Source organism: Flectobacillus sp. BAB-3569, assembly GCF_002270355.1.
In the GTDB taxonomy this organism is placed as follows: Bacteria; Bacteroidota; Bacteroidia; order Cytophagales; family Spirosomataceae; genus Flectobacillus; species Flectobacillus roseus.
Map to the genome: position 1 here is coordinate 115,343 of NZ_NJFZ01000042.1, position 47,605 is coordinate 162,947.

The 47,605-nt window shown below is 38.3% G+C and carries 31 protein-coding genes and 1 pseudogene (1 of these 32 only partly in view); 6 read left to right on the plus strand and 26 right to left on the minus strand.

Features of this window, described 5'->3' with window-relative positions; all coding sequences use genetic code 11:
* The 20 genes and pseudogenes from BWI92_RS25510 to BWI92_RS25600 form a co-directional block, all read right to left on the minus strand.
* A protein-coding gene (locus BWI92_RS25510; RefSeq protein ID WP_095168289.1) for an RND family transporter crosses the window boundary here: on the minus strand, positions 1-2,001 show its 5' portion. The gene continues 345 nt to the left of window position 1, outside the view; the window shows 2,001 of its 2,346 coding nt (coding positions 1-2,001); its start codon is at positions 1,999-2,001; its stop codon lies off the left edge, out of view.
* A gap of 148 nt (positions 2,002-2,149) precedes the next feature.
* Positions 2,150-2,509 carry a hypothetical protein gene (locus BWI92_RS25515; RefSeq protein WP_095168292.1) on the minus strand — a complete coding sequence of 120 codons (360 nt, stop codon included), beginning with the start codon at positions 2,507-2,509 and terminating at the stop codon, positions 2,150-2,152.
* Positions 2,510-2,682: 173 nt separating this feature from the next.
* Entirely contained in the window at positions 2,683-3,798 is a 1,116-nt protein-coding gene (locus tag BWI92_RS25520; protein ID WP_229363563.1) for an aldose epimerase family protein, read from the minus strand.
* Between the two features lie 219 nt (positions 3,799-4,017).
* The gene (fsa, locus tag BWI92_RS25525) at positions 4,018-4,674 is read right to left on the minus strand and encodes a fructose-6-phosphate aldolase (protein ID WP_095168294.1); all 657 of its coding nucleotides are present in this window, start codon (positions 4,672-4,674) and stop codon (positions 4,018-4,020) included.
* A 1-nt stretch (position 4,675) separates the two neighbouring features.
* Positions 4,676-5,332 carry an HAD family phosphatase gene (locus BWI92_RS25530; RefSeq protein WP_095168297.1) on the minus strand — a complete coding sequence of 219 codons (657 nt, stop codon included), beginning with the start codon at positions 5,330-5,332 and terminating at the stop codon, positions 4,676-4,678.
* 12 nt (positions 5,333-5,344) lie between these two features.
* On the minus strand, positions 5,345-6,226 hold the full coding sequence (locus tag BWI92_RS25535; RefSeq protein WP_095168299.1) for a glycoside hydrolase family 43 protein: 882 nt from the start codon (positions 6,224-6,226) through the stop codon (positions 5,345-5,347).
* Between the two features lie 205 nt (positions 6,227-6,431).
* Positions 6,432-8,087: a sodium/sugar symporter gene (locus BWI92_RS25540; protein ID WP_095168301.1), complete on the minus strand. Its 1,656-nt coding sequence runs from the start codon at positions 8,085-8,087 to the stop codon at positions 6,432-6,434.
* Between the two features lie 288 nt (positions 8,088-8,375).
* Positions 8,376-9,077: an L-ribulose-5-phosphate 4-epimerase gene (locus tag BWI92_RS25545; protein WP_095168303.1), complete on the minus strand. Its 702-nt coding sequence runs from the start codon at positions 9,075-9,077 to the stop codon at positions 8,376-8,378.
* Between the two features lie 76 nt (positions 9,078-9,153).
* On the minus strand, positions 9,154-10,692 hold the full coding sequence (locus tag BWI92_RS25550; RefSeq protein WP_095168306.1) for an alpha-N-arabinofuranosidase: 1,539 nt from the start codon (positions 10,690-10,692) through the stop codon (positions 9,154-9,156).
* A 143-nt stretch (positions 10,693-10,835) separates the two neighbouring features.
* Positions 10,836-12,341 carry an L-arabinose isomerase gene (araA, locus tag BWI92_RS25555; RefSeq protein WP_095168309.1) on the minus strand — a complete coding sequence of 502 codons (1,506 nt, stop codon included), beginning with the start codon at positions 12,339-12,341 and terminating at the stop codon, positions 10,836-10,838.
* 111 nt (positions 12,342-12,452) lie between these two features.
* On the minus strand, positions 12,453-14,090 hold the full coding sequence (locus tag BWI92_RS25560; RefSeq protein ID WP_095168312.1) for a ribulokinase: 1,638 nt from the start codon (positions 14,088-14,090) through the stop codon (positions 12,453-12,455).
* 199 nt (positions 14,091-14,289) lie between these two features.
* Positions 14,290-14,991, minus strand: coding sequence for an NrtR DNA-binding winged helix domain-containing protein (locus BWI92_RS25565; protein WP_095168314.1), 702 nt, complete (start codon positions 14,989-14,991; stop codon positions 14,290-14,292).
* A gap of 444 nt (positions 14,992-15,435) precedes the next feature.
* Positions 15,436-16,398 carry an arabinan endo-1,5-alpha-L-arabinosidase gene (locus BWI92_RS25570; protein WP_095168316.1) on the minus strand — a complete coding sequence of 321 codons (963 nt, stop codon included), beginning with the start codon at positions 16,396-16,398 and terminating at the stop codon, positions 15,436-15,438.
* Between the two features lie 76 nt (positions 16,399-16,474).
* Positions 16,475-17,131, minus strand: a complete 657-nt coding sequence (locus BWI92_RS28940) for an alpha-L-arabinofuranosidase C-terminal domain-containing protein (RefSeq protein WP_409024764.1) — start codon at positions 17,129-17,131, stop codon at positions 16,475-16,477.
* Positions 17,123-18,456: pseudogene (locus BWI92_RS28945) on the minus strand (alpha-L-arabinofuranosidase); the annotation flags it as partial. The pseudogene BWI92_RS28945 and the gene BWI92_RS28940, both read right to left, overlap by 9 nt.
* A gap of 159 nt (positions 18,457-18,615) precedes the next feature.
* Positions 18,616-21,816, minus strand: a complete 3,201-nt coding sequence (locus BWI92_RS25580; protein ID WP_176464542.1) for a VCBS repeat-containing protein — start codon at positions 21,814-21,816, stop codon at positions 18,616-18,618.
* 239 nt (positions 21,817-22,055) lie between these two features.
* A complete protein-coding gene (locus BWI92_RS25585; protein WP_217903491.1) occupies positions 22,056-23,492 on the minus strand; it encodes an arabinan endo-1,5-alpha-L-arabinosidase in 1,437 nt (478 codons plus the stop codon).
* Between the two features lie 244 nt (positions 23,493-23,736).
* On the minus strand, positions 23,737-25,290 hold the full coding sequence (locus BWI92_RS25590; protein ID WP_176464543.1) for a RagB/SusD family nutrient uptake outer membrane protein: 1,554 nt from the start codon (positions 25,288-25,290) through the stop codon (positions 23,737-23,739).
* An 86-nt stretch (positions 25,291-25,376) separates the two neighbouring features.
* Positions 25,377-28,766 carry a TonB-dependent receptor gene (locus BWI92_RS25595; protein WP_095168324.1) on the minus strand — a complete coding sequence of 1,130 codons (3,390 nt, stop codon included), beginning with the start codon at positions 28,764-28,766 and terminating at the stop codon, positions 25,377-25,379.
* Positions 28,767-28,993: 227 nt separating this feature from the next.
* A complete protein-coding gene (locus BWI92_RS25600) occupies positions 28,994-30,043 on the minus strand; it encodes a FecR family protein (RefSeq protein ID WP_095168326.1) in 1,050 nt (349 codons plus the stop codon).
* A gap of 332 nt (positions 30,044-30,375) precedes the next feature.
* On the opposite strand from BWI92_RS25600, the gene BWI92_RS25605 reads away from it, so the two are divergent.
* A complete protein-coding gene (locus tag BWI92_RS25605) occupies positions 30,376-30,981 on the plus strand; it encodes an RNA polymerase sigma factor (RefSeq protein ID WP_095168328.1) in 606 nt (201 codons plus the stop codon).
* Here the strand turns inward: BWI92_RS25605 and BWI92_RS25610 are convergent.
* The gene (locus BWI92_RS25610; RefSeq protein WP_095168330.1) at positions 30,978-31,970 is read right to left on the minus strand and encodes a bile acid:sodium symporter family protein; all 993 of its coding nucleotides are present in this window, start codon (positions 31,968-31,970) and stop codon (positions 30,978-30,980) included. The two genes, BWI92_RS25605 and BWI92_RS25610, sit on opposite strands and share 4 nt — an antisense overlap.
* A gap of 138 nt (positions 31,971-32,108) precedes the next feature.
* Here BWI92_RS25610 and BWI92_RS25615 point away from each other — a divergent pair, with 138 nt between their 5' ends.
* The 3 genes from BWI92_RS25615 to BWI92_RS25625 all read left to right on the plus strand — a co-directional run bounded on the left by BWI92_RS25615 (position 32,109) and on the right by BWI92_RS25625 (position 33,917).
* A complete protein-coding gene (locus BWI92_RS25615; RefSeq protein WP_095168332.1) occupies positions 32,109-32,540 on the plus strand; it encodes a MarR family winged helix-turn-helix transcriptional regulator in 432 nt (143 codons plus the stop codon).
* Between the two features lie 84 nt (positions 32,541-32,624).
* Complete coding sequence (locus BWI92_RS25620) at positions 32,625-33,041, plus strand: organic hydroperoxide resistance protein (protein WP_095168334.1); 417 nt, start codon at positions 32,625-32,627, stop codon at positions 33,039-33,041.
* 162 nt (positions 33,042-33,203) lie between these two features.
* Positions 33,204-33,917 carry a recombinase family protein gene (locus BWI92_RS25625; RefSeq protein ID WP_095168336.1) on the plus strand — a complete coding sequence of 238 codons (714 nt, stop codon included), beginning with the start codon at positions 33,204-33,206 and terminating at the stop codon, positions 33,915-33,917.
* A gap of 86 nt (positions 33,918-34,003) precedes the next feature.
* Here the strand turns inward: BWI92_RS25625 and BWI92_RS25630 are convergent, their stop codons facing one another.
* A complete protein-coding gene (locus tag BWI92_RS25630) occupies positions 34,004-34,333 on the minus strand; it encodes a hypothetical protein (RefSeq protein WP_095168338.1) in 330 nt (109 codons plus the stop codon).
* Positions 34,334-34,934: 601 nt separating this feature from the next.
* Between BWI92_RS25630 and BWI92_RS25635 the strand changes: the two genes are divergently transcribed.
* Positions 34,935-36,146: an acyl-CoA dehydrogenase family protein gene (locus BWI92_RS25635; RefSeq protein WP_095168339.1), complete on the plus strand. Its 1,212-nt coding sequence runs from the start codon at positions 34,935-34,937 to the stop codon at positions 36,144-36,146.
* A gap of 11 nt (positions 36,147-36,157) precedes the next feature.
* A complete protein-coding gene (locus BWI92_RS25640) occupies positions 36,158-37,225 on the plus strand; it encodes a phosphotransferase family protein (protein ID WP_095168341.1) in 1,068 nt (355 codons plus the stop codon).
* A 65-nt stretch (positions 37,226-37,290) separates the two neighbouring features.
* On the opposite strand, the gene BWI92_RS25645 is transcribed toward BWI92_RS25640, so the two are convergent.
* The 4 genes from BWI92_RS25645 to BWI92_RS25660 form a co-directional block, all read right to left on the minus strand.
* Positions 37,291-39,612 (minus strand): glycoside hydrolase family 3 N-terminal domain-containing protein, encoded by a 2,322-nt coding sequence (locus BWI92_RS25645; RefSeq protein ID WP_095168343.1) that lies wholly within the window; start codon positions 39,610-39,612, stop codon positions 37,291-37,293.
* A 207-nt stretch (positions 39,613-39,819) separates the two neighbouring features.
* A complete protein-coding gene (locus BWI92_RS25650; protein WP_095168345.1) occupies positions 39,820-40,686 on the minus strand; it encodes a transglutaminase family protein in 867 nt (288 codons plus the stop codon).
* Positions 40,676-43,249, minus strand: coding sequence for a circularly permuted type 2 ATP-grasp protein (locus BWI92_RS25655; protein WP_095168348.1), 2,574 nt, complete (start codon positions 43,247-43,249; stop codon positions 40,676-40,678). Before BWI92_RS25655 ends, BWI92_RS25650 begins: the two co-directional genes overlap by 11 nt.
* 566 nt (positions 43,250-43,815) lie before the next feature.
* Positions 43,816-47,241, minus strand: coding sequence for a DUF2126 domain-containing protein (locus BWI92_RS25660; RefSeq protein ID WP_095168350.1), 3,426 nt, complete (start codon positions 47,239-47,241; stop codon positions 43,816-43,818).
* Between the last annotated feature and the right edge of the window lie 364 nt (positions 47,242-47,605).

A 47,605-nucleotide genomic window follows, 5' to 3' on the forward strand; every position in this document is an offset into this window, starting at 1 on the left:
GATTAGAATCGTAGAAGGCTTAAAGTGAATATCGAAAAAGCCCATAATTCCCGCTGTCAATGCCAATGGAATCAAACAAGGTAATTTTGATAAAATAATGATAGGAATCGAGCGGAAAAGCACCATACCCACCAAAGCAATCAACACAATGGCAATCAACAAACTTTCGTACAAGTTGCCCAACAAGTAGTCATTGCTTTTCAAAAACACCAAGCTATGTCCTGTCAAGCTTACTTTATATTGGTCTTTCGGAAAAATCTCATCCACTTGTGGCTGGATTTCTTTCATCAATTCTTTGATACGTACCGAACCAACATCAGCCATTTGGTAACTGATACGGGTGATACTTTTATCATCGTTCAAGAACGGTTTGATTTGTTTTGAGGCTGATGAAGAATCAGTTTGTAGATATTCTGAGAGTTTTGACAACTCAAAAACACTAGGCATAATAAAGTATCGTCCTTCACCACCTTTGTAAGATTGGTATAAGAAACGAACTGCCTCAACAATCGATAATGGTTTTGAAAACTCCTTGTATTGCTTTAAACGATTTTGTAAAGATTTTATCTTGTACAAGGTTTCAGCTTGGTTATCAAATACCCCATTCTTATGCTTAGTATCTACCATGATTTCGAAAGGCAAAACACCATTGAAGTTTTCTTCGAAAAAGCGTAAATCGGCATAAATAGGATCTTTTTTAGGAAGGTCATCTACAACATATCCGATTACATTGATTTTGGTAACACCATAAGCAGATACCAACACAACTACCAAGGCTGTCAAATAAATCGCTGGACGGTGGTTATGAACTGTATGATCAATCCATGACAAGAACTTCTTAGCCCATTTTCCGTCCAAATGCTTCAAATGCTTCACTTGAGGCAATCCCATGTAGTACACCGAAATTGGAACTAAAACCAAACAAAGCACGTAAGTAACCATTACATTCAGGGCAGACACAACGCCAAATTCGACCAACAAACTACTATTTGTAAAATAAAACACCCCAAATCCAATCGCTGTTGTCATATTGGCAAGGAAGGTCGATAAACCAATCCCTGTAATCATATTATGAATCGCAAGCTGCTTATCGCCATGAGCCGACAATTCTGCTTGGTAGCGATTAATCAAGAAAATACAGTTTGGTACACCAATCACAATCAATAATGGCGGAATCAAACCTGTTAACATCGTAATCTTATAACCCATCATTACGAGTGTTCCTACCGAAAATACCACACCAATCAATACCACCAAAATTGATACTAGGGTGAATCGAATAGAGCGGAAGAAAAACCATAAAATAGCCGCAGTCACTAGTACGGCCAATCCCATAAACAGCTCCATTTCGTGCGATACCTTTTGCATCGTAGCAGTACGAATAAAAGGCATACCTGAAAGATGAAGCGTAGTATGGTGTTTTTCCTCAAACTGATGTGCTAAATCTCTGATTTCTTGAACAATTGAAATACGTTTCTTTGAGTTCAAAGCTTTCTCATTGAAAGTAATCGCCATCAAGGTGGTATTGGTTTTTGTATTAATCACCATACCGTCATAGAACTTCAAATTGGCAATTTTTTCCTTAATTGAATCAACCTCAGCCTGAGACTTTGGTTTTTGAGTCAACAAAGGTTTTACCTCAAAACGCTTGGTTGTTTCATTGACTTTCAAGTCAATCAAATTTGTTAGAGAGATTACATTTTTAATTCCCTCATGCTTTTTAATCGCCTGTGAAAGGTCGTACCAATCATTAAAATTCTCTAATTTATATAAGTCAGGCGACTGGTATCCAATCACCATAAGGCTACCATCTTCGCCAAATAATTTTCTGAAACGTTGATATTCTTGTTCGATTGGGTCGTTTGCTGGAAGAATACGGGCAAATTCATAAGATAATTGGATTCGGCTAGCCTGATACCCCATGTAAATGGTTGATACGATAATTAATCCAATCCAAAATAATCTATTTCGGATGATTAGTTCTGCGATTTTATTCCACATATAGTGTAATGTTAAATGATGATTGAGCCTTTTTTAAAATCACTGTTTGTATGCGATACTTCAAAAAGGCGGCGTTCAGTGATTTGGCTTATTCCTAACTGTAAAAATAAATTGTATGTCTGAAGAGTTCAGTTGTATTACCCAAAATTCATGGAGCATTGATGTCGATATAATATTGGGTTAATAACTGATAGGGAATGAGAAGAAATATATTACTTAACGCAAATGAAGGATAAAATCTTATGAGTGCGTGTTGGCAATGAAACTTCAGACCAAAGCCTAGTTTGTCAAAGTCGTGTAAGATTTTCACAAAGCTTTCAAAACATTTCGAAAAACTCAACGCTATGTCGTCAAAATAGCTATCGGTTTGTTCTAGCGAAATGTTTGCCGCTAGTTTACTTTCAATCTGATATTGTAACACAATCTTACCCGTAATGCCATAACTCATCATTATTATAGCGAGCATCATAGCAAAGGCGGGCAATATGTTACTTTTAAAATATATCATGATTTACTACAAAATTAGTGTAGATGTCGGTTTTGCCCAAAAAAATAGGACTTTTCCCTATTTTTCATTTTATATTTACAAAAAAAATACAAAAAATTAAATTTTATATTTTTAAAAAAACAAAAAAGACAGCCCATCACGAGCTGTCTTCTCTTATATATTTTGTATTTTTCTTATTTCTTTACCGAAAACTTATAAACCGTAGTTGTTTCATATGTTTCTCCTGGTTTCAATACAGTGCTTGGGAATTTTGCTTGGTTTGGAGAGTCAGGATAATGTTGCGTCTCTAAACACAAACCAAAACGGTGCTTGTACACTTTGCCACCTTTTCCTGTAATAGTACCATCCAAGAAGTTACCTGTATAAAACTGAATCGCTGGTTCGGTTGTGAATACTTCCAACACACGTCCGCTTGTTGGCTCATACACCGAAGCGGCCAATTTCAAGTTCTTCGTCGAGTCAGTTAATACCCAGCAGTGGTCATAGCCTAATCCAAATTTAATTTGCTCATCCTTCGCATCATTGATTCTTGCGCCGATTTTGAATGGCTTAGTGAAATCAAATGGAGTTCCAGCTACTGGTTTCAATTCACCCGTAGGAATCAACGTTGCATCTACTGGTAAGAATTTGTCAGCATTCAATGTTACTTCGTGGTCTAAGATATCGCTATCAAAACCACCTTTCAAGTTGAAATAAGCATGGTTTGTCAAGTTTACTACCGTTGCTTTGTCAGTAGTCGCTTTGTAGTCGATTTTCAAAGAATTATCTTTTTGCAAAGTATAAACCACCTCTACCGACAAGTTGCCTGGATATCCTTCTTCGCCATCTTTTGCGGTGTATGTCAATTTCAATGATGGTTCTTCACCTTCGATTGGCGTAGCTTTCCAAAGTACTTTATCAAATCCTTTCAAACCGCCATGCAAAGCATTTGGTCCGTTATTTTTAGCTAGAGAGTAAGCTTTTCCATCTAAAGTAAATTGTCCTTTGGCGATACGGTTGCCATAGCGACCAATCAAAGCGCCGAAATATGGAACACCTTTCTGATAACCCGAAAGTGAATCGCAACCAAGCGTGATATCATCAAATTTTCCATTTTTATCTGGAGCTGTCCAAGAAACGATTGTACCACCAAAATCAGAAATTTGAACGGTAGTTCCTGCGGCATTGTGCAAGGTGTAAAGCGTAGCTTGTGTGCTATCAGAAACTTTTCCGAAAGCCGATTGTTCGATTTTCAAGCTATCAGAAGTTCCTTGAGTAGATTCAGATTTTTTACTTTCGCAAGCCCACAACAAACTGGCTGTCAATAAACTTGCTACGAGGAGATTGTTTTTTTCATAGTTTTTTTACTGTAAAATGGAAAAATTTGGGTTATCAAGAATTATATCGGATGTCGGATTTTTGATTTCGAATTGATAAAAATTCTCATATCTTGAAATCAAAAATCCTATCCAAAATTGTCTATTTTTTAGTAATAATTCAAAACGCCGCACTCTTCTTTCTTCACGCAATTAGTTCCACTTTCCTGCCATATCTTTCATAAACTTCTCAAGACCACTATCAGTCAAAGGATGTTTAAGTAATGCCAAGATAGCACTTAATGGACCAGTCATCACATCTGCACCAATTTCAGCACATTGAAGAATATGCACAGGGTGACGAATAGATGCCGCTAGAATTTCTGTTTCGAAACCATAATTATCATATATCGTGCGAATTTGCTCGATTAATTTAGTTCCATCAAAAGAAATATCATCTAAACGTCCCACAAATGGCGAAACATAAGTAGCACCAGCTTTTGCGGCTAACAAAGCTTGTCCCGCTGAAAACACTAAAGTACAGTTTGTCTTGATGCCCTTATCAGAAAAATAGCGAATCGCACGGATACCATCTTTAATCATGGGTACTTTTACCACGATTTTTTCATCCAATGCCGCAAGGATTTCACCTTCAGCAATCATGCCTTCATAATCTGTTGAAATTACCTCAGCACTTACGTCGCCATCTACAATCGCACAAATGGCTTTGTAATGAGCAATAATATTGTCTTTACCACTGATACCTTCTTTGGCCATCAATGATGGATTGGTTGTTACACCATCCAAAACACCTAAGTTTTGTGCTTCTTGAATTTCCTGCAAATTGGCAGTGTCAATAAAAAATTTCATGTCAAATAAGTTTTAAAGTTGAAAACAGATTAAGGGTTGTGTAATCGGGTAGGCAAAACAATACGCTTGCAAACCCTTCGAATTCTTCCGCTTTGTGCGTCGTCGTAACAATGACAGCCTTCATTCCAGCATTGAGCGCCGTGCGTGCTCCTGTGGGCGAATCCTCAAATACCAAACACTGCTCATAAGGCACGTCCAATTGGTCGGCTACCTTAAAAAACACTGTCGGGTCGGGTTTACCTAAAGTCACATCACGATCGCAAACAATCGACTTGAAATAATGACGAATGTTCAAATTGTCTAACACAAAATCTACATTTTCGGCACGTGCAGCTGTACCAATTCCCATCGGAATACCAGCTTCATGAGCCGTTTGTAGTAATTGTGCTAATCCATCCACCAATCTGAGTTCAGGCAAAAACACCTCACGGTAAATCGCCTCTTTCTCAAATGAAATTTTATCACGCTCTTCAAAAGAGTATTGTTCTCCGAAAATACGCTGTAAAATTTCATCATTTTTGCCATGACATGTAGCGATAACTTCTTCCAAAGTCATTACTTTTCCCAGTTCGGCGAGTTTCTTTTGCCATGCACGGTGATGAACCATCATGTTGTCCACCATAGTTCCGTCCATATCAAAAATTAGAGCATTTTGCATCACCAATGATTTTTATTGTTTTAATAAAAACTCCAACTCTGCCTTACTTGCCTTAAATACCGTACCATGACGAGTACCCTTCGGAAAATGAACTTCTTCAGAAATATCTACCCAATTTTTTAGGTCTTTCGATTTCAAAGCTCCCATTTTGTGGCGTGTATATTGGTCGAAATATACAACCCAATCTTCACCAATTTTAGTTACCGTAGGCCCTTCAATCCAATCTAATTTTGAGATTGGCTCGGATGCAGGCGAAAAACCACTGTTCAAATGTTTGCTCAAAGCAAGCTTCAAATTCTTTTTTACAGGGTTTTTGGTCTCATCTTTCATAATCATAGCATATTTTTTCTTGGAAACTTGAAAAATTGATACGTCAATTACGTTGAAACCAGGGTCGTAAAACAAGCGAGTAGGGGTAAAGGTTTTGAAATCCTTCGTTGTAGTCGAATACATACGGTGGTTGTATTTGCCATCGCCTTTGCCACCTTCAGTACTAGGAAATCTATCAGGAATCGTAGTAGCCCAATAAATCAAATATTCTTTGGTTTTGGCATCATAATTAATCTCTGGAGCCCAGCAGTTGAGCGCCGTTGGCTCATGTGACATCACAGGGATAAATTGTTGTTCTGACCAATGCACCAAATCTTTCGAACGTGCATAGCCAATACCAAGATCATTCCAAGAAACTGTCCATACCATGTGAAAGTAACCATCTGGACCTTTCAAAATACAAGGATCACGCATGAGCTTGTCTTTGCTAACAGTTGGACGTAAAAATGAACTATCTTTTTTCAAAGCAGTCCAATTGTAACCATCATAACTATAAGCCAAATGCAAACCATCCTGACCATTATCTCTAAAAGAAGAAAACAAATAGACATCTTTTTGTGCCATAGATGTTGTTCCAAGTCCAAGAAGTAATCCAAGAAGGAGTCCTAAAAAAATCGAATTTTCATATCAATAACTGAAATATTGGGTGGGGATAAGTTTTGAGTGATTTATTGAATTAGTGGTTTAGTGATTTTTTGAAATTTGTATCCATGGTTAGGAGTACTCACCATGGATACAAATTCATTTTCAAATTATAAAATCGATAATCCTACCAGAAAATTGTGTAAATCAATACAACAACGGCAGTAATTAATAGTGCGCCAAAACGGAACGCTTTATCTGACTTAAACCAGCTGCTATCCACAACAAAAGCTTTTGGATGGTCTTTCCCTTTTGATTCAATTAAACTGATAACAACAGTTACCAGCGCACAAATCCAGAATACAACACCCATACGGTTAAGGAAAGGCATATCTGGTGCTTGCACTTTCAAGAATGCCGACATTGGAATACTCAAAATAGTCGCTGCTAAGGCACCGTTGGCAGTAGCTTTTTTCCAGAAGAAACCTAACAAGAAAATTGCCAAGATACCTGGAGAAATAAATCCTGTGTATTCTTGAATGTATTGGAAACCTTGACCTAAGTTTTTCAACAATGGACTAATAGCCAATGCAATCACAAAAGAAACGACAATAGATACACGACCCAACCATACCATTTGCTTTTCGTTGAGGTCTGGTGCAAAGAATTTCTTATGAATATCCAAAACGTAAATCGTTGAGATACTGTTGGCTTTTCCTGCCAATGATGCTACAATCGCTGCGGTTAGTGCTGCAAACGCCATACCTTTCAAACCTGTAGGAAGGATGTTCAATAAAACTGGATAAGCGTTATCTGGTTTTACAATACCGCCTTCTCTAATTCCTTCGACAATTGCCATATCTGCATTTTCTTGGAATAGTACATACGCTGCCAAGCCCGGCAATACCACGATAATCGGCATTAGCATTTTGAGGAATGAAGCAAACAACAAACCCGAACGAGCCGTTTTCAAATCTGCACCCAAAGCACGTTGCGTGATATATTGATTACAACCAAAATAATTCAGGTTTACAATCCATTGACCTCCAACAATAAACATCAACAAGCCAGGCAATTGATTATAAGCATCAATCATACCGCCTTGACCGTCATGCACTTGATATTGTCCTTTAGCAAAAATCATGTGTAAATGGCTATCAGCTTTATCCTTAATCAAACTCAATCCTTCAAAAATACCTGCGCCCGAGCCCACTTTTGCAGAAAGTAAATCTAAGGCTAAGTAAGTCGTTGCCAAACCACCTACAACCAAACAAACCACCTGAATTACGTCGGTATAACCAATTACTTTCATACCACCAAGGGTAATAAAAATCGCAAAAATGGTCAAGAAAGTTGCACAAGCCATAAAACTAAAGCCTGTCATTGTTTCAAGACTCAATGCACCCAAGTAAATGATGGATGTTAAGTTTACCAAAATGTACAAAAACAACCAAAACACCGCCATAATCGTACTGATACGATTGTCGTAACGACTTGCCAAAAATTGCGGCATCGTGTAAATATTATTTCGGATATACATCGGTAAAAAGAATACCGCAATCAAAATCAGCGAGAAAGCCCCCACCAATTCGTACACCGAAATAGCAATACCTAATTGAAAAGCCTGTCCACTCATGCCTATAAACTGCTCGGCGGAGATATTTGAGGCAATAATTGACGAACCAATAGCCCACCATGTAAGTGAACCTTCCGCCAAGAAAAAGTCTTTTGAGTCAGCAGTTTGCTTACCCTTATTTTTGTAAACCCAATAACCGTAGCTCGCCACGATTACGAAGTAAACAAAGAAAATAATGTAGTCGAGAGATTCTAATCCGAGCTTCATAGATTAATAGAAGGAGATAAAAGATGGTGAGGCGTCACCAAAGGATTTCAGGTTTAATTTGAAAATTTCATTGCTGTACTGAATTGAGAATGAAAAATTAGTACATAGACACCTTCGTAATCTTCTCAATTCAGCACGCTTCATTATTTTATAGTGTTTGACTTGCAGGTTGTCCTGCTATTGGTTTCTATTTTTCAAAAACCAATAGCAGTAATATGGGTACTTTTAGAGAAATGCTTTCGAATTTTTAGTTTTCAAAACTCCGAAATCTAAACTTTTTCACTTCGCCTAGCAACCTTGACCGTAGTAAGCATTTTTGCCATGTTTACGTTCGTAATGTTTCAAACGCAAAGTGTCCTTGATGCGAGGAGTGTTAGGGTTAATCTGTAATGTCAAATAAGCCATACGTGCGACTTCTTCGAGAACAGCTGCGCTATAAACTGACTTTTCAGCGGTTTTTCCCCAAGTAAAAGGACCATGATTTTGTAAAAGAACCATTTCCATTTCTTTGTAAGAAAGACCTTTATCAGCAAAACAGTTGAAGATTTGATTACCAGTTTCAAATTCATAATCACCTTCAATCATTTCGTCAGTCAACACAGGAGCACATGGAATATCTTGGTGAGTATGATCCGCATGCGTAGTTCCGAAGATAGGAATGTCCAAACCAGCTTGTGACCAAGCCACAGCATAGGTACTATGTGTATGTGTAATTCCACCGATACCTTCCCAATTTTTATATAACTGAGCATGTGTTTTGGTATCTGAAGAAGGACGCATTTTGCCATCTACTACTTTGGCATCATAGTCCATAATAACGATATCCTCAAGTTTCAAAAACTCATAAGGCACACCACTTGGTTTGATAGCAAACACCGCTTGCGAACGGTCAACAGCACTTACATTACCAAAAGTAAAAAGCACCAAACCCAGTTTAGGAAGCTGCATGTTTGCTTCATAACATTCCTCACGTAGAGATTGATAAGTCATGATTGTAATTAATTTTAGGTAAAAGACTCGCCAGAGGTTTCTAGCGAGTTTTTACAATTGTATAGTAAAAGCTTTATTATTTCAGCTCCAATACTACTACCGAAGTAGCAGGTAATTTTACTTTAAGCGTACCACCAGAAATACTTGCCCCTGTGAAAGTTGTTGGTTTTACTTTTTCAGGATTGTCAAAAGTATTGTGGTCTTGAACTTTAGCCGATGTCAATACACGCCCTGTAACAGCTTTGGCTGTGATTCCTTTCAAATTGATTGAAATTTCTTGCCCTTTGTTAATGTCAATGTTCGTCAATGATATATGTACTACACCTGCTTGGTCTTTTGAAGCCGAAACCGAAACTGCTGGTAATTTTTCAGTGCCAAACACATAGTCATTCGACTTTATTTCAACTGGAATATTAGTTGCATCTTGGTGTACATTGTACATTTCCATGACGTGGTAAGTTGGAGTCAAAATCATTTTTTCCTCCTTCGTTAACACTACCGCCTGCAATACGTTTACGATTTGAGCCAAGTTTGCCATTCTTACACGCTCAGAATGTTTGTGGAAAATATTCAATGTAGCACCCGCTAACACCGCATCACGCATCGTATTCTGTTGGTACAAAAACCCTGGATTTGTTCCTTGCTCTACTTCGTACCAGCCACCCCATTCGTCAACTACCAATGCCACTTTCTTTTTAGGGTCATACTTATCCATAATAGCGGTATGCTTTTGGATTAGCTCATCCATAAACAAAGCCTGTTGCATCGTTTTGAAATAATGTTCTTCAGTAAAATTGGCTGCTGGACCTTTTTTGTCCCAGTTAATCACCGAGTAATGGTGTAATGCAATACCCTCCAACATGTGATGAGGAATATCACGCATCAAAACCTCTGTCCAATTATAATCCTTCGAGTTAGCACCAGAAGCAATTCTGAACAACTTCGAACCGTTATCCCAATCCGTCATAAAAGTGGCGTATTGACGATAAATGTTGGCATAGTATTCTGCCTTCATGTTACCACCGCAACCCCAAGCTTCGTTTCCGACACCCCAGTATTTTACTCCCCAAGCTTTATCTTGACCATTTTCTTTACGCAAATTTGCCATTGGACTCACGCCATTATGGTTTACATATTGAACCCAGTCAGACAATTCTTTTACAGTACCACTACCCACGTTTCCAGCCAAATAGGGTTCTGTACCTAATTCTTTACACAAATTCAAAAAATCATGTGTCCCAAAGCTATTATCCTCTGTCACACCGCCCCACCAAGCATTCACTATCGATGGACGTTGTTTTTTAGGACCAATACCATCTTTCCAGTGATAAGTATCTGCAAAACATCCCCCTGGCCAACGAAGATTAGGAATCTTCATTTTTTTCAAGGCCTCAATGACATCCTTACGAGCACCGTTGATGTTAGGAATTTTTGTATTGTTTTCACCTACATACAAACCTCCATAAATACAAGCCCCCAAATGTTCAGCAAAGTGACCATATATCTGGCGGTTGATTTGTGTTTTGGCTTGCGAGGCATCAAGCGTTACTTCATTTTGAGCAAATCCTTGTAATGACATAGCTGCAAGCGCTAATGTCGAAATCCATTTTTTCATAGTTTAGTTAATTAATTTAGGAGGATAGTTTGTTTGCAGTCGACAAAGTAGTGAGTCTGTTTGATTCTAAAACAAAACCCTACATTATCAGTTCTTTGGTATTTGGGCGAATAATGCGTATAACACCATTCGCCCAAAACTGCTTATTTGTATGCTACTTCATTCCAACGCAATTCATTTTTAAGATTGCGTAACTGAGTATCTTTATTAATTACTACCAACTCAACACCAAACATATCCGCTAAATCCTCGATATATTCAGTTGTAAGGTTTTGGCTAAATACGGTGTGGTGAGCGCCACCTGCCAAAATCCAAGCAGCACATCCTGTTGCCATATCTGGTTGTGGTTTCCACAATACGCGCGCTACAGGTAATTTTGGTAATTCTTCTGTTACATCTACGCCATCTACTTCGTTTACTAAGATTCTGAAACGGTTACCCATATCGATCAAAGAAACGTTCAAGGCTGCACCAGCACCACCATTGAATACCAAACGTACTGGATCTTCTTTACCGCCAATTCCTAATGGATGTACTTCACATTTTACAGCACCTTTCGCAATACTTGGACAGATTTCTAACATGTGTGCACCCAATACCATTGGATTAGCTGGATCGAAATGATAAGTATAATCTTCCATGAAAGAGTTACCACCTTCTAAACCACTCGCCATAAACTTCATCACACGAACCATAGCAGAGGTTTTCCAGTCACCTTCGCCACCGTAACCATAGCCAGCAGCCATCATACGTTGTGAACCGATACCCGGCAATTGCTTCATACCATACAAATCTTCGAAGGTATTGGTATAAGCACCAAAGCCACCATCTTCCAAGAATGCTTTCAAACCAAGTTCGATGCGAGCAGCTTCAAACAAAGAGGCACGCATAGCACCACCTGCTTTCAATGAATCCATTACTTGGTAAGTATCTTCGTATTCTTTTACCAATTGATTGATTTCAGCATCAGAGAATTGGTTGATTACCTTTACTAAATCACCAACACCATGTGTATTTACAGCAAAACCAAAAGTCATTTCAGCACCTACTTTATCGCCATCGGTTACTGCTACCTGACGCATGTTGTCACCGAAACGAACTACTTTCAAACGTTGCATTTCAAAACGACCTGCCGCTACACGTGCCCAAATATTGATTTTTTGTAACACATCTTCTTGCTGCCAGTGACCAACCACTACTTTACGGCTCAAACGCATACGAGACATAATGAAACCAAACTCACGGTCACCATGTGCCGATTGGTTGAGGTTCATAAAGTCCATGTCGATGCTCGACCAAGGAATATCACGGTTGAACTGTGTATGCAAGTGCAACAATGGTTTTTTCAAAATATTCAAACCACGAATCCACATTTTTGCAGGAGAAAAAGTGTGCATCCATGCGACAATACCAATACAGTTAGGAGCAAAGTTTGCTTCTTGACAGATATTATAAATCTCATCTGGTGTTTTCACCACTGGCTTGAAAATCACATTTACAGGGATAATCGAAGATGCTTGGAACGAGTCCGCAATGATTTTCGAATGTTCATCTACCTGACGAAGTGTTTCTTCACCGTATAAATGTTGGCTACCTGTTACGAACCACACTTCTAATGGCAAACCGCCAAATGTTTTTAAATTACTCATTGTTCTGATTGTCTTGATGTTTTAATTTTTTGGAACTAGATTTGGCAATCGGCTATCGGCAGTCGGCTATCGGGAAAAACTGAAAGCTGACTGCTGAATGCCGACTGCTATTTATATATTCTCCTCGATATACTGTCCGATGCCTAGGTATCTTTGATAAAGTGCTTCGTAGATAGGCACAACTTCTGGACGAGGTTCGTAAGTTGCATCAAATGCTGAAGCCATATTTTTCTGTGCTGAAGCCATATCTGGATATACACCAGCTGCGACTGATGCACAAATTGCAGCACCCAAAGCACAAGCTTGGTCTGAACTCGCTACTTTAATCGGCATATTCAATACATCTGCCAAAGTTTGCATAACAAATGGTGATTTTTTGGCTACTCCACCAATGGCAATTACTTGCTTAATAGGTACACCTTCTTGTTGGAAACGGTCAGAAATAGCTCTTGCACCAAAAGCCGTTGCCTCTACTAATGATTTGAAAATCTTCACAGCATCACTACCTAAATTCAAACCAATAATACCTCCTTTGAGTGTATGCTTAGCGTCAGGAGTACGACGACCATTCATCCAGTCAACAGACACAATATCGGTAGCTTTGACAGGTAATTCTGAGGCCTTTTCTGAGAGATAAGGAATCAACTCAGCACTAAGTTTGTCGGCAGCTTCCTGACCCAATAAATCACGCACAGGTCCAACAATCACTTTTTGGAACCAAGCATACAAATCACCAAAAGCCGATTGCCCTGCTTCCATTCCTAACATACCCGGAATAATAGAACCATCTACCTGACCACAAATACCACGAATCAACAAATGTCCAATTTCCTCGTTTGGCGCTACCAACATATCGCAAGTAGACGTTCCGATAACTTTACACAAAGAATAAGGCTGAATATCTGCCCCAACTGCCCCCATGTGACAATCAAAAGCGCCTACACCAATTATTGCTTTATCAGAAATACCAAGTTTATCAGCCCATTCTTTTGAGATGATACCCATACTATTGTCTGAAGTATAAGTCTCGCTAAAAAGTCTATCTCTTAATCCGCCCAAAAGTGGATCTAATTTTGTCAAAAATTCTTCAGAAGGAAGTCCTTCAAATTCTTGGTGCCAAAGCGCTTTATGTCCTGCGGCACAACGGCTTCTTTTCATCGCAATTGGGTCGGTATTGCCTGTTAGTACAGCCGAAATCCAGTCACAGTGTTCTACCCAAGAATAGGCCTTTTCACGAATGGTTTCATCTACGCGTAGGGTACGAAGGATTTTTGCCCAAAACCATTCTGATGAATAAATTCCTCCAACATATTTTGTAAAATCGGTATCCCAATGATGTGCTAAATGATTGATTTCTTCAGCTTCGGCATTTGCAGTATGATCTTTCCAAAGAATAAACATCCCATTCGGATTTTCAGCAAACTCAGGTAACAAAGCCAAAGGTGTACCGTTTTGGTCAACGGCCACAGGAGTAGAACCTGTAGTATCTACCGAAATACCTACAATATTTTGTTTTACCTCATCGCTCAAACCTTCTAATGCACCAGCTATCGAATTTTGTAAACCCTCCAAATAATCCAAAGGGTGTTGTCTAAACTGCGATAAAGCTGGATCGCAATACAAACCTTGCTTCCAACGTGCATAATAGTGAACGGCTGTACCTACTTCTTCGCCTGTTGCGGTATTTACTACCAATGCTCTTACCGAGTCTGTTCCGTAATCAACTCCGATTACATATTGATTTTTCATTCGTTGAATATATGTTTAAAGCCGAGCTGAAATCAGCCAAATGCGTTAAATTGACACAATTTTATATTTCAAAAAAGCGAATAAGTACTTTTTCTTATAAACCTTCTGTTATTTCCCTAAGCACAAGTTATTTATAAAATACTCATGACCTATTCAGGTTTATATGGATTCACTTATTCGCTCTTGGTACTTTCGGATTTTAGACTTTAAAATCAGATACAAAATAATGAAAAGCATTAAACTGTCTCTGATATTTCTCTTGGTCTAGTTTATACAAAATCGCCTTCTTGGTCGCCGAGTTTTCGTTTTTTTCACCTGTATCTATCAACAATTTAGTCGATAGAATTTTGCGGCTAAAATTACGACGGTCCAGAGGTGTATCATAAATCGCTTCATAGAGTTTTTGCAATTGAGGAATCGTAAATTTCTCAGGCAATAACTCAAATCCAATAGGATGCAATGCCGCACGATACCGCAATCTTTCGAGTGCCAAATCAACCATATTACTATGGTCAAAAATCAAATCTGGACGGTCTTTCAGACTAATCCAAAAAGCATTTTGTGCCTTGGCTGCATCCTGACTATGTGCGTGGATATTAATCAAAGCAAAAAAACAAACCGAAACTGTTCGCTCCACGGGGTCACGATTGATTTCGCCAAAAGTTTTAATTTCTTCGAAATATATATCTTTCAAACCTGTCAAGTCATACAAAATACGGTTGGCCGCCACCTCCAAATCCTCATCCTCATTCAAGAAACCACCCATCAATGACCACTTGCCACGCTCAGGTTCAAAATCACGTTTGATTAATAATAACTTCAACTCTTCTCCATCAAACCCAAACACAATACAGTCTAGAGCCAAAAGGATTCGAGTACTATGATTATATCTTGCTAGCATTCTTTGTTATAGTTTTTATAAAGCTTTGGGCTTTGTCATAAATAGCCTGATTACTCTCAGAAAATGGTTATTCGTTTAACTTAAAGTAAAAATATGATGCTTATAAAGATACTTTTTACTTTAAAAATTCGAAATAACTTATTTTCACTTAAAAAAGGACTAAAAATGAGGAAATTATTTCAAATTTATTCCTTTCTATCGAAGTGAAAGGGAATCAGCGATTCCCCCACTATATACTATTTATGAAATACAAATCGCTATGATTATTCAAAACGTGTTATTATGACACAATTTTAAATCAAATATTTGATTAATACAAAAAATAATAAGAAAAATTTATAAGATTATTAAAATTACCTACGATAAACCTCTGTATACAAATGACTTGTGTACTCCCACAAGTAAAAAAAAGCGCCTTGGTTTTTCAAACTTAACTGCCTCTACTCATTCCCACGTGAGGAGAGGCCAAGCATTTTTAAATTTCAAATTAATCAAAGCAAACTTTGACTTTCCTTCATCTGAAGCGTCGTAGAAATGTACAGAGGTAATAAGTTTTTTTCCGTCACGTAACAAACCCACATGTCCAGGCCCCAGTTTAGTACCCTGACTACGAAGCAAAACCGTGCCACCACCTTCAGTAAGTTTGCGACCCGATTGGTCAACAAATGGCCCTAGAGGACTTTCTGAACGACCCACCACGATATAATAAGTACTATTCAAGCCTTTACAACATAAGCCATTATTTACAAAAAGATAGAAATACCTTCCTTCACGAATCAAACAAGAAGCTTCCCAATCTGATTCGCGGCCACCAGCCAATGGGGTAATAGATGCCCCCACTTTTACTTTACCAGTTAAGGTATCTAGCTCTACGCCAGCAATACCCGCATGAAAAGACCCATAGGTCATATACACTCGACCGTCTAAATCTTTCAAAATGCTAGGATCAATGGCATTAAAATCTTTTTTGTCTAGTGATTTTACGACCACACCTTGGTCATCCCATCCGTAATTGGGACTGTCTGGATTGAGGCTCGATGAGGTTACCAATCCAATAGCAGAAGTCGGTGAGCCGAAGGTTGAACATGAGTAATATACATGATATTTTCCATTCATAAAAATCACATCAGGTGCCCAAAAATGCCCTTTAAAGCCTCGTACAGTGCTATCTATCCAAGCAGGATGTTCTCCCTTTTTAAATATGGGAGGCGTTTTAGTTTCCCAATGTTTCAAATCTTTTGAAAATGCTGGCGTGATTCCCCAACCTGTTGAAAAGTACCAAAACTTGTCACCATCCTTTATAATAGTACTTGGGTCGTGAGAATAAGGATGCGAAGTTTGAGCAAAAGCGATTTCATATTGGCACCACATCAGCAATGCCATACAACCAATATAAATAGATTTCATTTTTGAGAAATTGAAAAAAGAAGGGGAAAATCATAACAATTTTCCCCGCAAACTAAAGCAGATTTTAAAAGATAGATTAAAGCGTTTTTATCCTTACTACATAAAATGAATACGGTGCCAGTTCGAGACTTACTTTTTTAGTCTTGGCATTCACCACAATTTTCTTTTCAGTAGGACTTACTTTTAGCGCCTCTTCAAACGTATTTACTGCATTTGGATCACTTTGCATCATGATCAACTTAGCATTTGGATCCAATTTTTTCACACCATCCAATTGTATTTCACGCACTTGTGCTTGATTGTTATTGTTCGCAATTTTCAAGATAATCTCATTACTTGCCTTATCCCAACTAGCCGACGCATACAAACTATCTTGTCCAATCAATGGTTGATTATTTTGAGTCATTGATAAAACGTGAGTGCCTTTATTTAAAGAATACAGTTGCTGAACATAATAACTTGGTGTACCAAAAGATTGTAGGTTATCAACCCAAATCAAATCAGGATTCCACTGCCAACCATCCACGTGTGCAAATAACGGGGCATAAGACGCCATTTGAACCACAGCCGCATTACGTTCCAAACCAGTCATAAATGCCGCTTCTGAGAGCGCAGCTCTCCATGTGTTACGATTGCTGGAAGGAGCACCATTATTAGTATGAGATGCATACTCACCTGCAAAAACCTTCGAACCATTGCGGTCATAACTATCATAACGACCTGCATTTTTCAAGAACCATTCTGGTGCACGGTAGTAATGCTCGTCGATAAAGTCGGCATTCATAGCACGCAATTCTTTATTCAAATAGTCAAAACGGTCGCCGTTAGGGTCGGTACCAGAGCTATTTATCAATTTAAAATTAGGATACTTTGCTTTGATAGCTTTGGTAAAAATCTTCAATCGCTCAATGTACTGTGGTCCCCAGTTTTCATTACCGACACCCATCATTTTCAGATTAAAAGGCGCTGGATGCCCCATTTGAGCACGCACTTTTCCCCAAGTCGTATTGATATCACCATTGGCAAATTCAATCAAATCTAAAGCATCTTGCACATACGGTTCGAGTTGATCCAAAGGCACGACTTCCGCAGAGTTGAACTGACAAGCCATACCGCAGTTAAGGATTGGAAGTGCTTCAGAACCAATATCTTCTGCCAATTGTAAATATTCGAAAAATCCTAAACCGAATGTTTGGAAGTAATCTGGGGCTGCACGGTGCGCAAATTCGATATTCCAACGGTTCATAATTAATTGGCGCTCCTCGATTGGTCCAATCGTTTTTTCCATTGATAACGGTTATTCAAATCAAAGCCTTCGACAATACAACCTCCAGGAAAACGAATAAAGCCAGGTTTTAAATCGGCCAACTTCTGAATCATATCGGCACGCATCCCTCCAGGGCGTCCTTTCCAGGTATCTTCTGGAAAAAGCGAAATCATATCTAAGTCAATTTGACCATTTCCTTCAAACCAAATACGGAATTTTCCCTTTGCCTCAGTTGCTGTAGATTTAAAACTAACGGCTTGCTTATGCCATTGTCCATCGGTTTGGGAAGGACTAAGGGTGCCTTCTCCAATTACTTGTCCTTTGGCATCTAATAACTCTAAATGAAGCTTGACAGGACTTCCAGACTGACGATACATCACAGAAAAATCATATCTCAATCCATTTTTGATACCCATTCCGCGGAAGCCCTCATTGGTTAGACCAAGGTCACCTTTTTGTGCATTTTCAACCTTGATTGTTACAAAACGAGGGTTTGCTGTATTTTTGTCTGCACGATTCTGAATCAAAACCTCTCCTTCATGAAAAGTTTTGCGCTCAATTTTCCAACCCATCAATGGTTTTTGGAATTCGAATGAGCGATTTTTTACCAATTCGGCATAAATACCACCATCGGCACCGAGATTGATATCTTCAAAAAATATCCCCCACATAGTAGGTTGAATTTCAGAAACTGGTTGGGCAACATTCACCTTTATCGGACTTGGTGCTTGTGCTTGTGCCAACAAAGTGGTAGCCATAAATAAGCTAACGGTCTTTATTATACGGTTCATACAAATAGATAAATGGGATAAGTTAATGTTTCGAATGTATATTGTTTTTATAGAATACTATGTAAAAATTATTGGTTAAGCTTAAGGCCTAGAGCGGGTAAAATCTATTTAATCAATTGCAGATGTAAAATATTGATAATTAAAATTTACATTCACAACTCACAATTCAGCACTAATACTTATAGGGTAATATTTTAGTCTTTGATTATTTTCTGCTACCACCAAATAAGACTTCTGAGCACCACGAATGAGTTGAAACGCCTTTACATCACCTCTTAAGTATATACCCTGATAACCAATAGGTTGGGGTAAAAATCTCTTCTGCTTTGTACCCAACAAAACCAATCCGTAACTAGCATCAATTCTCCCCGTGGTTATTTCGGTTTGAAATTCATTTCCTGCCAAAATCAAATCTAGCATTCCATCAGTATTGACATCAGTAGCTTCGATAGCGTTAATAGGAGCCATTTGAGCCTCAATTGGCAAGTCGTGCGTTACAAATTTCCCAGCTTGATTTTCAAGCCAAACACTTTGCCCATAATCACAGCTCAAATCTATTAGTGATTCTTTGCCGATGTGTTCTATCAGCTCGCTCATCGTCGTTTCAGAAAAATCAAGGTGCAATAGGAATTTCTTTTTTATCGTGGGCGTTTGTTCCGCAAATTGATTGCGGTCCAAATCGGGATACAATTCAAAATTTCCTGTTTTGTTTTTCAAAAAGTAGGCAGGAAGCAGCTCATTCGTGCCGTTATTATCAATATCCTTCGCAAAAAGATGATAAGGTCTTGTTTCAGAAATATGATATTTTTGATTGAGTCCCCAATTTCCTAACACCAAATCTTGGTCTCCATCGGCATCTAAATCCTTTGCGATTATACTTCGCCACATACCTCTCCTATGAGTCAACTCGCTAGTTTGAGTATCTAAACTTAATTTCCCATGTTGATTTTTGAAAAATTGAACGGAAGTCCATTCTCCTACGATTACTAAATCCATCTGATTATCGTGATTGTAATCTGTCCAAACTGCCCCTGTAATCATTCCAGCATACAGAAGGTCTGGTGCTAATTGAGCGGTTTGTTCTTTAAAAAAGCCATTTTGGTTAATCAATAAATAACTCTGAGGAAGTTGAGGAAAATGTTCGGCATCAAGTCGACCACCTACAAAAATATCTTGGTCGCCATCATGGTCTACGTCTGCAACTGCTAAGGTAGTACAAAAAGTTTGAAGCTGTGCAGGGATTGCCATTAAATTCTGCTGAAAATTGCCTTTCCCATCATTTAAAAATAATTGTACCGAACTGTGATAGCCTCTTGGGTACTCGGTACTTCCACCTGCCAGAAGCAAATCCAAATCGCCATCGTTATCGGTATCTACCAAAACTGAAGCCAAATCTTCTTGCAATTTTGAGGTTTGTTTGAATACTTGTGATTTAAAGTTTCCAGACTTCAGTTGAATGTAAAAACATCCATTTTGACGAGAAGCTCCTCCTACAAAAAAGTCTTCGAGCCCATCTCCATTGACATCACCCTTGGCTAGGCACGGTCCCAATTGTGAATATTTTTGAGGTTGTAATCGACGATTGTAATAGTCAAAAAATGGTGTTTCTTGATGAATAAAATCAAGTCCAATACCTTTATCTTCAAAGAACTTTGTATGAATATCTACTAACTCATTAGCATCACTTTCTTTCAAAAGTAAGCTCGTATCTACTTTTACTCGAAAAAGTTTTTGTACTTTTTGACTTGGCCAAGTTACTATTAATGAATCAATTAGACTAGATTCTCCTAACCCAACATGTAAACGATTTTCGACAGAGGAAGCATATCCACGAACGGGCTGTTGTTCGAGCATCTGCACTTTACCTTCAGTATAAAATTCAACCTTTGTACCAAAACCATCTAGATTTCCTTCATTTCCTTTTAAGGTAATCGTTAAAAAGTGAGCCTTATTAGTATCATCATTTAGGGTATTTTGATAGAGAAAAGCCTTTTGATTAGTATTATTAATCACCAAATCTAAATCACCATCATTGTCGAAATCGGCATAGGCAGCGCCATGCGAAATAGAAGGATTTTCTAGTCCAACCTCTTGTGTGATATCTTCAAATTGAAGGTTTTGAGTATTTTGAAAGAAAAAATTATTCAACTTAACAGGTCCAAACTCATCCAATTTTTTTCGTAAATCATGAATACTTTTTGTATCAAAAGTATTTAAACTATTGCTTCCGCCGCCAAACTGATAACTGCTTTGTTGAGCTTCTTTAGTAAAATTCAGAAAATCATTGTTTGTCAAATCCTTAGCCAAACCATTAGTGATATGTAAATCTTTCCAGCCATCATTATCAAAATCAGCACACAGCACGCTCCAACTCCAATCCGTTTCGGCTACTCCTGCCAAATTACCTATCTCACTAAAAATAGGTATTTGTTGTTGGTTCACAAGTTGATTTCCTCGATGAAGCTGTAACATATTCCGTGAAAACTCAGGTTGATATCCTAGTTTTCGTTGCATATCGTACTTCTCAGGACTAAATCCCAATGCCATCATCTTTTTGCGCTCATTGGTTGGCGGGAGCATATCCAAAACCATGATATCAGGTGACAAATCATTATTCAAATCTGCGGCATCAACTCCCATACTATTATAACTTTGATGCTGGGTAGCTTGAGCTATTACATTTTTGAAAGTTCCATTTTGTTGATTTAACCACAGTTTATCATTGCTGAGATAATCATTGGCCACATAAATATCAGGATAGGTATCCTGATTAAAATCGGCAACGGTTACTCCCAAGCCATAACCATCCTCCAAAATACCTGTCTGCTGAGATACATTCTGAAAAACAGGATGTCCTAATTTCTTATCAAAACCAATATTTTGATAAAGGTGGTCAGCGGCAGGCGATAATCCTGAGGAGTCAGGCACCACAAGTTTATTTGGTTGAGGATTAAACAACTGGTGGTTCAATACATATACATCCAAATCGCCATCTTTATCATAATCTAAAAAACAAGCTTGTGTCGAAAAACCTTCATCAGCCAGTCCATAGGCTTGGGCTTCTTCCTTGAAAGTCAGGTTTTTCTGATTTATTAATAAAATATTCTTCCGATTCTGAGGATTTTTATGGTGTGAAACGCAAATATAAATATCCTGCCACCCGTCTTGATTAATGTCTACGATGCTCACACCTGTACACCAAGACAACTCTGGAATGTTAGCTTTCGTAGTGATGTCCTCAAATTGCATTGTTCCTTTATTCAAATACAAGCGAGGACGTACCTGACTACCCACAAAAATTACATCTTGCAAACCGTCATTATCGAAGTCGCCAACTCCCACGCCAGAGCCAATGTACATATATTCATTCGTGTAAAAATTCACCGAATCAGACTCTGTCAGCGTATTACTAAAATCAATATGTGACTGACTACTAGAAATAGAAACAAAATGTAAAGGACTTTTAGTCTTCTTTTGACATGAAGTAAATCCACCCAAAAAGATGAAAAACAGAAAGATATATCTTTTTGAAGTCGTCAAAAAAAATGTCTCATAAGCATTTGTCTATTATTTTAATGGGAAGGCAACGTTTCAGAAAGTTATTTCTTCTTTCCCCAGATAGCGGTCCCTTTATTATTCAAACCAGAAAAAAGAATAGTTTCCTTTTTATTTTCCCAATCGCGACCTCGTTCAACCAATACTTCGTCGGTAAAACCATTACTCCATTTCATAGTAAGCCAAGGCGCTGAATATGACCATGTATTGGCTGTGCTTCCATTAATACCACCATTGGCATCCAATGAAATAGTAGTAGCTACTTGAAAATCAGGAGAGTTTTGTTCTTTATCATACCCAGGAACCACTCTATATCCAAGAATAACTTGCTCCCAATTTCCTACCAAATTTTCTTTCGTAATAGCAGTGGTAAATTCTCCTGCATAGCGCTCTGGCGAAACCACTGGCCAACCATCTTTTGTCCAAAAGATTTTACGGACATGTAGAATCATAAAATTAATATCCTGTCCCGGGCGACCCTGATGTGCCATATAATACTGTCCAGCATTTTCGAAAACACTACAATGTGCCACTCCTTGCCAGCCCGCATGACCTGCAAACTGATAAGGCGCCAATATCATCGGACCATGGTCGATATCTTCATTGAGGTTACGTCCTTCAAAATCATAAAAAGGTCCTTCAGGAGAGTCTGAACGCCCTACTCGAACATTATATTTAGTAGCTAACCAGTCATAAGAAATAAATAGAAAATACTTTTTGAGTTCTTTATTATAAATTATTTCTGGGCCTTCGATATTACCATTGTATTGCCCATTGGTAAAACCACGATTCGCAATTCGTTTACCTTTATCACCTGCAACGAGTGGTAAACCAGTAGCAGGATTGAGTTTGAGCATATAAATACCATCCCAAGCCGAGCCATAATAAAAATAGTGTTCACCTGTTGGCGTAACCACCACTGTTGGGTCAATTGCATTAGTTTGGCGAGTATTGTCATTTTGAGACGTCACTACCAAACCTTGCTCTTTCCATGGTCCCAAGGGCGAGCTGGCGGTAGCCAATCCAATCACACTTAAACGAGGGTCACCAGAGGAAAGTGAATAATACAAACGAAATTCATTCCCTACTTTCATTATGTACGGCGCCCACAAAGAATTAAACGGTTGAATGCCTTTTTGCTTGATAAAGTTTGCCCCTAATGTTGGCAAACCATCAAATACCCAACCATAAAACTTCCATTCTATCAAGTCTTTTGACTGGCGAATCTGAATTCCCGGGCGAATATCTGTTCCGTAAGCTACGTCTGTATTGTAGCAATAATAGGTATCGCCTTCCTTGATAATTGATGGGTCATGTACATTGTAGGGTCCCCAACGCAAATAATTACTAGCAGCGGCCACATCTGCATAAGAGTCTTTGATAGAGTTTATATCAAAAGCTGGTGCTGTTGGGCTGGGATTAGGCGTAGGGGTTGGGGTGGACTCTACGGCACTTTTCGAGCAAGACCCAAGTCCTAACATGGTCAATATTAGAAGTATAAAAAAATATTTTTTTGTTGAAAAAAGCATAAGTCTACAGATTGAGGTACCGTATTGATGATTGAAAGGGTGGCATCAAATATTTTTTAGGTTTAGAGATAAGGCCTTATTTTTAGGAGTAAGCCATAGACAATAATCAGAATAAGTAATTTTTAAGAAACTCTTACTTTGTCCACTGCCTATAGCTTATTGTTATTTGAGCAATAATTAGAGTTGTGGTAAAACCCTAATAACCAGCATTTTGTTTAACACCAGGATTCGTATTTATCTCACGCTGCGGAATTGGATAAAACTCTCTACCTGCTTGATAAGTGTTAAACTCAGGGTCACGAAGCTTCAATTCTGCTAGCTTTGTGGCATCTTGTAGCCAACCCCAACGACGAATATCATCAAAACGGTGACCTTCCAAGCAAAACTCCAAAAGTCTTTCATGAGCTAATTGATCACGCATTTGTGCAGCAGTCATATTTGGCTTGGTAGTTGCTAAATTTGGTAACCCTACACGCGAGCGAACTCGTTGTATGTACTGATAAGCTTGTGCGGTTTGTCCTGTTTCATTCAAACATTCGGCATACATAAGTAAAATATCAGCGTATCTCAAAATACGCTCGTTGATACCCGAACGCCAGTCAAACTCATCGGCTTTGGTTTCATCGTTTTCATATTTTCGACAGAACAAATCATTCAAATCGTTAGGATTTGTATAAAAAGTAGCAAAATCTTTTCCATACAATTTCATACCACCCGGTTTGTTATAGAAAATCGTTGCCTCCAAACGAGGGTCATCTTTTCCTGCGGCAGTTTTCTCCACTAAAAACTCGTTAAATACAGAGCGAGTAGGTTGCACATCTGTCCAGCCAAAACCACGTGGGCCATAAGTAATGGCACGACCCGAAACTGCCCCCCAGCCAGGAGCAGGCTCGCCACCCCAGTTCATATCTTTACCGCCAGCATCACGAGAAAATTGAACTTCAAACAATGATTCTTTATTATTTTCGGCAACTTCTGTAAAATTATCACGGTAATTAGGCATCAAATCGTAGACTCCTAAATCGATAACCGCCTTGAACTGTGTAGCGGCCTCGGTATATTTTTTAGTAAACAAATAAGCTTTTCCTAAAAACCCTAAAGCTGCTCCTTTAGTAGCGCGACCTGTTTGACCTTTATCGGGCCCCGCCACATTATCATAACTAACAGGAAGCAATTCAGAAGCCTTTTTTAAATCTGAAATTACTTGTGCCCAACCTTCCTCTGCGGTAGATTGTTTAACATAAAAATCAGCTGTACTTTTTACCGAAGTGGTAGGCAACATTACATTACCAAATAAATTGACTAAATGGTAGAAATAAAGTCCTCGTAAGAAATAAGCCTGACCCAAAACACGGTCTTTAACGGCCTGATCCATCGCTATTTTGGGTACAAAATCCAACACCTGATTGGCTTTAGAAACACCTTCGTAATAAGCCCCAAATGCCCAACCATAGATGGCATCATTACCAGTATTCAAGGCAAATCTACCTGAATTGTACATCTGATCCCAAGGACTATTACTCTTGATGTCGTCGCCACGGGTATCGAGCAACAAAGGTGTACTACGCATATACCCGCCATCAATTATAAGGGTTTGGTAAGCAGCATTCACTCCCTTTATAGCATCATCTTGTGACTGCCAAAAAGTAGCCGAAGTTTGCTGGTTGGGGTTTGTTTGCTCCAAGTCTTTTTCACAGCCCGTAGCCAACATCATGGCTGCCACAAAGGCTATTATATATTTTTTATTCATGGAAAATCTAAAATTAAACGATTTTGTAAAGTAACTCACAGACATATAGTGCTCTTAAAATGGCACGTTCAACTATCTATATCAAATTAGAAACCTACTTGCAAACCAAGCATAACGGTACGAGGATTCGGATAAGAGCCATAATCTAAACCTCTGCTCAATAGACCATCACTTGCAAAGTCTGGGTCGTAGCCACGATAGCCAGAAATCAAGAAAATGTTCTGTCCAGATGCATAGATTCTGATTTTACTTACACCTTTAATTTTGTTCAAAATACTTTGAGGCACGTTGTATCCAATTTGCGCATTTTGCATACGCAAATAAGCTCCACTTTCTACAAACCTGTCTGAATCACGCGTGTTTGCATTTGGGTCACCAATCACTGGACGAGGCACATTAGTATTGGTATTAGTTAGAGTCCAATAATTAAGAGCGTCTACGTGATGATTACCATATTGTTGAGCCATTAAATCACGATATACACCATTGTAAACCTTATTCCCCGCCTGCCCTTGCATAAAAAATGATACGTCAAAGTTTTTGTATGATGCACCAAAGTTCAAACCATAATAAAAGTTTGGAATAGATGAGCCCAAATAAGTACGGTCGCCCTCGGCTGTGATTTTGCCGTCACCATTGAGGTCTTTAAACTTAATATCACCAGGGGCAGCATTCAATTGAGTAGCATGATTTTTTACATCATCAGCATTCTGGAAAATACCTTCAGTAATATATCCATAAATCTCCCCTACAGAATGTCCGACTTCTGTTTTACTCGCTGCACCATAAATTGGCTCATTGTTTCCTCCTAGGGCTAATACTTTGTTTTTGAGCGTATGTGCATTGGCAGAAATTTCATACTTAAAATCTCCTGTTTTTTTACGATAAGTTGCCGTTAATTCAACCCCAGAGTTGCTAACCGAAGCAATATTTGTTGTAACACTAGCATTGGTAGAACCAACAGATGCTGGAATTGGAATACCCACCAACATATCATAAGCACGATTATCAAAATATTCAGCAGTAAATGAGATTTTATCATTCATGAAACCAAAATCAACCGCCACGTTGGTGGTTCTTTTCGATTCCCATTTAATAGACGGATCAACCACTTGTGTACGAGTAGCACCTGGAGCCAAAGCATTGTTGAACACATAATTCGCATTGGTGTTGATATAGGTATCATAGAGATATTGACCAATAGACTGATTACCTAATTCTCCATAACCACCACGAACTTTCATGCTATTGATAAATTCGGGTAACTGAATATCATTATGTACATTCCAAGCTGCGGCCAATGACATGAAATTACCGAAACGATTTGATGGACTAAATCGAGAAGAACCATCACGACGGAAATTGAAAGTCAATAGGTATCTATCACCATAGTTGTAGTTCACACGACCCAAGTAGGATTGAAGCGCTGCATTCCACTGATATTCGTTGATACCACGACCGCCCGAAGCTTCTAATCCAGAACTTAATGTTAAGAAATAAGGCTCCGTAAGACCCAAAGCCGTACCAGTCATAGACGCCCACTCATCTTTTTGATGTGTAATACCTGCCAACACATCAATCTTATGTTTACCAATTTCTTTCAGATACGTTGCAGTATTTTCAATCAAGAAAGTATTAGCACCACCACGTGTTTGAGATAAAAACGCCAATGGAGTAAGGTAGTAAAACCCTAAATCATATTTTGGTTCAAAGAAGAAGTCTTTCCAATCTGTACGGTCGTAACTAACACTTAATCTGTATTTTAAGTTTTTCGCCAATTCCAACTCACCCCAGAAATTTCCTAAAATACGATTACGGTCTCCTGTACTTTTCAATAAAGCATTCATCCCAACTACGTTCAAAGTAATAGCTCGTTGGGTATTGTTATCACTACCGCCATAACCACCCAAACGATTAGGGTCGTACACAGGCATTGTCGGAATGGCCGTCAATAAACTAGTTACACTCCCTCCAAAAACGGCGTGTTCTCTAGTATTGGCATTATTTACCTTGTGCGACTGTGTGTAGGCAAACTTTGCCCCAAATGAGAAAATACCTTTTTTACCTGTCAAATTACCATTCAAGCTATAACGTTTATAGTTTTGAGGACCCGTGTAGGTACTACTTTGATCAAAATATCCCAAAGAAACACTTCCTCTCAGCGCCTCGGTACCACCCGAAAAGTTGAGATTATGGTCGGTAATTTTACCCGTTTTAAAGCCTTCTTTTTGCCAATCGGTATCTACTTTGCTAATATATGATGGACTTTTCGGGTCGTTGGCAGGCGCTACCAACAAACCAGCATTCAATTCGGCCGCACTTGTGATATTCTGATAACCAACGCGGTTAGTTACAGGAATACGTTTCGCTATTTCTTGTACACCCGCATAACCTGAATAATCTACTTTCAGAGGTCCTGCTTTACCTTTTTTGGTTGTTATAATCACAACGCCTGTAGCCGCTCGTGCCCCATAAATAGCACCTGCCGAGGCATCTTTTAACACTTGAACGCTCTCAATATCGTCTGGAGAAAAATCAAACGGTGCATCTACAGGAACTCCATCAATCACAAACAATGGACTGTTGTTATTGAAAGAACTAATACCTCGAATTTTGATACTTACAAATCCACCAGGCTCGCCAGAACCATGTACCGTGACCCCAGCCACTTGACCTTGTAGCATTTTGGCAACATCATAACTTGCTGTTTTCTTAGCATCTTCCATTTTGACAATACCTACCGAACCTGTCAAATCTTTTACTTTTTGGGTACCATAACCAACCACAACCACCTCATCAAGTTTAGCGATGTCAGCCGTCAATTCTACGTTGATGGTGCTACGACCACCCACACGAATTTCCTGTTTTAAGAAACCCACAGAAGATATTTCAATGACAGCGTTGGCATCGTCTACCTCAATTTTGTAATTTCCTTGTGCATCGGCTACTGTTCCTTTATTTGTTCCTTTAATACGAATGGTAGCTCCAGCCACTGGCTGATTATCTTCACGGCTTGTCACTCGACCAGATACGTGTAATACTGCGCCAGAAACTATAATATCTTCTAGAGTAGCGTTTGACTGAACGTTTGGGTTATAATTTCGGTCGGTATTAGCTGTATTCAAGACGTGAATATTGCCGCGCACTTGCTTAAATTGAAGATTGACTTCTTTCGTCAAGAAATTAAGAACTTCCGAAAGCCTCTTATTTTGCACGTTCAATGTAACTTTCACCTGCTCATTGAGGTAAGCATCATTGTATGAAAAATGAAATTGCGTTTGCTTTTCGATTTCTTTAAATACCTGAACAATCGTAGCTTTTTCTACTTTCATGTTCAGACGAGTATTCTCGACACTTTTGGCTTGTGCACCAAAAATGCCTAGAATATTAATTTGTAAAATACTCATGAGGAGCATTAACATAGTCGTAAATCGTTTTTTTAACTGGAGAAGCGACTTGGGTCGAAGGATTTTCATATATTTGATTGGGATTTTGATGATTGAAATAATTAAAATTCCTAGTTCTGCTCTATCGCACAGACGCCAATCTTTTTAGATAGCTCAGAACTCAATCAAGGAGCCGACGCATAGTCGGCTTTTTTTGTTTGGTTAGCTGGAGTTTTGAAGCAAAGAATTCATAATTAATGTTTAGATATGTTAGCGTAAAATATGACTATGATTAATAATAAAATTGGGCAAACAGCCTAGTGGTTTGGTGTGATTCTTACTTCTTTTCCATTGATTTCAAAATCAAAGCCTGAAGTAAACCCAACACCAGTCAGAACATTTTCGAGAGACTCGTCATAAAACTCACCACTGTATCTTCCTTTCAATTTTAGGGATGAATCAACTGTAATTTTTACCCCATACCAAGCTTCAATTTTGGATAAAACACTTGGCATATCCTCCTTAGAAAAGTACAATATGTTATCTTTCCAAGCGACCTCAGATTTCAGGTCAAACGAACTAACTTCAATCTGCTTTTGAGCTTCATGCCAGACTCCCATTTTACTAGGAGTAAGTATTTCGGATTGATGGTTTTCAACTACACTCATACTTACTTTTCCTGTTCTTACTGCAACTTTGCCAGTAACGTCCTTTTCAAAATCATTTACCGAAAAACTTGTTCCCAAAACTCTAGTTCTCAAATGTTTTGATTGTACGACAAAGGGTTTTTGAGGATTTTTGACAACCTCAAAAAATGCCTGTCCATTCAACTCCACTTTTCTAATAGAATCTTGAAAATCAGAATTATAAGTAATAGAACTTCCTCCTTGAAGCGTTACAATTGAGCCATCAGGAAGTATTACCTTAATTCTTTCACCAGGATTGGCTCCGTAAAACTGTTTATTCCCAAGCGTCAAAACAGAAGTCATCAAACGCTCCTTAGTAAATTCTGTCTGAAAAGAATAGATAATACCAATAACCACAGACGCAGCCACCCACCAGAATCGTTTTATATTATTTTTAAATATTGAGATAGTATGTAGCTTCTCTGTTTCAGAATTTTGTGCAACTGTCGATTTGATACTCTCAAACATCGCATCAAGTTCTTGTTTGTCTAAATGATACTGATGCTTGTAAGCAAGATTTTGAATAATGCTTTTGGCAAGGTCAAACGTCTCTTTTTTGTCAGGATTATTTAAAAGCCAATTGTTCCAAAACTCGTTTGAAACATCATCTGGCTCTTTTACCCATTTTACAAATGAAGAGTTACTCAGAAATTGCTCTATATTGGGTTGATTCGATTCCATAGTTTAGTTCTTTCAAATACAGAAAGACAAAAACTCAAGGAATGACCATAGTAATCGAAGAAAAAATTTTACTTTTTTTAGAAAAATAAAATTTTTACCATTTAACATTCTGATAATGAAACATTTACATTATCAATAAAAATTATCAAATACTTTCTATTTAATAACTTTATAAATTTTTTTTGCATTTTATTGAGTAGTAAATCAAAAAATATCCTACATTTGACTTCAGGAATGAACTATTCCCTTTTTATTTAGTAATAATTGTGTATGTCTGACACATATACGTTGCCCAAATGAATTAACAAGCCATATACTTTAATTAAACAGCCATGAAACATCTCTCCGAAGAGCAAATTTGGAAAGCATTTAAAGATGGGAACGATGAAGCTTTAAGTTTTATCTACTATCATTATGCCCCAAAGCTATATAATTATGGCAGACAGTTTTGTGCTGAAGCAGACCAAGTAAAGGATGCAATTCAGGATTTATTTTGCGAAATGATTCAATCAAGAGGGCGTCTAGGAGATACAACCTCGATTAAGTTTTACTTGTATGCGAGTTTGAAACGCAAATTGATGAGAGTACAGGAAAGGCAACAAAAACAATTTGCTTTTGTAGGATTAGAAGGCGGTTTTGAACTTAATATTTCGGATGGAAATGACTTGTTTAATCAGATATTTTCAGCTGATACCAGTCAGATCATAAAAGAAGCATGTGCAAAGCTTCCCGAAAAACAACGAGAAGCTATTGCTTTATACTTTTTTGAAGGACTAAGCTATGAAGAAATTGCCCAGATTATGGCTATGACCAAAGTAAAGTCAGCGAGAGCCCTAGTCTATCGTGCCCTAGAATCACTATCTGAAGATTTGACCATCCAACAGCATGTTTCACAGACCATTACAGCTTTGTGGGCTATATGTCTAAGCACCAATTAATGATTAGATTGTTGTGCTAGTTTTTCGCCGCGCTTACGAGCCAGATAACTTGCTCCTATAAGCTGTCCGGCATGATAAATCATAATAGGCAACAAATAAATACCAACTTCTGCACCTGCTCCAAACAGCACTTTACTCATCACTGTACCATGCACCAATGATTTTTTAGAACCACAAAATATCGCCGTTGAGGTATCTGCTTCGTTAAACCCAAGTCGATGAGCACACCATTTAATCAATTGATATACCACTTGGAATAGTACAATCATTCCCACAGACAACCAAATGATATTACTTATTGGTAAGGTAGCAAATATATGGTGGTCAAATGAATCACAGAAAGATTGATATACAATCAAAATAATTACAGTTTGGTCGACCATTTTTAAGGCAACTTTGTTTTTTTGTGCCCAAGCACCCCCAAATTTATTTAAGCTCATTCCGATAATTACAGGTACGATTACTTGTAAAACCAACTTCATAAGCACATCTGTCAAATCAAAATTGCTATTGACTTGCCCCATAAATAGCGACATCCATAACGGTGTTAACACAATACCCAACAAACTAGATAGTGTAGCATTAAAAATAGCAGAAACCACATTACCACCTGATAATGAAACCATTACGACCGAAGATGAGACTGTCGAAGGCAAGGCTCCCAAGTAGAAAATAGCCAACCATAAAACAGGTTGCCCCATAGAATCGAACCAAGGTTTGACCAAAAGTGCTAGTACAGGAAAAAAGATAAAGGTACTACTTTGAATCAAGGTGTGTAATTTCCAATTACTGATTCCAACCAATAACTGCTTGGTATCTAGTTTCAAACCATATAAAAAGAAGGTTATGCTCACCCCATAAGTTGTTGCAAATCCCAATGCTTTATCAAGGGTCACTGCTCCCAGTTGCGGATATACATAAGCAAGAATAATCGCTCCAATCAAAGAAAGAATGAATCCATCTACTCCATATTTTGCCAAAAATTTCATATTACAACAATTATCGATTTCTTGAAAAAACAAAAATAGGGCTTCAGAGCTTTGTTTTAGAATCTTTTAGAAAATTCTAATAAAAAAGCTTGCAATTAAATTGCAAACAATTTAATTTTACACAAAAAAAACAAATACATGAATCAGCTCAAGTTAGAAAACCAGCTTTGTTTTCCATTTTACGCTATTTCAAGGCAAATTACTGCCTTGTATAGACCACTGCTCGAACCACTAGACTTGACATATCCTCAATATCTCGTGTTGCTAGTGTTATGGGAACACAAAAATTTGTCTGTAAAAGAGTTAGGAAAAAAGCTGTTACTCGATAGTGGAACTTTAACTCCACTACTAAAGCGTATGGAACAAGATGGCTTAGTAAATCGACAACGTGACAAAGCGGACGAAAGAGTCGTATTTGTAAGCCTAACAAATAAGGGTATTGAACTTGAAAATGAAGCAAAAGATATCCCCTTCAAATTAGCCTCATGTTTGGCACTTTCAATGGAAGAATTCTTTAGTTTAAAAGCTCAATTAGATAAGCTAATGGAGACAACCTCAGCTTTAAAATAACAGAAAAATACAATTTTAATATAAATCTATAAATCAACTATTGCTCTAATTAGTATGCTAATTGAGCAACAAAATTATACAATCATGCAAGCATTATATCAGGCGTCAGCCACAGCGACAGGTGGTCGCAACGGACAGGTAAAATCTTCAGACGGAGTATTGGATTTGGAAGTAAGAATGCCAAAAGAATTAGGAGGAACAGGAGGAGCATTCACAAATCCTGAACAACTTTTTGCGGCAGGCTATTCAGCATGTTTTGATAGTGCACTGAACCTTGTGATCAGAATGCAAAAAATTACTACTGGTACAACTACTGTAACAGCTGAAGTTGCTATCGGCAAAAATGATGCTGGAGGTTTTGGACTAGCAACAACATTAAAAGTACATATTCCTGGCGTAGAAAGAGAGGTAGCACAAGCATTGGTGGAAAAAGCGCATGAGGTATGTCCTTACTCAAATGCTACCAGAGGTAATATGCCTGTAACGCTAGAAATTATCTAAGCATTGCAGTTTTATTTTTTTTCGGAAAGTCTGATCAGCACACAAGTTGGTCAGACTTTTTGTCTTTAAGGTTGGTGGTCGTTTGGACTTATGTATTTTTCTATTATTTTTACAAGACAATAACGAGCATTGTAGCCTTGTAAAATTTTCTAAACTATCACGATGAAGAAGTATATTGCCTACCTGAGAGTTTCAACCAAAGGACAGGAACGCTCAGGCTTGGGACTAGAAGCACAGCGAGCCATCATTTATCATTATGCAAACCTTGATAAGATTGAAGTTGCACAAGAGTACATCGAAGCTGAATCGGGTAAAGAGATAGACAACCGCCCGATGCTTCAATCAGCAATTGCAGATTGTTTGAATGATAAAGATGCTTTTTTGATAGTTGCCAAATTGGATAGACTTAGCCGTGACGTAAAAGATACTTTTGATATTTTAGAGAAAGTTCGAGGGAAATTTGTAAGTTGTGACATTCCTACCCAAAACGGAGTTTTGGATACCTTCACGTTAGCAGTTTTTGCAGGTTTGGCGCAGCGTGAACGTGAACTGATTAGCATCCGAACCAAAGCAGCCTTGCAGGCGAAGAAGAATCGGGGCGTGAAATTAGGTAAACCTGAAAATTTTACAAATGAATCAAGAGCCGTGGGAGCCGCATCAACAAAACAAAAAGCCTTAAAAAATTTAAACAATCGCTTGGCTTCGGCCTTAATTGAAAGATTCGACCGAGGATTGTACACCCTTCAACAAATTGCAGATGAACTAAATTCGAAAGGGTTTAGGACCTCGAAGGGAAAATTGTTTCACCCTACTACCGTAAAAAGATTAATTGAGCGCCGAAAAGTACCTGTTTCAAGCATTTTGAAGGCGTCGTAGGTAGCTTATTGTAAGGCGTCGTGGGCTGTTTTAGAGAATAATCAATTCTCAGCGCCTTCGACGCTTTAATTTTATGAGTGAACTTCCTAAAATAGAGAGAGTTGAGTACCTATCAGATGGTCTATTTGCACGCGCTTATTTCTTTCAAAATATTCAAGTGCACGAGTGAGTTCTTTTCTATTTCTACAAATTAGATACGGTTTTTTATTGTGCGGCCGTACCAGTCTAAGATCTAATTTAAAAACAGTACCAACTCCATATTTTTGACGAAGTTTTCTGCTGCACTCAATACGAAGTGCGCTATCAGCTGTTTGTCCATCCAAAGGGCGCAATCTCACACGACCTCGCTCTAGGATAGATTCAGCAAAAACATCTAAATACCAAATAGGTTGTTCGTTAAAAAGTGAATATCTCATCGGATTCAATCAAAATTACCGAGTTGGCAAACTCAAACCAAACTGTCAGAAAGATACTAATTTTTTCAATAGCTTGTATTTCTCAAAAACTCAAGAAAAGTCAAATCAAGATGATTAGGTAATAATGAATTCACAAATAATTTTGCCTACCTAAGTTCCCGAATAATAATTCTGAGTAAAAATTAATCAATTTATGTAGTAAATAATATCCATGATGTCCTTTTAATAATATTACAAAAATTTGATACATACATGATCAAGACGAAAACGTTACCGACAACGATTGCATAAAAAAAATATTCATCCTCGTTGGAATAATTTGAATACTATCCTAATTTAGTTGTCAAATTTGCGGTAATATATTACTTTTACATAAAATTCCTATTTTCCTGTACAACAGGTAATTCTTGTGATTTTGAAAGCTCATTGAGCTAGAACATATTATCATAGTTTTTATAGAAAATTGGGTGTAGTTACTGGCACTATAATATTTATGGTGTCAGTTTTTTTTGTGCCTATGCTAAAGTGATTATTCTCATTTCAAGAAAATATTAAACTTTTCTTTGTAAATTCCTTTCAAAATTCACTTTGAAAAAAATATATGAACTTCTCCCATGCCCCAAAAACCCTTGACTTAATTCAAAAAGTTGAGCACTTCGTCCATGAACACATTTTACCTATTGAGGAAAAATTTCGTGAACAACCCTTTATCTCAAATCCTAGTTTTCGTGAATGGTCTCTCGATGAAGAAATTGAGTCCTTAAAAACCTTAGCTAAATCTCAAGGATTGTGGAATCTTTTCTTACCAGAAATTAGTGGCTTGAGTAATGTTGAATATGCACCCCTTGCCGAAGCGATGGGATATTCATTATTAGCTCCAGAAGTTTTTAACTGTAATGCTCCCGATACAGGCAATATGGAAGTACTCTGGAAATATGGTACTACAGAACAAAAAGAAGAATGGCTCAAACCACTCTTGGAGGGCTCTATCCGTTCTGTTTTTTGTATGACCGAACCAGAAGTTGCATCAAGCGATGCAACCAACATGAAGGCTACAATTGAAGACAAAGGCGACTATTTATTAGTCAATGGAACCAAATGGTGGAGTACAGGAATCGGACACCCTAATTGTAAAATTGCTATTTTTATGGGTTTATCAAATCCCGAAGCAGCCAAACACGCCCAGCACTCTATGGTACTCATTCCACTAGATACTGAAGGTGTAACCATCAAAAGAATGTTGCCTGTATTTGGCACTTATGACCCACCGTATGGTCATGGGGAAGTAAGTTTCGAAAACGTAAAAGTACCAAAATCAAATCTTATTGGCGGACTAGGAAAAGGATTTGAAATAGCACAGGGACGTCTCGGGCCTGGTCGAATCCATCACTGTATGCGTGTGATTGGAGCAAGTGAGCGAGCATTACAACTGATGATAGAAAGAGGAAAATCTCGAACAGCCTTTGGCAAATCGCTTATTGAACTCGGTGGAAATACTGATATCATCGCCAATGCCCGTATGGAAATCGATATGGCAAGATTACTTGTAATGAAAACTGCCTTTTTGCTAGATACTTTTGGTATCAAGGGCACCTTGAGTGAGGTATCACAAATTAAAGTAGTTGCACCCACTATTGCTTGCAAAATCATAGATCAAGCAATGCAACTATTTGGAGGTAAAGGGCTTAGCAATGACACCCCGCTCGCCGGACTATATGCGTATGCAAGAACTTTGAGATTGGCCGATGGCCCTGATGAAGTTCATAGAAATGTTGTAGCTAAATTGGAATTGAAAAAGTACCGTGAATCATAAATGGACTGAGAATGGAAAACATTTTAATTGACACTCCAAAGGACGTTCGGATAGAAGACCAATTGGATTTGTATCTATTGAAAAGCTATTTAGAAAAAGAATTTTCTATTGTCATTCACTCTATTTCCTTGAAGCAATTTAGCGGTGGTGCGTCTAACTTAACCTATCAGATTACGATTAATGAAAAAGAATATATTCTGAGATGTCCACCGAAGGGTACAAAAGCCAAAGGAGCGCATGATATGGCAAGGGAATCTAAGATAATGTCGGTATTGACTCCTCATTATCCATACGTTCCCAAAGTAGAACTTTACTGTAGCGATACTGCGGTAATAGGTCGAGAGTTTTATATCATGGAAAAAATATCAGGAATAATTCCCAGAGCAAATCTTCCTAAAGGATTAGAATTAAGTCCTGAAAAGGTGCAAAACTTATGTGTAAGGGTAATCGATAAACTAATTGATTTACATAAAATCAAAATAGAAAATACGGATTTACAACAATTTGGTAAAGGGAGTGGCTATGCAAATAGACAAATCACAGGTTGGGTAGAACGTTTTCGAAAAGCCAAAACATGGAATGTACCTTCCTGCGAATATGTAATTCGGTGGTTGCAATCTAATATTCCTAGTGAAGAATATACCTGCTTCATTCACAATGATTTTCGTTTTGATAATGTAGTGCTTTCAGCAGATGAGCAATTGGAGGTAATTGGTATACTAGATTGGGAAATGGCAACGGTCGGTGATGGATTGATGGATTTGGGCAATAGCCTAGCTTATTGGATTCAAGCTGATGATGATTTCGTTTTCAAAATGTTTAGAAGACAACCCACGCACTTAAATGGAATGTTAACGCGTAAAGAAGTTATTAAGTATTATTGTGAGCGAATGAATCTACAAAATGCAGATTTTACTTTCTACGAAGTATATGGATTGTTTAGGTTATTGGTGATAATTCAGCAAATTTATTTTAGGTATTATCACAAACAGACCAGCAACCCAGCTTTCAAAAACTTTTGGTTTATGGTCAGTTATCTGAATTGGCGTTGCAAAAGAATTATTAAGCAAAGTAATTAAAAAGACAGGCGAGAAGGAAGTCTTTTCGCCTGTCTTTTTAATTATAAATAATGGATCATCTGATACTATTTTTTATACAACTTAACACGTCCGTCTTTGATAACGCCTTTCCAATTTAAGCCAAAACCAAAATCGTAGACATTTCCTTCAGAGTCCTTATGACACTCCATATCTTGCGGAACGTCCTCAGCTTGTTTTTCAACAGTACTCATATTAGCTGGCATCTGAATCGGCAACAAAGCTGATGGTTCTTTTTTACCAGAAATAATCTCAAAAATAGCTTGATCTTGTACTTTAAAATTAACTAAGATACCTTCTACCTCCTTTTCAAATTCATTGAATACCATAGGGTTATCCATCGAAACAGAAACTATCACAGGCTTTCCCTTCATTTTGGCTTTTGTCTCCAAAATCATATCCAAATCTGTGGAGTTTGAAGCTTTTATACTTTTGCCTTTGTAAGAACGATTCGTTGAAGCTTCCAATGGATCTCCACCTGCAATACTTGTCTCACGAGCATCAGTAGCAGTATATTCTTTAAACTGTAGACTGATCGGCAAATAGCCATTGCCACCCTTCGCCAAATCAGCTTTATCATAGCCTATACCTGAAGATGGGTTATTGACAAACACGATCGCACAGTCAGCCTCATTAGGATTATCTGTCACATTAAAATACTTTTTAACGACATTCAAGTTGACAGGGTAATCCAATGACTCTGGAGTTTCCATGCCTAGGAAGTTACGAGATTTGGCAACGAAACGCTTAGGAATATATACTGTTTTACCCAAATGAAGTGGTAGGATACTTCCCTTATTTTTGAGCATTACGATCGAGCTAGTTTGAGCCTCAAAGCCTTCACGCATAAATGTGGGATTACCAACTACTTTCACAGTTTCTTGAACATCCAAATACGGATTTTCGAATAAACCTACACGGAAAATATTACGCAACAAACGCACTGCTGATTTTTCCATACGAGCACGCATCCATGTTTCCCCACGTTCTTTTACACCCATTGCATAAGCATCAATAATAGGCTTTGAATCATTATTGCCACCAAATTGGTCAACACCAGCCATCAATGCTTTGTAATGCAATTCCGCTTCGGTCAGTTTTTCCAAGCCCCATGGTTTTCCATCCACAAAGTTGTCCATCACCGTGTGAGCATGGGTAATACTCCAGTCTGTACAAACTACCCCGTCATACTGATATTTATCTCTCAACAAATCGGTAATAATATACTTGTTATAGCTATTTCCCACGTTTTCGTTATTTTTTGTATCAAAACCCCACGAAATAGTATAATACGGCATTACAGCCGAAGCCATTTTAGTTTTACCTTTTAGTTTGAACGCACCTTCCGTAAAAGGAATAAAATGTTGTGCATAATTTTTACCCGGGTAAACCGCATATTTCCCAATAGCATAGTGAGCATCGCGACCCGCTTCACCAGAACCACCTCCAGGCCAGTGCTTTACCATCGCATTTACACTTCCAAAACCCCAACCATCCTTAATTTCTCTATCGCCATAAGAGGTCTGAAAACCATCCGAATATGCCTGCGCCATCGCCGCACTCAAATAAGGATTTTCACCAAAAGTTCCACTCACACGACTCCAACGAGGTTCTGTTGCAATATCCACTTGCGGAGATAAGGCCGTAGCTATACCCAAAGCACGATACTCAGCTGAAGCCACCTCTCCAAAACGGTGTGTGATTGTTGGATTAAAAGTCGCTGCCAAACCCAAAGAACCGGGCCACATCGAAATCGTACCACCAGCCGCAGCGTTGTATTCAGCACTTGCCAAAGTGCCATGACGAGGGTCAGAGCTGTTATTGGCAGGAACACCTAATGCAGTACTTTCGACAAATGCCTGCATTTTATTATTCCATTTGGCAGCTACCTCAGGGCTTTTTACAGTGGTCAACAATACGTGACGTAAATTGTCTTTCTCCAAAAATGATTTCTGCTGGTCGGTCATGTCTGAAGGGTCAGTTTCACCTTCTTTGTAGGGCTTTCCATTATATGTACCAGAAAAATAACCCATTGGTCGTGCAGGTAACGACTGGTGACCAGAATACAACATCAAGCCAGCTATTTGCTCAACCGACATCTTAGTCGCTAAATCTTTAGCGCGTACATCCACTGGCAAACGCCAGTCTTCATATTTATCAAGCTTTCCATTTTTGTTCAAATCCTTAAAAGCCCAGCCGTCTACGGTTAGAATTTTTACACCCGAACTCGGCGCATAACCTAATTTGACGCCTCCTTTGTTTTGGATAAGCGTAAAATCACCTTTCGATTGGGTTGTATATTTCTGAGCTTGAACACCCAGCGATAACGCCAGAGTAGCAATAAATAATGGTATATGTTTAAATTTCATATTATAAAAATGAATAAGGTACCTATTGAATTATTATGATACAAAGAAAGGGATTATTACTATTATTTGATTAAAATTTTATATAAATCACCGTATTTTTTAGTCAGATAAGGGGAAAATATCGATAGATACAAAAAAAGGATAACTCAAATGAGCTATCCTTTCTATCACTATTTTACTTGAATTATGATCTTTATCTCTTGGTTACTAAAGGGGAATTACGTCTACCGAAACTGACAACTGGTGTCCTCCAGAACTAAATATCACACCTTTCAATGGAGCTACATCACTGTAATCGCGTCCATACGCCGTAATAATATGACGCTCTTGCGGTACCATGTCATTGGTTGGGTCAAACTCACACCAGCCCATCTCTGGAATATACACTGAAATCCACGCATGAGATGCATCCGAACCCTGAAGTTTCTGTTGGCCAGGCGGTGGCAATGTCTCAATATACCCACTAACATATCTCGCAGCCAATCCCAAACTTCTTAGACAAGAAATTGCTAAATGAGAAAAATCCTGACAAACACCTCTTCGTTCTTTTAACACCGTTTTGATAGGCGTATAAATGGAAGTAGCATTTGAGACAAACTTGAACTCTTTGTAAATTTTATGGCACAACTGCATTACTCCTTCATAAAGTACAACATTATCTTGTAAGCAAGTACGCGCAAACTCGAGTATTTCAGTATCCCAATTGATAAAAGGACTTGGCGTCATATATTGCAAAAGTTCAACTTTAAGTTCACGGTTATTCCAAAGCATATTTTTACAATCTTGAACCGATATCCTCGAGATATTCATTTGAACTTTGGGTAAACTCTGAACTTTACTGATAGCCAGCACGGTCAATTCTTGATGTGGAACATGAATCGAAAAGTAATGTACAGTATTGCCAAAATAGTCTTTTCTTTCTATAATTTCGTTGGGAGAAGGTGTTATTTCTAATTTAAAACTATCACAAACTTGCCCTTCCAAATCCTTCGGTTTTAAGCATACCAAACTATGGTAATTATTAACTGTTTCGTGATATCTGTAGGAAGTTTTATGAATTAAGTTATATTTCATTCTGACTCGAATTTTCGGTACTACTCAAAAAAGAATGTTGTATCTCAGTATGAGTAAAGTACAAATTTGTCAAAGAGTTATTTACTGATAAAATTAAATCAAAGACTTCTGCTAATAAGCCATCCAAGTTTTCTCGGTACAAGGTATCTTGTTCAAAAATGACCATTTGCGACACATCAGCAAGTTTGATTTTCATGGTAGCCTGAAGGACAGCCTTCTGAGCTAAATTTAAGCGTTCAGTATGCGATGGCTTAGGTAATTCCGACAAACAACGCCCCAATTCATCCAACTGGAAAGCTAAAGAATAAGGCAGCTTAGTTTCCAAGAAAATCATATCGAGCATAGCTTCCAAATTAAAATTAGATTTGTAAAGCTGTCGATAATGAATCAGTAAATGATGGTTGATAAGAACGGCCTCAATCAGTTCGTTCTCGACATGAGAATCATTTTTGAAACTAAAACAAGCACGAATTGTACTGATTTTTAGGAGGATTCTTTCTATAAGTTTTCCAGATTCGAACAAATAAAATCCGCCATCCCTTGGCATGGAGTCGGCTACAATACCATAAAAAGTAAACAATCGTGCGTGAAGCTTATCCAGTACTTTTTGCATCGTATTGCTATTGGAAAAGGTATCATCAGGCCTTTTAATTTTTTTGAAGGTATTCTCAATCGAGTAAATAGCACGCCATGTATCATGATTCCATTTGTCACTCACCGAAATCACACCTCTCAAAAATGCCTCTGTGCTAGATGCTACGGAGCCAAGTACTTTGAGATCATGTACAATCTTATGTATTTCGGGATAAGGATTTATCAACAATTCTGTTTTCTCTTCATCCAAAAAACCGGGATAGGTTAAGGTCAAATGCGTTAGCCCCTTCAACAACACTTCGATATGTTCAGATTTTGAAGCATTACCAAATTTGACACTTTCATGGAGAGCATTAATCAACAACTTGATATATTTTGTAGTCGACATCGTTCGCTCTGCGTAACGGCCAACCCAAAAAAGATTCTCGGCACTTCTACTCGGTAACGAAGTATGATGATGCACAGACTCCTTAGGCATCTCCACTCTAATTTCCATTTGCGTTATCTCCGTGTCAGACACAATCCAAGTATCTTTGGAGCAACCACCATGTTGATGAGAAACCTCAAATCGTCCCTGTACAGCAGAACTTCTTGTCAGCCCACCTTGCATGACCATGTAATCGTCTCCATTGGCGACCAAATACGCTCGAAGAGCCGCTAACCTCGGCACCAATTTTCCATTTACTAAGGCTGGAGTTGTCGAAAGACCAATCTCCTCTTGTGCAACGTATTCATGCGGCGCGAGCAAAATTTGTTGAATTAAATCTGTACGCTGTTCTGGTGTCAACAACCGACCATAAACCGAACGAAATACTTGTTTTCGGTTTGCTTTTTTGATGATAAGTTGAGGCAAATTTTCAATCACATAATTGAGCTCGTGTGTATGTCCACACCACCAAGTAGCGATAGAAGGCAATATCAGCTCCTCTTTCAGCAAAAAGCGACAAGCCGCTGCCATAAAAGCTAGAAGTCCACTATTTTCAAGCACCCCAGCCCCTGGTGTATTTACGACTGCAACATTACCTGAGCGCATAGCCTGCAACAAGCCGGGAATTCCCAAACGAGAATCCTCTCTCAATTCAAGCGGATCACACCAGTCGTCATCCACTCGACGAATTATCACATCAACCTTTTCTAAGCCATCTATTGACCGCAACCACACAAAACCATCTCTAACTACCAAATCATCGCCCTGAACCAAAGTATAGCCCAAATACGAGGCTAAATACGCATGCTCGAAATAGGTTTCATTTCCTGACCCTGGGGTCAAATACACAATTGTTGGATGTTCTCGGCTTTTTCCAGTCAGTGCAGTAACCTCCTTATGAAAAGTTTTGAAAAATGGAGACAGGCGGTTAACCGTCATACCAGTTGTCAACTCAGGCAATATGGCACTCATAACCGTGCGGTTCTCCAAGGCATATCCCGAACCCGAAGGCGCTTGTGTACGATTATCGACTACCCACATCCGACCATCTGGTCCACGAGCTACGTCAACAGCATAAAGGAGAAGTTGTTTTTCGGAAGCTAATTTCACATCCATACAAGGGCGAAAGAAACCGCTATTTTCGTAAATCAACTCAGGAGGTAAGATACCCTCTTTTACCAAAAGTTGAGGTCCATAAATATCTTTCAGCATCAAATCCAACACTACTGCTCTTTGCTTTAATCCTTCCGATATCAAATCCCACTCTGACTTTTCCAATAAAAAAGGAATTGGGTCTAATTGCCATGGTCTAGCACTTACCTCAGAACTACCATACACATTGTAAGTAACTCCATTTTCACGCAGTTTATTAGTTAATTCCTGACTCCGTACCACGAGTTGTTCCATACCCAACTTTTCGAGGGTATCAAACATCTTTTTCCAATAAGGTTTTACTTGTTGACTGGCGTCCAGAATTTCGTCGTAAGACTCTATTTCCCCGAGGTACGCTTTGAGTAAACTATCTTTCACTTCAGTAATCATATTATCATAAGCAAGCACTCAAAATATTGACTGCAAAATGGTAAATCATTTACGATTTATTTAACTCACAAAATCTTATGAGCTTAAAAAGTATAAATGTAAGTATTTACGAAAAAAATACAAGGATAGGCTATCCCGATGAATCAAAAACATCAGATGACCTATCCTTATAAAAGTTTTGTTCAGGTAAGTTAGTGGGCAAAATAAAATTTAAGATTGTGCTTTGGGCTTTCAGGTATCGGCTTTCGGCGGTGGGCTTTGTAAAAAAGCATGGTTGAGGTTAATAAAAAGCATTTTAACACTCTGTGCCTTGTGCCCGTTGCCTTGTCCCTAAAACCCATAAATCAAATCTTATTTTACACTATTACTTAAGTAATAGGAAAGATTAAATTAATAGTATAACTGAGGTAAAACTTGACTATAATCTTTTGATTATGAATATCTTCAAATAACCAATATACTGTTAACCAATAACCTTTTTCTACTTATTTCCTACAAAATGATAAGTTAAGAATCTGCTAAGCTTTTTATACTTTTTCTTAACACTTCTAGAGCAACAGCTTGAACTATCTAGCTTTCCAGAATCTTCTTAAGTCAAGTGTTGTAGGATATTCAGCATTGATAAGCTCGACAGGCGTATCAATTTTCATTTCCTTCTTATTTTCAGCCACAAATCGTGATGGCGCTGTATTGAACCTCACAGGAGCCGGAACCGTCTCAGAGGTAGATGGGGTATGTCCAAAGCCCCAGAAACGACTAATCCTTCTCGACTCAGCTTCGTAGCTATTAATCGGATAGGTATCAAAACTTCTTCCACCCGGATGTGATACAAAATAGGTACATCCACCAATAACACGGTTATTCCAAGTATCTACAATATCAAATACCAATGGAGCATCGACACCAACTGTAGGATGCAGTGCCGACGGTGGATTCCAAGCTTTATATCTGATTCCAGCTACATATTCGCCTTTAGTCCCTGTAGAGCGTAAAGGCACTCTACATCCATTACAAACTAAAATATGTCGATCCTGAACGAATCCAGAAACTTTAACTTGTAGTTTTTCTAATGATGAATCCACAAAACGAGCAGTCCCAGCGTTTGAAAGTTCTTCGCCAAGTACATGCCAAGGCTCGATTCCTAAACGAAGCTCCAGTTGTAGATTATCGACAGTTACCCCACCATGGTGAGGGAATCTGAATTCGAAAAAGGCATCAAACCACGAAATATCAAAATCATATCCTGCATCTTTCAAATCGTTTACTACATCAATCATATCCAAATAGGCGAAGTGAGGCAGTAAAAATCTATCATGCAATTCTGTTCCCCAACGAACTAACTTTTTCTTATATGGTTGCTTCCAAAACTTAGCAATCAAGGCACGAACTAGTAAATTTTGTACTAAATTCATGTGCTTATGCGGTGGCATATCAAATGCTCGAAACTCCAAAATTCCCAAACGACCTGTCGATGAATCTGGTGAATATAGCTTATCTATACAAAATTCAGTACGGTGTGTATTTCCTGTAATATCTACCAAAAGGTTTCTGAAAATTCTATCTACCATCCAGAAAGGTACATTGCCATCGTCTGGAATTTGGTCAAACGCAATTTCGAGTTCATACAAACGCTCATCGCGGCCTTCATCTACACGTGGTGCTTGACTCGTTGGACCAATAAATGAACCAGCAAACAAATAACTCAAGACAGGATGGTGCTGCCAGTAAGTAACCAAACTACGCAACAAATCAGGACGTCGTAAAATCGGGCTATCTGCAGGTTTAGCACCTCCAATCGTTACGTGATTACCACCTCCTGTGCCCGTATGTCGCCCATCGACCATAAACTTTTCTGTACCTAATCTCGACAGAAATGCTTCTTCATACAAGGCCGTAGTATTGTCAACTAACTCTTGCCAATTTTTTGAAGGATGAATATTTACCTCAATTACCCCAGGGTCTGGTGATACTACGAGCTTCTCCAAGCGATAGTCAGATGGAGGGGTATATCCTTCTATTCTAATAGGCATTTGAAGTTTCTCTGCGGTAGCCTCAATAGAAGCGATAAGATCTAAATAATGCTCTAGGTATTCTGTTGGAGGCAGGAAAGCATAGAGTATTCCCTCTCTCTCTTCAATTACCAAAGCTGTCTGAATAGTATTTACCTCAAACAACAAAGGTTTTTCTTCCAACTCATCCGCTTTCTTTACTTTCTCGTCATCCTTAATTTTTGGAGCTTTTTTAGATGGAGCGACATAATCAGGTGCTTCAGAGCCATATCGAGACTCTGCCACGGCATTATAGTCTCCCAAAGCAGGCAGGTCTTCAAAAGGACTTCGCTCTAAAGGTTCTTCTCTTTGAAATTTAGAAATCGCAGGTAATGAGTTTAACGGTAATCTCAATCCCACAGGAGAATTTCCCGGAATTAAAAAGCAATTCTCTCTTCTAAATTCCCATACGCAACTTGTCCATGTGTTGGTATTCCAATTCCATCGTATTGGTAATGCAAAGCCTACAGGATTGTTCAATCCTTTTTCCAAGACTTTTGCCAAGGTACGGCGTTCAATCGAATCCTTCAAATTAACTGCCAGTGGGTCTACATTAACAGGCAATTTACCTTCCTCCAAAGTCCAATAAATAGGGTCTTCGAAAGTAGGACATAAATTGCTCGGACGAATACCAAGATACTTGGTGAGTTCTGTGGCAAACTTTTCAGCATCATGGAAAGTATAATTTGTTTGTCCTTCCTTTGCTATAAGGTCGTCATTTTTCCAAATGGTATGTCCGTCCTTTCTCCAGTAAAGGGCATATTGCCAACGTGGGAACAATTCACCCGGATACCATTTCCCTTGACCAAAATGTAGTAAACCACCATGAGCAAAGCGATTTTTGAGGCGCAAAGCAAGATTATAGGCAAGTTGACGCTTGAGAGGTCCATCTGCTGTAGAGTTCCATTCTGCAGATTCAAAATCGTCGATAGAAACAAACGTTGGCTCTCCTCCCATAGTCATACGCACGTCACCGTCTTGTAAATCTTTCTCCACGATATCACCAACTTTCATGATTTTCTCCCACTGCTCTTCAGTGTAAGGTTTGGTTACTCGTGGGTCTTCGTGAATACGGAATACTTTATTGTCAAACTCAAATGTTACTTCACAAATATCAGTAGCCCCAGTAACAGGTGCAGCACTTGCATAGTCTGGTGTGCAACTCAATGGGATATGTCCTTCTCCTGCAAACAATCCAGATGTAGGGTCTAGACCAATCCATCCTGCGCCGGGGATATATGCTTCTACCCACGCATGTAAATCAGTAAAGTCTTCTTCTGGTCCAGAAGGTCCATCTAAGGACTTTATATCTGGTGTTAGTTGAACCAAATAGCCAGATACAAATCGAGCAGCAATTCCTTTATGACGTAGAATCTGAACCAATAACCAAGCAGAATCGCGACAGCTTCCACTTTTGATGGTTAATGAGTCTTCGCAAGTCTGCACACCAGGTTCCATTCTAATATTGTAGTCCAGATGCCCATAAACTTTTTGATTGGCGTATACCAAGAAATCGACCGTATTAATATCAGCTTTAGGGTCAACCTCTCTCAAAAAATCAGTCAATAATGGCCCTGATTCACGTGCTTCCAGATAAGGAACCAATTCTTTTGCTAAGATATCATCGTATCTGAAGGGGAATTTTTCGGCATATTCTTCTACAAAGAAATCAAAAGGATTTATCACCTCCATTCGAGCTATTACCTCAACCTCTACACTTAGCTCTTTTGTTTTTTCAGGAAAGACGACCCTCGCTTGATAGTTTCCAAATGGATCTTGTTGCCAGTTAATAAAATGCTCTTCGGGCGTAATTTTCAAGGAATATCCTTCAATCGCAGTTCGCGAATGCGGCGCAGGTCTTAATCTAAAAATATGGGGAGACAAGCTGACGCTACGATCAAACTTATACTTAGTTTTGTGAGAAATCGCAACTTTTAAAGACATACGAGATTATTTTGAAGGTTCAATCATGGATTTATGTAAAAAAAGTGAAAAAATCCATGAAATGTCAACCTCCAAATAAAAATTTATAAATTCTCTTAAAGAAATTATATTCTACTTAATATTCACTTTACATTTTGATTATTTTAGAATACTCTCTTTATTCAAAATTATATTTCATCATTATCAACAATAACAACTTTACCTTTACACTCATTTATCATTGACCATAATGCTCATTTTGAGCAGTATGACTTTACCGAAAATCCTCAAACCATAATGCTCATTTTGAGCAGTATGACTTTACTAGAAAAATCCTCAAACCATAATGCTCATTTTGAGCAGTATGACTTTACTTAAAATCTTC

Excerpts from the sequence above, each read along its gene's own strand:
- araA (WP_095168309.1), bottom strand. The coding sequence starts at position 12,341 with ATGAGTAATTTAAAAACATTTGGCGGTTTGCCATTAGAAGTGTGGTTC.
- BWI92_RS25535 (WP_095168299.1), bottom strand. The coding sequence starts at position 6,226 with ATGGCACAAAAAGATGTCTATTTGTTTTCTTCTTTTAGAGATAATGGT.
- BWI92_RS25590 (WP_176464543.1), bottom strand. The coding sequence starts at position 25,290 with ATGAATAAAAAATATATAATAGCCTTTGTGGCAGCCATGATGTTGGCT.
- fsa (WP_095168294.1), bottom strand. The coding sequence starts at position 4,674 with ATGAAATTTTTTATTGACACTGCCAATTTGCAGGAAATTCAAGAAGCA.
- BWI92_RS25530 (WP_095168297.1), bottom strand. The coding sequence starts at position 5,332 with ATGCAAAATGCTCTAATTTTTGATATGGACGGAACTATGGTGGACAAC.
- BWI92_RS25550 (WP_095168306.1), bottom strand. The coding sequence starts at position 10,692 with ATGAAAAAATGGATTTCGACATTAGCGCTTGCAGCTATGTCATTACAA.
- BWI92_RS25640 (WP_095168341.1), top strand. The coding sequence starts at position 36,158 with ATGGAAAACATTTTAATTGACACTCCAAAGGACGTTCGGATAGAAGAC.
- BWI92_RS25650 (WP_095168345.1), bottom strand. The coding sequence starts at position 40,686 with ATGAAATATAACTTAATTCATAAAACTTCCTACAGATATCACGAAACA.
- BWI92_RS25630 (WP_095168338.1), bottom strand. The coding sequence starts at position 34,333 with ATGAGATATTCACTTTTTAACGAACAACCTATTTGGTATTTAGATGTT.
- BWI92_RS25595 (WP_095168324.1), bottom strand. The coding sequence starts at position 28,766 with ATGAAAATCCTTCGACCCAAGTCGCTTCTCCAGTTAAAAAAACGATTT.
- BWI92_RS25515 (WP_095168292.1), bottom strand. The coding sequence starts at position 2,509 with ATGATATATTTTAAAAGTAACATATTGCCCGCCTTTGCTATGATGCTC.
- BWI92_RS25620 (WP_095168334.1), top strand. The coding sequence starts at position 32,625 with ATGCAAGCATTATATCAGGCGTCAGCCACAGCGACAGGTGGTCGCAAC.
- BWI92_RS25580 (WP_176464542.1), bottom strand. The coding sequence starts at position 21,816 with ATGTACATTGGCTCTGGCGTGGGAGTTGGCGACTTCGATAATGACGGT.
- BWI92_RS25610 (WP_095168330.1), bottom strand. The coding sequence starts at position 31,970 with ATGAAATTTTTGGCAAAATATGGAGTAGATGGATTCATTCTTTCTTTG.
- BWI92_RS25600 (WP_095168326.1), bottom strand. The coding sequence starts at position 30,043 with ATGGAATCGAATCAACCCAATATAGAGCAATTTCTGAGTAACTCTTCA.
- BWI92_RS25570 (WP_095168316.1), bottom strand. The coding sequence starts at position 16,398 with ATGAAATCTATTTATATTGGTTGTATGGCATTGCTGATGTGGTGCCAA.
- BWI92_RS25605 (WP_095168328.1), top strand. The coding sequence starts at position 30,376 with ATGAAACATCTCTCCGAAGAGCAAATTTGGAAAGCATTTAAAGATGGG.
- BWI92_RS25545 (WP_095168303.1), bottom strand. The coding sequence starts at position 9,077 with ATGACTTATCAATCTCTACGTGAGGAATGTTATGAAGCAAACATGCAG.
- BWI92_RS25635 (WP_095168339.1), top strand. The coding sequence starts at position 34,935 with ATGAACTTCTCCCATGCCCCAAAAACCCTTGACTTAATTCAAAAAGTT.
- BWI92_RS25645 (WP_095168343.1), bottom strand. The coding sequence starts at position 39,612 with ATGAAATTTAAACATATACCATTATTTATTGCTACTCTGGCGTTATCG.
- BWI92_RS25585 (WP_217903491.1), bottom strand. The coding sequence starts at position 23,492 with ATGTTAGGACTTGGGTCTTGCTCGAAAAGTGCCGTAGAGTCCACCCCA.
- BWI92_RS25540 (WP_095168301.1), bottom strand. The coding sequence starts at position 8,087 with ATGAAGCTCGGATTAGAATCTCTCGACTACATTATTTTCTTTGTTTAC.
- BWI92_RS25655 (WP_095168348.1), bottom strand. The coding sequence starts at position 43,249 with ATGATTACTGAAGTGAAAGATAGTTTACTCAAAGCGTACCTCGGGGAA.
- BWI92_RS25565 (WP_095168314.1), bottom strand. The coding sequence starts at position 14,991 with ATGCTAGCAAGATATAATCATAGTACTCGAATCCTTTTGGCTCTAGAC.
- BWI92_RS25560 (WP_095168312.1), bottom strand. The coding sequence starts at position 14,090 with ATGAAAAATCAATATGTAATCGGAGTTGATTACGGAACAGACTCGGTA.
- BWI92_RS25625 (WP_095168336.1), top strand. The coding sequence starts at position 33,204 with ATGAAGAAGTATATTGCCTACCTGAGAGTTTCAACCAAAGGACAGGAA.
- BWI92_RS25615 (WP_095168332.1), top strand. The coding sequence starts at position 32,109 with ATGAATCAGCTCAAGTTAGAAAACCAGCTTTGTTTTCCATTTTACGCT.
- BWI92_RS25660 (WP_095168350.1), bottom strand. The coding sequence starts at position 47,241 with ATGTCTTTAAAAGTTGCGATTTCTCACAAAACTAAGTATAAGTTTGAT.